Origin of the sequence: Geodermatophilus sp. CPCC 205761, assembly GCF_051383655.1 — a bacterium.
Lineage (GTDB): Bacteria > Actinomycetota > Actinomycetes > Mycobacteriales > Geodermatophilaceae > Geodermatophilus.
Window position 1 is genome coordinate 1 of record NZ_JALPKQ010000012.1, and the last position, 56275, is coordinate 56275.

Annotated in this window: 56 protein-coding genes (1 of these 56 cut by a window edge); 19 read left to right on the plus strand and 37 right to left on the minus strand. The window is 74.5% G+C overall.

Annotation, left to right across the window (positions count from 1 at the left end):
- Window positions 1–58 precede the first annotated feature (58 nt).
- The 3 genes from MY526_RS09315 to MY526_RS09325 all read right to left on the minus strand — a co-directional run bounded on the left by MY526_RS09315 (window position 59) and on the right by MY526_RS09325 (window position 4128).
- Window positions 59–2206, minus strand: a complete 2148-nt coding sequence (locus tag MY526_RS09315) for a carbon starvation CstA family protein (protein WP_436703764.1) — start codon at window positions 2204–2206, stop codon at window positions 59–61.
- Between the two features lie 205 nt (window positions 2207–2411).
- A complete protein-coding gene (locus MY526_RS09320) occupies window positions 2412–3542 on the minus strand; it encodes a 5-methyltetrahydropteroyltriglutamate--homocysteine S-methyltransferase (RefSeq protein ID WP_436690370.1) in 1131 nt (376 codons plus the stop codon).
- A 46-nt stretch (window positions 3543–3588) separates the two neighbouring features.
- Window positions 3589–4128: a DUF1353 domain-containing protein gene (locus MY526_RS09325; RefSeq protein ID WP_436690372.1), complete on the minus strand. Its 540-nt coding sequence runs from the start codon at window positions 4126–4128 to the stop codon at window positions 3589–3591.
- Window positions 4129–4507: 379 nt separating this feature from the next.
- On the opposite strand from MY526_RS09325, the gene MY526_RS09330 reads away from it, so the two are divergent.
- The 4 genes from MY526_RS09330 (at window position 4508) to MY526_RS09345 (ending at window position 8191) form a co-directional block, all read left to right on the plus strand.
- Entirely contained in the window at window positions 4508–5299 is a 792-nt protein-coding gene (locus tag MY526_RS09330) for a transporter substrate-binding domain-containing protein (protein WP_436690374.1), read from the plus strand.
- Window positions 5300–5342: 43 nt separating this feature from the next.
- On the plus strand, window positions 5343–6095 hold the full coding sequence (locus MY526_RS09335; protein ID WP_436690376.1) for an SDR family NAD(P)-dependent oxidoreductase: 753 nt from the start codon (window positions 5343–5345) through the stop codon (window positions 6093–6095).
- Window positions 6092–6787, plus strand: coding sequence for an NAD(P)H-binding protein (locus MY526_RS09340; RefSeq protein WP_436690378.1), 696 nt, complete (start codon window positions 6092–6094; stop codon window positions 6785–6787). Before MY526_RS09335 ends, MY526_RS09340 begins: the two co-directional genes overlap by 4 nt.
- Window positions 6788–6934: 147 nt before the next feature.
- Window positions 6935–8191 (plus strand): PucR family transcriptional regulator, encoded by a 1257-nt coding sequence (locus MY526_RS09345; RefSeq protein ID WP_436690380.1) that lies wholly within the window; start codon window positions 6935–6937, stop codon window positions 8189–8191.
- A 33-nt stretch (window positions 8192–8224) separates the two neighbouring features.
- Here the strand turns inward: MY526_RS09345 and MY526_RS09350 are convergent, their stop codons facing one another.
- The 3 genes from MY526_RS09350 to MY526_RS09360 are packed head-to-tail and all read right to left on the minus strand — an operon-like array spanning window position 8225 to window position 12016.
- On the minus strand, window positions 8225–10258 hold the full coding sequence (locus tag MY526_RS09350) for an FAD-dependent oxidoreductase (RefSeq protein WP_436690382.1): 2034 nt from the start codon (window positions 10256–10258) through the stop codon (window positions 8225–8227).
- A 58-nt stretch (window positions 10259–10316) separates the two neighbouring features.
- Window positions 10317–11129 (minus strand): amino acid ABC transporter ATP-binding protein, encoded by an 813-nt coding sequence (locus MY526_RS09355; protein ID WP_436690384.1) that lies wholly within the window; start codon window positions 11127–11129, stop codon window positions 10317–10319.
- Window positions 11126–12016, minus strand: a complete 891-nt coding sequence (locus tag MY526_RS09360) for an amino acid ABC transporter permease (RefSeq protein ID WP_436690386.1) — start codon at window positions 12014–12016, stop codon at window positions 11126–11128. The genes MY526_RS09355 and MY526_RS09360 overlap by 4 nt, the downstream gene beginning before the upstream one ends.
- Before the next feature lie 406 nt (window positions 12017–12422).
- Between MY526_RS09360 and MY526_RS09365 the strand changes: the two genes are divergently transcribed.
- On the plus strand, window positions 12423–12818 hold the full coding sequence (locus MY526_RS09365; protein ID WP_436703765.1) for a Rid family hydrolase: 396 nt from the start codon (window positions 12423–12425) through the stop codon (window positions 12816–12818).
- Window positions 12819–12852: 34 nt separating this feature from the next.
- On the opposite strand, the gene pucD is transcribed toward MY526_RS09365, so the two are convergent.
- The 5 genes from pucD to MY526_RS09390 are packed head-to-tail and all read right to left on the minus strand — an operon-like array spanning window position 12853 to window position 17799.
- Window positions 12853–15150 (minus strand): xanthine dehydrogenase subunit D, encoded by a 2298-nt coding sequence (gene pucD / locus MY526_RS09370; protein WP_436690390.1) that lies wholly within the window; start codon window positions 15148–15150, stop codon window positions 12853–12855.
- 29 nt (window positions 15151–15179) lie between these two features.
- On the minus strand, window positions 15180–15644 hold the full coding sequence (locus tag MY526_RS09375; RefSeq protein WP_436703766.1) for a (2Fe-2S)-binding protein: 465 nt from the start codon (window positions 15642–15644) through the stop codon (window positions 15180–15182).
- Entirely contained in the window at window positions 15644–16504 is an 861-nt protein-coding gene (locus tag MY526_RS09380; RefSeq protein WP_436690394.1) for an FAD binding domain-containing protein, read from the minus strand. The genes MY526_RS09375 and MY526_RS09380 overlap by 1 nt, the downstream gene beginning before the upstream one ends.
- 49 nt (window positions 16505–16553) lie before the next feature.
- A complete protein-coding gene (locus MY526_RS09385; protein ID WP_436690396.1) occupies window positions 16554–16901 on the minus strand; it encodes a cupin domain-containing protein in 348 nt (115 codons plus the stop codon).
- A gap of 52 nt (window positions 16902–16953) precedes the next feature.
- Window positions 16954–17799 carry an SDR family oxidoreductase gene (locus MY526_RS09390; protein ID WP_436690398.1) on the minus strand — a complete coding sequence of 282 codons (846 nt, stop codon included), beginning with the start codon at window positions 17797–17799 and terminating at the stop codon, window positions 16954–16956.
- 74 nt (window positions 17800–17873) lie between these two features.
- Between MY526_RS09390 and MY526_RS09395 the strand changes: the two genes are divergently transcribed.
- Both MY526_RS09395 and MY526_RS09400 read left to right on the plus strand, forming a co-directional pair.
- Window positions 17874–18884, plus strand: coding sequence for an iron-containing redox enzyme family protein (locus MY526_RS09395; RefSeq protein ID WP_436703767.1), 1011 nt, complete (start codon window positions 17874–17876; stop codon window positions 18882–18884).
- 97 nt (window positions 18885–18981) lie between these two features.
- Entirely contained in the window at window positions 18982–20532 is a 1551-nt protein-coding gene (locus tag MY526_RS09400; protein ID WP_436703768.1) for a methyl-accepting chemotaxis protein, read from the plus strand.
- A gap of 52 nt (window positions 20533–20584) precedes the next feature.
- Here the strand turns inward: MY526_RS09400 and MY526_RS09405 are convergent, their stop codons facing one another.
- The 10 genes from MY526_RS09405 to MY526_RS09450 form a co-directional block, all read right to left on the minus strand.
- A complete protein-coding gene (locus MY526_RS09405) occupies window positions 20585–20902 on the minus strand; it encodes a CDGSH iron-sulfur domain-containing protein (protein ID WP_436690404.1) in 318 nt (105 codons plus the stop codon).
- 56 nt (window positions 20903–20958) lie between these two features.
- Window positions 20959–21765 carry an aquaporin gene (locus MY526_RS09410; protein WP_436703769.1) on the minus strand — a complete coding sequence of 269 codons (807 nt, stop codon included), beginning with the start codon at window positions 21763–21765 and terminating at the stop codon, window positions 20959–20961.
- Window positions 21766–21879: 114 nt separating this feature from the next.
- Window positions 21880–24987 carry a bifunctional [glutamine synthetase] adenylyltransferase/[glutamine synthetase]-adenylyl-L-tyrosine phosphorylase gene (locus MY526_RS09415; protein ID WP_436703770.1) on the minus strand — a complete coding sequence of 1036 codons (3108 nt, stop codon included), beginning with the start codon at window positions 24985–24987 and terminating at the stop codon, window positions 21880–21882.
- 5 nt (window positions 24988–24992) lie between these two features.
- A complete protein-coding gene (locus tag MY526_RS09420) occupies window positions 24993–25724 on the minus strand; it encodes a type 1 glutamine amidotransferase (RefSeq protein WP_436690410.1) in 732 nt (243 codons plus the stop codon).
- A 113-nt stretch (window positions 25725–25837) separates the two neighbouring features.
- Window positions 25838–27178, minus strand: coding sequence for a type I glutamate--ammonia ligase (glnA, locus tag MY526_RS09425; protein WP_436690412.1), 1341 nt, complete (start codon window positions 27176–27178; stop codon window positions 25838–25840).
- A 110-nt stretch (window positions 27179–27288) separates the two neighbouring features.
- The gene (locus tag MY526_RS09430) at window positions 27289–28527 is read right to left on the minus strand and encodes an NAD(P)/FAD-dependent oxidoreductase (protein WP_436690414.1); all 1239 of its coding nucleotides are present in this window, start codon (window positions 28525–28527) and stop codon (window positions 27289–27291) included.
- 18 nt (window positions 28528–28545) lie between these two features.
- Window positions 28546–29169, minus strand: a complete 624-nt coding sequence (gene folE / locus MY526_RS09435; RefSeq protein ID WP_436703771.1) for a GTP cyclohydrolase I FolE — start codon at window positions 29167–29169, stop codon at window positions 28546–28548.
- Entirely contained in the window at window positions 29166–29594 is a 429-nt protein-coding gene (locus MY526_RS09440; RefSeq protein ID WP_436690418.1) for a hypothetical protein, read from the minus strand. The genes folE and MY526_RS09440 overlap by 4 nt, the downstream gene beginning before the upstream one ends.
- 58 nt (window positions 29595–29652) lie before the next feature.
- The gene (locus MY526_RS09445; protein WP_436690420.1) at window positions 29653–30360 is read right to left on the minus strand and encodes a helix-turn-helix transcriptional regulator; all 708 of its coding nucleotides are present in this window, start codon (window positions 30358–30360) and stop codon (window positions 29653–29655) included.
- Between the two features lie 49 nt (window positions 30361–30409).
- Window positions 30410–33136: an ATP-binding protein gene (locus MY526_RS09450; protein ID WP_436703772.1), complete on the minus strand. Its 2727-nt coding sequence runs from the start codon at window positions 33134–33136 to the stop codon at window positions 30410–30412.
- A gap of 234 nt (window positions 33137–33370) precedes the next feature.
- Here MY526_RS09450 and MY526_RS09455 point away from each other — a divergent pair, with 234 nt between their 5' ends.
- From MY526_RS09455 to MY526_RS09490, 8 genes are all read left to right on the plus strand, one after another.
- On the plus strand, window positions 33371–33901 hold the full coding sequence (locus MY526_RS09455; RefSeq protein ID WP_436690424.1) for a DinB family protein: 531 nt from the start codon (window positions 33371–33373) through the stop codon (window positions 33899–33901).
- A complete protein-coding gene (locus tag MY526_RS09460) occupies window positions 33898–34677 on the plus strand; it encodes an SDR family oxidoreductase (protein ID WP_436690426.1) in 780 nt (259 codons plus the stop codon). Before MY526_RS09455 ends, MY526_RS09460 begins: the two co-directional genes overlap by 4 nt.
- A 130-nt stretch (window positions 34678–34807) precedes the next feature.
- Entirely contained in the window at window positions 34808–35041 is a 234-nt protein-coding gene (locus MY526_RS09465) for a heavy-metal-associated domain-containing protein (protein ID WP_436690428.1), read from the plus strand.
- A gap of 29 nt (window positions 35042–35070) precedes the next feature.
- Window positions 35071–35505 (plus strand): hypothetical protein, encoded by a 435-nt coding sequence (locus tag MY526_RS09470; RefSeq protein ID WP_436690430.1) that lies wholly within the window; start codon window positions 35071–35073, stop codon window positions 35503–35505.
- A 108-nt stretch (window positions 35506–35613) separates the two neighbouring features.
- Window positions 35614–36468, plus strand: a complete 855-nt coding sequence (locus MY526_RS09475) for a slipin family protein (protein WP_436690432.1) — start codon at window positions 35614–35616, stop codon at window positions 36466–36468.
- Window positions 36469–36516: 48 nt separating this feature from the next.
- Entirely contained in the window at window positions 36517–38352 is a 1836-nt protein-coding gene (locus MY526_RS09480; protein WP_436690434.1) for an NAD+ synthase, read from the plus strand.
- Window positions 38349–39179 carry a 3-methyl-2-oxobutanoate hydroxymethyltransferase gene (gene panB, locus MY526_RS09485; RefSeq protein WP_436690436.1) on the plus strand — a complete coding sequence of 277 codons (831 nt, stop codon included), beginning with the start codon at window positions 38349–38351 and terminating at the stop codon, window positions 39177–39179. Before MY526_RS09480 ends, panB begins: the two co-directional genes overlap by 4 nt.
- 152 nt (window positions 39180–39331) lie before the next feature.
- Window positions 39332–40441 (plus strand): nucleotide disphospho-sugar-binding domain-containing protein, encoded by a 1110-nt coding sequence (locus MY526_RS09490; protein WP_436690438.1) that lies wholly within the window; start codon window positions 39332–39334, stop codon window positions 40439–40441.
- Between the two features lie 9 nt (window positions 40442–40450).
- Here MY526_RS09490 and npdG read toward each other — a convergent pair whose 3' ends face one another.
- Together npdG and MY526_RS09500 are read right to left on the minus strand one after the other, a co-directional pair.
- Window positions 40451–41146 carry an NADPH-dependent F420 reductase gene (gene npdG, locus MY526_RS09495; protein ID WP_436703773.1) on the minus strand — a complete coding sequence of 232 codons (696 nt, stop codon included), beginning with the start codon at window positions 41144–41146 and terminating at the stop codon, window positions 40451–40453.
- A gap of 111 nt (window positions 41147–41257) precedes the next feature.
- Window positions 41258–41440: a hypothetical protein gene (locus MY526_RS09500; protein WP_436690442.1), complete on the minus strand. Its 183-nt coding sequence runs from the start codon at window positions 41438–41440 to the stop codon at window positions 41258–41260.
- Window positions 41441–41812: 372 nt separating this feature from the next.
- Between MY526_RS09500 and MY526_RS09505 the strand changes: the two genes are divergently transcribed.
- A complete protein-coding gene (locus MY526_RS09505; protein ID WP_436690444.1) occupies window positions 41813–42958 on the plus strand; it encodes a diguanylate cyclase in 1146 nt (381 codons plus the stop codon).
- 84 nt (window positions 42959–43042) lie between these two features.
- On the plus strand, window positions 43043–44353 hold the full coding sequence (locus MY526_RS09510) for a M24 family metallopeptidase (protein ID WP_436690446.1): 1311 nt from the start codon (window positions 43043–43045) through the stop codon (window positions 44351–44353).
- Between the two features lie 13 nt (window positions 44354–44366).
- On the opposite strand, the gene MY526_RS09515 is transcribed toward MY526_RS09510, so the two are convergent.
- From MY526_RS09515 to MY526_RS09535, 5 genes are all read right to left on the minus strand, one after another.
- Window positions 44367–44807 (minus strand): ChaB family protein, encoded by a 441-nt coding sequence (locus tag MY526_RS09515; RefSeq protein WP_436690448.1) that lies wholly within the window; start codon window positions 44805–44807, stop codon window positions 44367–44369.
- Between the two features lie 138 nt (window positions 44808–44945).
- Window positions 44946–45335, minus strand: a complete 390-nt coding sequence (locus tag MY526_RS09520; protein ID WP_436690622.1) for an acyl-CoA thioesterase — start codon at window positions 45333–45335, stop codon at window positions 44946–44948.
- On the minus strand, window positions 45332–45562 hold the full coding sequence (locus MY526_RS09525; protein WP_436690450.1) for a hypothetical protein: 231 nt from the start codon (window positions 45560–45562) through the stop codon (window positions 45332–45334). Before MY526_RS09525 ends, MY526_RS09520 begins: the two co-directional genes overlap by 4 nt.
- Window positions 45562–45819: a DUF2795 domain-containing protein gene (locus MY526_RS09530; protein WP_436690452.1), complete on the minus strand. Its 258-nt coding sequence runs from the start codon at window positions 45817–45819 to the stop codon at window positions 45562–45564. The genes MY526_RS09525 and MY526_RS09530 overlap by 1 nt, the downstream gene beginning before the upstream one ends.
- A 25-nt stretch (window positions 45820–45844) precedes the next feature.
- The gene (locus MY526_RS09535) at window positions 45845–46975 is read right to left on the minus strand and encodes a Vms1/Ankzf1 family peptidyl-tRNA hydrolase (RefSeq protein WP_436690454.1); all 1131 of its coding nucleotides are present in this window, start codon (window positions 46973–46975) and stop codon (window positions 45845–45847) included.
- Window positions 46976–47113: 138 nt separating this feature from the next.
- On the opposite strand from MY526_RS09535, the gene MY526_RS09540 reads away from it, so the two are divergent.
- On the plus strand, window positions 47114–47458 hold the full coding sequence (locus MY526_RS09540) for a hypothetical protein (protein ID WP_436690456.1): 345 nt from the start codon (window positions 47114–47116) through the stop codon (window positions 47456–47458).
- A gap of 120 nt (window positions 47459–47578) precedes the next feature.
- Here MY526_RS09540 and MY526_RS09545 read toward each other — a convergent pair whose 3' ends face one another.
- The 9 genes from MY526_RS09545 to MY526_RS09585 all read right to left on the minus strand — a co-directional run bounded on the left by MY526_RS09545 (window position 47579) and on the right by MY526_RS09585 (window position 55384).
- Window positions 47579–48460: a type II secretion system F family protein gene (locus MY526_RS09545; protein WP_436690458.1), complete on the minus strand. Its 882-nt coding sequence runs from the start codon at window positions 48458–48460 to the stop codon at window positions 47579–47581.
- A complete protein-coding gene (locus tag MY526_RS09550; protein ID WP_436703774.1) occupies window positions 48460–49401 on the minus strand; it encodes a type II secretion system F family protein in 942 nt (313 codons plus the stop codon). Before MY526_RS09550 ends, MY526_RS09545 begins: the two co-directional genes overlap by 1 nt.
- Window positions 49401–50831 carry a CpaF family protein gene (locus MY526_RS09555; protein WP_436690462.1) on the minus strand — a complete coding sequence of 477 codons (1431 nt, stop codon included), beginning with the start codon at window positions 50829–50831 and terminating at the stop codon, window positions 49401–49403. Before MY526_RS09555 ends, MY526_RS09550 begins: the two co-directional genes overlap by 1 nt.
- Window positions 50828–52018 carry an AAA family ATPase gene (locus MY526_RS09560; protein ID WP_436690464.1) on the minus strand — a complete coding sequence of 397 codons (1191 nt, stop codon included), beginning with the start codon at window positions 52016–52018 and terminating at the stop codon, window positions 50828–50830. The genes MY526_RS09555 and MY526_RS09560 overlap by 4 nt, the downstream gene beginning before the upstream one ends.
- A complete protein-coding gene (gene cpaB, locus MY526_RS09565; RefSeq protein WP_436690466.1) occupies window positions 52015–52800 on the minus strand; it encodes a Flp pilus assembly protein CpaB in 786 nt (261 codons plus the stop codon). Before cpaB ends, MY526_RS09560 begins: the two co-directional genes overlap by 4 nt.
- A gap of 10 nt (window positions 52801–52810) precedes the next feature.
- A complete protein-coding gene (locus MY526_RS09570; protein WP_436703775.1) occupies window positions 52811–53803 on the minus strand; it encodes a pilus assembly protein TadG-related protein in 993 nt (330 codons plus the stop codon).
- A complete protein-coding gene (locus MY526_RS09575; RefSeq protein ID WP_436703776.1) occupies window positions 53791–54186 on the minus strand; it encodes a TadE/TadG family type IV pilus assembly protein in 396 nt (131 codons plus the stop codon). The genes MY526_RS09570 and MY526_RS09575 overlap by 13 nt, the downstream gene beginning before the upstream one ends.
- Window positions 54187–54292: 106 nt before the next feature.
- Entirely contained in the window at window positions 54293–54502 is a 210-nt protein-coding gene (locus MY526_RS09580) for a Flp family type IVb pilin (protein WP_436690471.1), read from the minus strand.
- A gap of 201 nt (window positions 54503–54703) precedes the next feature.
- Window positions 54704–55384 (minus strand): prepilin peptidase, encoded by a 681-nt coding sequence (locus MY526_RS09585; RefSeq protein ID WP_436690473.1) that lies wholly within the window; start codon window positions 55382–55384, stop codon window positions 54704–54706.
- Between the two features lie 382 nt (window positions 55385–55766).
- Between MY526_RS09585 and MY526_RS09590 the strand changes: the two genes are divergently transcribed.
- Window positions 55767–56275: the start of a sigma-70 family RNA polymerase sigma factor gene (locus MY526_RS09590; protein ID WP_436703777.1), read on the plus strand. It continues 565 nt past the right edge of the window; only the first 509 of its 1074 coding nucleotides appear in the window; the start codon lies at window positions 55767–55769; the stop codon falls past the right edge of the window.

A 56275-nucleotide genomic window follows, 5' to 3' on the forward strand; every position in this document is an offset into this window, starting at 1 on the left:
CCGCGGGGCGCTCCGCTCCTCGCTCGTTCCTCGCTGCGATGCTCACGCCCCTGTCCGCTCACGTCGCGCTCCCGGCGGACGGCCGCCCCGCACCGACCAGCCGCTCGTGCTCGGCGATGGCCCGCTTCTCCTCCGCGGTCGGGAACAGCCCCGCCGGCTCGACGATCTCCGACGGCACGGCCGGCTCCTCGGTGGTCGGCACCGGCCCGCCCGCCCCGATCGCCCGCGCGATGACGACGGCCGCGTTGATGACGACGACGAGGACGAGGACGGCGAACACCGCCTGCAACACGCCGTTGAGCGTGGAGTTGAAGATGATCTGGTCCATCTGCCCGGGCTCCTGCGCGGGGGCCAGCAGCTCCCCCGCCGCCTGCGCGTCGGCGTACCGCTGCCGCTGGGCGAAGTAGCCGACGGCCGGGTCGGAGGAGAACACCTTCTGGTAGCTCGCCGTCATCGTGACCACGAGGTCCCAGACCAGCGGGATGCCGGACACCCAGGCGTACTTCAGCTTGCCGTGCTTGATCAGCAGCACCGTGACCAGCGTCAGGGCGATGGCCGCCAGCAGCTGGTTGGCGATGCCGAACAGCGGGAACAGCTGGTTCACGCCGCCGAGGGGGTCGGTCACGCCCACGTACAGGATGTAGCCCCACAGGCTCACGGTGACCGCGCTGGCGATGATGTTGCCGGGCCGCCAGGACAGGTCACCGAACTTCTTCCAGACGTTGCCGATCGTGTCCTGCAGCATGAACCGGCCCACCCGGGTGCCGGCGTCGACGGCGGTCAGGATGAACAGCGCCTCGAACATGATCGCGAAGTGGTACCAGAACGCGGCCATCCCGGCGCCGAAGGCGTCCGAGAGGATGTTCGCGATGCCGACGGCCAGCGTGGGCGCGCCGCCGGTTCGGGAGACCAGGCTCGGCTCCTGCACCGCCGCCGACGCCGCAGCGAGGTCCTGCGCCGTCGTGTCGAAGCCCAGCCCGTTGACGTAGGCCGCGGCCGTTTCCGCCGTCCCGCCGGTGGCCCCGGCCGGGCTGTTCATCGCGAAGTACAGCCCCTGGTCGATGACACAGGCCGCGATCAGCGCGCTGATCGCGACGAAGGACTCCATGAGCATGCCGCCGTAGCCGATGAGGCGGACCTGGCTCTCCTTGGCCACCATCTTCGGCGTCGTCCCGGACGAGATCAGGGCGTGGAAGCCCGAGAGCGCGCCGCAGGCGATCGTGATGAACACGAACGGGAACAGCGACCCGGCGAAGACGGGGCCGGTGCCCTCGCGGGCGAAGTCCGTCACCGCGTCGGCCTGCAGGACCGGGCGGGCCAGCAGCAGCCCGAAGGCGAGGAGGACGATCACGCCGACCTTCATGAACGTCGACAGGTAGTCGCGCGGGGTGAGCAGCAGCCACACCGGCAGCACCGAGGCGACGAACCCGTAGATCACCAGCGCGAGGACCAGCCACTCCTTGGAGAGGGTCAGCGCCTCGCCCAGGCCGGTGTCGTCGACCCAGCCGCCGCCGACGACGGCCAGCAGCAGCAGGACGACGCCGATCGCGGTGGCCTCGAGCACGCGGCCGGGCCGGAGGGTGCGCAGGTACACGCCCATGAACAGTGCGATCGGGATGGTCAGCGCGATGGAGAAGACACCCCACGGCGACTCGGCCAGCGCGTTGACCACGATGAGCGCCAGCACCGCCAGGATGATGATCATGATGGCGAAGACCGCGATGAGCGCGGCGATGCCACCGACGATCCCGATCTCCTCGCGGACCATCTGCCCCAGGCTCTTGCCGTTGCGGCGCATCGAGAAGAACAGGACGGTCATGTCCTGCACCGCGCCGGCGAAGATGACGCCGACGATGATCCAGATGGTCCCGGGCAGGTAGCCCATCTGGGCGGCGAGCACGGGGCCGACCAGGGGGCCGGCGCCGGCGATCGCGGCGAAGTGGTGCCCGAACAGCACCCGCCGGTCGGTGACGTCGAAGTCGATGCCGTTGTGCAGGCGCTCGGCCGGTGTGGCCCGGCGGTCGTCGACCTGCAGCACCCGCCGCGCGATGAACCGCGCGTAGAAGCGGTAGCCGATGGCGTAGGAGGCGAGCGCCACGAAGAGGATCCACAGCGCCGAGACCGTCTCCCCGCGGGCGATGGCCAGCACGGTCCACGCGACGGCGCCGACCACCGCCACCGCGCCCCAGATCAGCACACTGCGCACGGACGGACGGCGGGCACCCCCGCCGGGGGGCTGCCCGCCGCTGGTGGCGTCCGTCCTGACGGTCGTGGACATGAGCGCCCTCCCTGCAGGTCAGGGCAGCGCCCGGCCGACGCCGCCCGCGTCAGGGACGAGCATGCAAGCAGCCGGCCTGGCACACCAGTGGAGCGAGGCCGGACCGTTACCCGTCAGGTCTCCGGAGCCGTCCTCACGCGTAGCCCCAGACCTCCTGGGCCACCTCGACCACCAGCCGCAGCTTGGCGATCTGGTCATCCCGGGTGAGCGCGTTGCCCTCGACCGTCGAGGAGAACCCGCACTGCGGGGAGATCGCCAGCTGGTCGAGCGGAACGAACTCCGCCGCCTGGTCGATCCGCCGCTTGAGCTGGTCCTTGTCCTCGAGCTCGGGCCGCTTGCTGGTGACCAGGCCCAGGACCACCCGCTTGCCGGGCGGGACGAAGCGCAGCGGCTCGAACCCGCCGGAGCGGGCGTCGTCGTACTCGAGGAAGAAGCCGTCGACCTCGAGGCCCCCGAACAGCGCCTCGGCGACGAAGTCGTAGCCCCCCTCGGCCACCCACGAGGAGCGGAAGTTGCCGCGGCACATGTGGGTGGTGACCGTCAGCCCCTCGGGGCGGCCGGTCAGCGCCGCGTTGATCTGGCGGATGTAGCGCTCGTGCTGGTGCTCGGCGTCCCGGCCCTGCTCGGCCAGCTCGGCGCGCTGCGCCGGGTCGTTGAGGTAGGCGAGGCTGGTGTCGTCGAGCTGCAGGTAGGTGCAGCCCTGCGCGGCGATGCCCTGCACCTGCTGGCGGTAGGCCGCCGACAGTGCGTCCCAGAAGGCGTCCTCGTCCGCGTACACCGACGGGTCGATCGCCGCCGCGCCGCCGCGGTAGTGGACCATCGACGGCGAGGGGATGGTCAGCTTCGGCGTCTGCCCCTCGGTCACCTGGCTCTGCAGGTAGCCGAAGTCCTTGCCGAAGATCGGCTCGTCGATCGACAGCGGGCCGTCGACGTGCAGGCCCGCCGGCACCCAGTCGAGGTCCCCGTTCGCGTTGTGGAAGTGGACGGGCCGGCCCTCGCCCTCCACCTTGGTGATCCCGGTGATCGAGTAGATGAAGTCCATGTGCCAGGTGGCGCGGCGGAACTCGCCGTCGGTGGCGGTGCGCAGTCCGACGTCCCGCTGGAGCCGGACGGCGTCGGCGACGGCCTCGTCCTCCACGGCCCGCAGCTCAGCGGCGTCGATCTCGCCGGCGGCGAAGCGGGACCGGGCCTCGAGCAGGACCGGCGGGCGGAGGAGGCTGCCGACGTGGTCGGCGCGGAACGGCGGGCCGGAGGTATCGGTCATGGCCGCAAGCTTGGTGGACTCCGCCCGTGGGCGCAGCACCCTCCGGTCAGGGGATGTGGATCAGGAACTCCTGCGGCCGGGTGGGGACGAACCGGCCGACCAGCCACTCGGCGGCGGCGTAGACGGCCAGCCCGGGCGCGATGACCACCGCCGGGGGGACGACGAGCGGCGCGGCCAGCACCGTGATCGCGAGGACGCCGGGCGCGCTGACCAGCCACCCCTCGCGGCGCCGCGGGACGGTCAGCGCACCCCACCGCACCCCGGCCCACATGAGCCACCGCCGGAGGACCGGCACCCCGCTCTCCCGCATCACCCGCCGGAAGATGCCGTCGGCCTGGCGGGCGGTCACCACACCGGACTCGACGCCCTCGTCGACCAGCCAGTCGTGCAGGACCACCGCCAGCGTGTAGGTGCCGTAGCGCGGGATCAGCCAGGCGACCAGGCGGGGCACCGAGGCGAAGTCGGTGCGGAACCCGGCCGGGACGACGAACCGGTCGCGGTTCCCCCGGTAGACCAGCGCGTCGACGATCGCCCACGTCGTCGCATCGATCCGGCGGACGGTGAGATCGGTCGACTCGAACGGCATCCCCGGATGCTGTCACCAGCCGGTGACCGTCGTCGGCTCGGCGGCGACCGGGGGCTCCGCGCTTTGATCAGCAGTCGCGTCGAGCCCGTCGACCTTTGGACATCTGGCGATGGTGCAGCGGACACGGACGCCGCAAGACTCGTCCACGTACGACGCGGCCACCGAACGAGCCGCACGCTCTCGTGCGTCCCGAAGGGATCCCATCACCATGTCGAAGGTTCGCACCACGGCAGCGCGCCGGCGGAACGGTCGAGGCCTCGGTCTCCCGCTCGCGGCAGCGTCCACCGCCCTGCTGACCGTCTTGACGGCCTGCGGAGGAGACGCGTCGTCCGACTCCGACGGCGAGGCCGGCAGCGGCGGCGGCGGCGGTCAGACCTCCGTGACGGAGAACGAGGACATCGCCGCGCTGGTCCCCGAGGAGGTCGCCGGCACCGGCACGCTCCGTGTCGCCTCCGAGGTCTACCCGCCCGCCGTCATCGTCCCGCCCAGCGGCGGGGACCCGACCGGCTGGGAGATCGCGATCGCCAAGGACGTCGCGACCCTCATGGGTCTCGAGGCGGAGATCACCATCGTCCCCTTCGACGGGCTCATCCCCAGCCTGCAGGCCAACCGCTTCGACGTCGCCATGGGTGAGATCGCCGTCCTCCCCGAGCGGACCGCGGTGCTCACCTTCGTGTCCGACCACGAGTCGGGCGACTCCTTCCTGGTGAACGCGGACAGCGACATCGAGGAGATCGCCGCACCGGAGGACCTCTGCGGTCACTCGGCCGCCGCGCTGCTCGGTTCCGTGGAACTGACGCGGATGCAGGAGTACGCCGCGAACTGCGCTGCCAACGGGCTGCCGGAGCTCTCCGTCGACTCGTACAAGGACCAGGCCGCCGTCAACCTCGCGCTCCAGGGCCAGAAGGTGGACATGAGCATCGGCTCCACGAGCCAGCTGGCCTACGTCGACCAGCAGGCGTCGGGCCAGTTCCGCCTGATCGACGCGCCGTTCATCGAGACCATCCCCACGGGCATCCCGATCGCCGACACCCCCTACGAGGCCGAGATGGCCGAGGCGGTGCGGGCAGCCGTCCAGGAGCTCATCGACTCCGGGCGCATGCAGGAGATCCTCGACGAGTTCAACGCCGGCAAGGGCAACGTGGAGACGGCCGAGGTCGTCACCTCGTGACGGCGGGACGCAGGGCGACCCGCGCGCCGGGGACCGGCGTCCGATGACCGTCCTCGACCGGTTCAGCCTGGTCGGCAAGGTCGCCCTGGTGACGGGGGGCAACCGCGGGCTGGGCCTGGCCATCGCTCGTGCCCTGGGCGAGGCCGGCGCATCCGTCGCCGTGGCCGCCCGGGACCCGGATGCGGCGGCGGAGGCCACCGCGAAGCTCACCGCCGAGGGGATCTCCGCGCTGGCCGTGCGGCTGGACGTGACCCGCCCCGAGGAGATCTCGGTCGCCGTCGACCGGGTCGGTGACGAGCTCGGTCCGATCGACGTCCTCGTGAACAACGCTGGGGTCGGCACCATCCGGCCGTCGCTGGACAGCTCGGACGACGACCTCTGGGAGCGGACCTTCGCCACCAACGTGGACGGCGTCTGGCACACCTCGCGGATCGTGGCGAGCCGGATGCTCGAGCGTCGCACCGGGTCGATCGTCAACGTCGGCTCGGTCGGGGCGACCATGGTCCTGCGCCGGCCGCAGGCCGCCTACATGAGCTCGAAGGCGGCCGTGCACCAGCTGACGCGGGCCCTGGCCGTCGAGTGGGCCGAGCACGGCATCCGGGTGAACGCGGTGGCGCCCGGCCCCTTCTCGACCGACATGACCGAGCCGAACCAGCCGGAGTACCTCAACCAGCTCCCGCTGGGTCGGTACGGGTCCCCCGACGAGCTCGGGCCCGCCGTGGTGTTCCTCGCCAGCGAGGCCTCCAGCTACGTCACCGGCGTGGTCCTGACCGTCGACGGCGGCGTGGGCCTGTGACACCCGCCTCCCCGCGGGTGGTCGTCGTCGGCGGTCGCGGACGCGTCGGTCAGCGCATCGGCCGGCTGCTCCTGCAGGGGGGCCACCGGCCGCTGGGTGTCGTGCGGTCCGAGGCCGGCGTGCAGGAGCTGGCCCGGAGCGGCATCCCCGGCCACCTGCTCGACCTGGAGACCGCCGCCGTCGAGGAGGTCGTCTCGCTGCTCCGCGGCGCCGACGCCGTCGTCTTCTCCGCGGGGGCGGGCGACCCGGCGGACGTGGCCCGGACCGAGCGGGTCGACGGCGTGGGTGCCGCGATGTGCGCCGAGGCGGCCGAGCGGGCGGGCGTCCGCCGGTTCGTCATGGTGTCCGGCCAGGGGGTCGAGCTGCCCCGGCACGAGCGGCAGTCGTCGGCATCCCTGGCCCCGATCTCCGGCTACCTCGAGGTCAAGAGGGCCGCGGAGCTCGACCTGTGTCGCCGGGACCTCGACTGGACCGTGCTGCGGCCGGGCTGGCTGACCGACACCGACGGTGAGGGACGGGTGCGGCTGGCACGCTCGCTGCCCTTCGGGGAGGTCAGCCGCGACGACGTCGCCGCGGTCGTCGTCGCGCTGCTCGGGCTCCCGGCCTCGGCGGGCCGGGTCATCGAGATGGTGAGGGGCGACGACACCGTCGAGGACGCGCTGGGCGCGCTCCTCGCCGCCCCCTCGGGGTGACCGACCCGGGTCCCGTCGTTGACGGGGCCCGGGTCGGTTCCTTGCCTGGCTCCCGTGCCCTGGCTAGATTGGGGAGCTTCCAGTCAGCGAACGGTCGCTCGTCATCGGGTCGCCGGCACAACGAGTTGGACCTCCGAGACGGCGCGGATGACCCTTCAGGACAAGTTGGACGACCTCGCCGCTGAGGTGCGCCTGCCGATCCAGCTCACCGATCACCAGATGCGGTCGCTGGGCTTCACCCCGCACGGGGACCTCATCGACTCGATCCGCCAGCAGACGCTGCTGTCCAAGGTGACCCCGCCCGAGATCCGGAAGTACTTCGAGGGTCGCGGTGTCCTGCGGACCAAGGAACCCCTGTGGCTCCCCCCGGACCCGTCCAAGGGCGTGCTCGGCCGCACCGTCGTCCCCGTCCTGGTCGACAAGGTCCACTACGGCCTGCTCTGGATCCTCGACGACGAGCACCAGGTGCAGGGAGCGCTGCTCGACCGGGTGCGGGAGGTCGCCAAGGTCATCGGCGAGCAGGTCCGTGACCAGGAGACCGCCGAGAACGACCGCTTCGCCCTGACCCGCCAGCTCCTCCAGGGCAACGCCGAGCGCCGGAACATCGCCTGGACGGAGCTGGTGCGGGCCCGAGCGGTCGACAGCGACGACACGCTCACCGCCGTCGTGATCCGGGTGCGCTCAGCGGGCGGGGGCACCGACCGGGTGCCCCGGCACGTCCTGTCCTACACGCACGGATCCGGCCTCCCCCACTACGTCCTCCGCGCGGTGGAGGGGTCGGCGGCCGCGCTGCTCGTACCGGGTTCCCGGGGGGACCAGGCCCTCGACCGGATCGCGGAGCTGGGTCGCTCGATCGTCCAGGACGCGGTCGATCCGGACGCCACCGTGTACGTGGGGATCGGCGGCCAGGGCCACGCCGGCCCGTCGGCCTGGCTGTCGGCCTCCCAGGCGGCCCGCGCGGCCGACGCCGCCGAGCGGTTCCCCGAGCTGGAGCGGGTGGCGGCGTGGGACCGGCTGGGCAGCCTCCGGCTCCTGGTCTCCATCTCCGAGCCGGACCTGCGGGTGCTCATCGACCCCCGGATCATCACCCTGCACTGCGACCACCGCGAGCTCCTCGCGACCGTCGAGACGTACCTCGACACCGGCGGCGACATCACCTCCACCTGCAAGGCGCTGAACGTCCACCGTGGGACCGTGTACTACCGGCTGCGCCGGGTCGAGGAGCTCACCGGGCTGTCGATCCGGAGCGGAGCCGACCGCCTCACCATCCACACCGGCGCCAAGGCGGTGCGGCTGCTGGGCGAGGACCCCCTGGACGGTGGCCGGACGGGAGCCACCTCCCAGGGGCCGACGACGTCCCCCTCGGCCGACGAACCGCACCCTCCGTCCCCGCTCTGGTACTGACACCAGCCGCCCGCCGGGCGGCGGGCGGCCCGGTCAGAGGTCCTTGCAGAGCCGGCGAGCGTCGTAGACGGCACCCTGGATGCCCCGGTGCGCCACGGCGTCGCCGATGCGGAACAGCGCGAACGAGCCACCGAGGGCGTCCAGGGCCGGCTGGCGCTCGCCCTTGGCGAAGGCCCGCAGGTCCGTCTGGCCGCTGTTGGTCGACTTCAGCCGCAGGTCGTCGTAGACCTCGGTGACGGGCAGCGTCCCGTGCTCCACGACGAGGCGCTCGACGGTCCGCTCCTGGATCGCGCCGGTGAAGACGTTGCGCAGCTCGACCCGCAGGCTCGTCCCCTCCTTGCGCGCCGTGGACAGCTCGTGGTCCACGGTCAGGACGACGCCCTTGCCGTAGAGCGCCCGGAGGTAGTCGGGGGTGAGCAGGGGCACGACGTCCTGCAGAGGGGTCCGGTCCGGGGTCACGAGCTCGACGCGGGCGCCGAGCCCGGCGAGGTGCTCGGCGGCCAGGGCGGCCTGCTCGGTCCCGTGGTCGTCGTACACGAGCACCGACCCGTTCGTGGCCCGGCTGCTCCCCACGGCGTCCCAGGTCGACTCGGCGTACTCGTTGCCCTCGCTCAGCACGTCGGTGTTGGGCATGCCACCGGTGGCCACGATGACCACGGACGGGTCGAACTGCAGCACGTCGGCGGCGTCGGCGTAGGTGTTGAGGCGGACGGTCGCACCGGCGGCCCTCACCTGGGCGGCGAGCCAGTGGATGATCGCCGCCTTCTCCGAGTGCCGCGGGCTCCGGGACGCGAGCAACAGCTGCCCGCCGAGGACGTCCGCCGCCTCGAGCAGGGTGACCTCGTGCCCCCGCTCGGCGCAGACGCGGGCCGCCTCCAGGCCCGCCGGACCCCCGCCGACCACGACGACCCGCTCGACGCGCCCGCTGGTCCGCTGGATCAGCTGCGGGATGTACTGCTCCCGGCCCGTGGCCGGGTTGTGGACGCAGAAGGTGCCGTGCGGGGACAGACAGCTCAGCGCCCCGACACAGGGACGGATGTCGTCCTCCTTGCCGGCGAGCAGCTTGGTGACGATGTGGGGGTCGGCGATGTGGGCCCGGGTCATCCCGACCGCGTCGACGAACCCCTCGCGCAGCGCATGCCGCGCCGTCGCCAGGTCGGCGATCCGCCCGGCGTGGAAGACCGGCACGTCGACGACGGCGCGGATGGCGCCGGCCATCTCGAGGTGCCGGCCCTGCGCCCGCCCGAAGCCCGGGATGAGGTCGGCGAGCTCGTCCTCGCTGAAGCCGCTGCCGTAGAGGACGTCGATGAAGTCGACCAGCCCCGATTCCGACAGCGTCCGGGCGACCTCGATCGACCCGGCGAGCTGGACACCGCCGGTGACGCCCTCGTCCCCGGCGATCCGGATCCCCACGATGAAGTCGTCGCCGACCCGCCGTCGCACCTCACGCAGGACCTCGAAGGCGAACGTCAGCTTCCCGGAGGCGAGGGAGTACTCGTCGTCCCGGGTGTTGGTCCGCTCCGTCCAGAACTGGTCGATCAGGTGGCCGGCGGCGGCCATCACCTCGATCCCGTCCAGGCCGCCCTCCTGCGCCATGACCGCGGCGTCGCCGTACGCCCGGACCAGCCGCTCGAAGTCGAAGTCCTCCATCTCCTTCGGGAAGCTGCGGTGGGCACGCTCCCGGATGGGGGACGGCGACACGGTGGGCAGCCAGTCACCACGGACGTCCATCGACCGGCGCCCCAGGTGCGTGATCTGGACCATGATCGCGGCGCCGTGGCTGTGCACCCGCCGGGACACGTCCCGGTAGAAGTCGACGACCCGGGGGTCGAAGGCGTCGAAGTTGTCGAAGACGTTGGCCGAGTCGGGGGCGACGTTGCTCGAGCCGCCGATGATGGTGAGCCCGATCCCGCCCTTCGCCTTCTCCTCCTGGTACATCGCATAACGCTCGCCGGGCACGCCGTTCCCCTCGAGGTACCCGGAGGGGGCGTGGCCGGTGCTGAGGATCCGGTTCCGCAGCGTCAGGTGCTTGATCCGCAACGGCTCCAGGAGCGCGTCGTTCGACATGGATTCCATTCCCATCACAGGTGAGTAGATCGCGCCGGCGGTGCGTCCGGACGAGACGTCAGTGGATGCTCTTCAGGAAGGCGCGGGTGCGCGGGTGCTGGGGGTTGTCGATGACGTCCTCCGGGCGGCCCTGCTCCACGATGAGCCCGTCGGCCATGAAGACCACGGTGTCGGCGACGTTGCGGGCGAACCCGACCTCGTGGGTGACGACGACCATCGTCATGCCCTCGTTGGCCAGCGTCCGCATGCTCTCGAGGACCTCGCCGACGAGTTCGGGGTCGAGCGCGGAGGTCGGCTCGTCGAAGAGCATCACCGACGGGGACATCGCGAGGGCGCGGGCGATGGCCACCCGCTGCTTCTGCCCGCCGGACAGGTGCGCCGGGTAGGCGCTCTCCTTGTCCTCCAGCCCGACCGCGCCGAGGACCCGGCGGGCCGTCTCGAGGACCTCTCTCCGGTTGCGCCGCTGGACCCGGACGGGCGCCTCGCAGACGTTCTCGAGCACCGTCATGTGCGGGAACAGCCGGAAGTCCTGGAACACCATCCCGACCTGCGCCCGCTGGCGGGCCACCTCGCGGGGCCGGAGCTCGTGCAGCTTGTCCCCCCGCCGCCGGTAGCCCATCGGCTCCTCGTGCACGAGTACCGCTCCGCGGCTCGGGACCTCCAGGTGGTTGACGCACCGCAGGAGGGTGCTCTTCCCGGATCCGGACGGCCCGAGGATGCACATCACCTCGCCCTGGGTGACCTGCAGGTCGACGCCCTTGAGCACCTCGAGGGAGCCGAACCGCTTGTGCAGGTCGATGATCCGCACGACGACGTTCTGGGCGTCCTGGCCGACCACCGGCGCGCGCTTCTCGTTCGGTGCCAGGGTCATCGCTGAGCCTCCGCTGCTGGTAGAGCCGCCACCTGCTCGTCCGGCAGAGGGGGCGGTGCCTGCCGGGTGCGCCGCGGACGCGACGGCCGTCCTCCGCCCGCGCGGCGCCGGGCGTCGCCCCGCCCGTAGCGCTTCTCCAGCAGGTACTGGAAGAAGGTGAGGATGGTGGTGACGATCAGGTACCAGAGCGCCACCACGGTGAGCAGGGGGATCGTCTGGAAGTTCTGCGAGTAGATGAGCTGGGCCGAGTAGAGCAGTTCCGGTAGGGCCAGGACGCTGACCAGCGACGTGTACTTCAGCATGCCGATCGTCTGGTTGGCGGTGGGCGGGAGGAGGATCTTCACCGCCTGCGGGAAGACGATGCGACGGAAGGTCATCGACCCGGTCATGCCGAGGGCGTGGGCGGCCTCGGTCTGGCTGAAGTCCACCGCGAGGAGGGCACCGCGGATGATCTCGGCCATGTACGCGGCCTCGTTCAGACCCAGGCCGAGCACCGCCGCGACGTAGACGGAGACGAGGGCGTTGGTCTCACCGCTGACGAACTCGGGGCCGAACGGGATGCCCAGGCTCAGCTCCGGGTACAGCGCCGAGAGGTTGTACCAGAAGATCAGCTGGATCAGCAGCGGCGTCCCGCGGAAGAACCAGATGTAGGCGTTCGCCGTCTGGGACAGCACCTTGTTCGACGACATCCGGGCCACGGCCAGCGCGGTGCCGAGACCGACGCCGATGATCATGGCGAGCGCGGTCAGCCACAGGGTCCGCTGCAGACCCAGCAGGATCTGCTCGCTGAAGAAGAACTCGCCGACCACAGACCAGCCGAACCGTCGGTTGACGACGAGGGTGTGGACGAGCATCGCGAGGAGCACGGCCAGCACGGCGAGGGCCACCCACTGCAGGTACGGCCTGCGTCTGACGATCGCGGTGGGGTACGACCCTCGCGAGGGAGTGTCCGGACTGTCCATGGGAACCGCCTCTCGAGTGGAAGAGCCGACCGCGTCACCGTGTTCGGCCGGTCACGACCGGCCCCGCACCCTGCGTCCGCCCGCCGCCGAGCAGGGAGCCGGCTGCCGGCCCCGGTGATCAGGACTGCGGGCGACGCTGCCGCTCGGCGACCGGCACCTTCATCTGGACGCCGACGCTAGACGGCGCTCTCCTCGGCTTCCAATGTCCGGCTGTCGAAGCGTGGCGGGACTTTCCTGGGCACGTGTACATGGTTCGCCGGGACGGCGCGGCCCTAGCTTCGGGCCGGTGAGACGAGTGGAGAGCGCACCGGGCAACCAGGGAGTGGGAGCGATGACGCTGAACATCACCCTGCAGAGCGAGGGCCTCGCGGGACGGTTCGAGGAGGTGGCCGGGCACTCCCGACTGCGCCGGGTCGGCAACCAGGTCGTCATCGGCGGGACGGCGGCCCTCCAGCCGGACGGGACCCTCTACTGCCCGCACGACGGCTACGAGCAGACGCTCTTCATCCTGAACAGGTTCGACCGGCTCCTGAAGGAGGCCGGCGCCTGCCTCGAGGACACCGTCCGCATCCGGGCGTTCTTCGCCGGCCCGGAGGTCGTCACGGAGTTCGGGCGGGCCCACAAGCAGGTCTTCGACGACATCCGCCCGTGCGTCACCGGCGTCATGGTGGGCCTCTGGGAGCCCGGCATGATGCTCGAGCTGGAGCTCGACGCCATCGTCGCGTGACCCGGCCGGCGCGTCGCGGCCCGGCGCGGAGTGCTCAGACGCCGGTGATGTGCTCGGGGCGGATCGGCACCCGCCGCAGCGGCTTCCCGCAGGCGTCGCGCACCGCGGCGGCCACCGCCGGCCCGGAGGAGATCGTCGGCGGCTCCCCCACCCCCCGGACGCCGTAGGGCGCGTGCGGGTCGGCGTACTCGAGCACCTCCACCCGCATCGGCGGCATGTCGAGGATCGTCGGCAGCAGGTAGTCGGTGAACGACGGGTTCCGCACGTGGCCGTCGGTCACCACGATCTCCTCCATCAGCGCCAGCCCCATGCCCTGCGCCGACCCGCCGTGGATCTGGCCGACGACGGCGTCGGGGTTGATCGCCTTCCCGACGTCCTGCGCGGTGTCGAGGGCGACCACCTTCACCAGCCCCAGCTCGACGTCGACGTCCACCACGGCGCGGTGGGCGGAGAAGGCGAACTGCACGTGCGCGTCGCCCTGGCCGGTCTCCGGGTCGACGGCGTGGGTCGGCCGGTGCCGCCACTCGACGGTCTCCTCCACCGCGTCGTCCCCGAGCACGTCGACGAGGCCGGCGAGCACCTCGCCGGAGGGCCCGACGACCTTCTCGCCGTCCAGCCGGAGCCCGGCGAGTGGCCGGTCCAGCGCGACCGCGGCGCGCTGAAGCACCGCCGTCCGCACCGCCTCGCAGGCGGCCTTGACCGCGCCGCCGGTCACGTAGGTCTGCCGGGACGCCGACGTGGAGCCGGCGGAGCCGACCGCGGTGTCGGCCGGCACGACGACCACCTGCTCCACGCCGAGCTCCGTCCGGCAGATCTGCTGCTGGACGGTGACCAGCCCCTGGCCCACCTCGGCGGCCGCGGTGTGCACGGTGGCCACCGCCTCCCCGCCGCTCACCTGCAGCCGCACCCGGGCGGTGGAGTAGTCGTCGAACCCCTCGGAGAAGCCGACGTTCTTGTAGGTGACGGCGTAGCCGATCCCACGCCGGACGCCCTCGCCGTGCGTGGTGTTGCCGACCGCCCCGGGCAGCGCGCGCAGGTCGGAGGTGTCCGCCGGCGGCGGCAGCGGCATGTCGGCCACCCGCTGGACCAGCTCGGCGACGGGCGCCGCGGAGTCGACGACCTGGCCGGTGATGGTCCGGTCGCCCTCCCGCATGCCGTTGAGCTGCCGGATCGCGACCCGGTCCAGCCCGACGGCGTCGGCGAGGGCGTCCATGAGCGCCTCGTGCGCGAAGGCCGCCTGCACGCAGCCGAACCCGCGCATCGCCCCGCACGGCGGGTTGTGGGTGAACACCCCGTAGGCGTCGACGGCCACCGACGGGAGGCGGTACGGCCCCAGCCCGAGCAGGCCGGCGTTGCCGACGACCGCCGCGGTCGAGGAGGCGTAGGCGCCGCCGTCGAGCAGCACGCGGGCCTTCGCGTAGACCAGGGTGCCGTCGCGCTCGGCGCCGAACTCGTAGGTCATCGTCGCCGGGTGCCGGTGCACGTGCCCGAAGAAGGACTCCTCGCGGCCGTAGCTCATCTTGACCGGGCGGCCGGTGCGCAGCGCCAGCAGGCAGGCGTGCACGTGCACCGAGAGGTCCTCCCGCCCGCCGAAGGCACCGCCGACCCCGGCGAGGGTGATCCGCACCTTCTCCGGCGGCAGTCCCAGCGCCAGGCACACCTGCCGCTGGTCCACGTGCAGCCACTGGGTGGCGACGAACAGGTCCACGCCGCCGTCCTCGGCCGGCACGGCCAGGCCGGACTCGGGGCCGAGGAACGCCTGGTCCTGCATGCCGACCTCGAAGTCGAGGGACACCACCACCGGCGCGGTCGGGTGCTGCTCACCCCGCCGCAGCCGCAGGTGCCGCACCAGGTTGCCGGTCGGGTGCACCTGCGGGGCGTCGTCGTCCAGGGCCCGGGCGGCGTCGGTGACGGCGGGCAGCACCTCGTAGTCGACGCGGATCCGCCGGGCCGCGCGGCGGGCGGTCTCGGGGTGGTCGGCGGCGACGAGCGCGACCGGTTCCCCCTCGTAGCGGACGACGTCGGCGGCGAGCACCGGCTGGTCGGCGTGCTCGAGGCCGAAGGCGTTCTCCCCGGGCACGTCGTCGGCGGTGAGGACGGCGGTCACCCCGGCGACGGCCAGCGCCTCGGAGACGTCGATCCGCCGGATGCGCGCGTGCGGGTGCGGGCTGCGCAGGGTGACGCCCCAGACCATGTCGTCGTGCCACAGGTCGCTGGCGTAGGCGAACTCGCCGGTGACCTTCAGCGTCCCGTCCGGGCGGAGCGGGCTGTCGCCGATCCGCCCGGCCGGCGGTGCCGTCGTCGTGGCGCGGGTGCCGGCCTCCGTGCTCACCGACGGGCCGGCGTGGCCACTCCGGCCCCTCACGGCAGCCTCGAGGCGGCGAGCCGGACGGCGTCGAGGATCTTCTCGTAGCCGGTGCAGCGGCACAGGTTGCCGGCCAGCGCCTCGCGGATCTCCGGGTCCGACGGCTGCGGCACCCGCGCCAGCAGGTCGTGCGCGGCCACCACCAGCCCCGGGGTGCAGAAGCCGCACTGCACCGCGCCGGTCTCGACGAAGGCCTCCTGCACCGGGTGCAACGCGCCGCCCTCGGCCAGGCCCTCGACGGTGGTCACCTCCCGGTCGATCGCCTGCCCGGCGGCGACCAGGCAGGCGCACACCGGCTCGCCGTCGAGGTAGACCGTGCACGACCCGCACTCGCCCTGCTCGCAGGCGTTCTTCGCGCCGGGCAGACCGAGCCGCTCGCGCAGGACGTAGAGCAGGCTCTCCCCCGGCCAGACGTCGTCGACCTCGTGCCGGGTGCCGTTGACCGTGGTGGTGACGCGCATCAGGCCGCCTCTCTCAACTCGTCCCAGGCCCAGCCGGCGGCGCGCTGGGCCATGACCGCCAGGGAGTGCCGACGGTAGGCCGCGGTCCCCCGGACGTCGTCGATCGGCGACGCCGCCGCGGCGACCCGCCGCCCGAACTCCGCGGCCAGCCCGTCGGCCAACGGGCGACGCGACTCCCAGTCCAGCTCACCGGCGAGGAAGTCCTCGGCGTCGGGCGCCCGCCGAGGGGTGGGCGCGGCCGAGCCGATGCCGGTGCCCACGGCCCGCCGGTCCGGGTGCAGCGCGAGGGCGAACGCCGACACCGCGATGACCATGGCGTTGCGGGTGCCCACCTTGCAGAACTGCTGCGGCCCCGCCGCCGACGGCACCCGGACCGCGGCGATCAGCTCGTCGGGCTCGAGGGCGTTGCGCTTGACGCCGGTGAAGAACTCGGCGACCGGGATCCGCCGCACCCCGCGGGCCGCCGAGGCCACCTCGACCTCCGCGCCGGCGGCCAGCAGCGGGGGGTGCGCGTCGCCGGCCGGGGACGCCGACCCGAGGTTGCCCCCGACGGTGCCGCGCACCCGGATCTGCGGCGAGCCCACGGTGCGGGCGGCCATCGCCAGGCCGGGCAGCCGCGGCGCGAGCTCGTCGATCACCCGCGCGTACGGGACGCCGGCACCGAGGCGGACGACGTCGCCGTCCGTCGTCCACTCCCGCAGCTCGGGCACGCGGGTGAGGTCGAGCAGCGCGGCCGGACGGCGCCGGTCGAAGTTGAGGTCGACCATGACGTCGGTGCCGCCGGCGAGGGGCAGCGCGTCGGGACGCGCGGCCCGCGCCGCCAGGGCGTCCGCCCACGTCGTCGGCTGCAGGAAGTCCATGGCGGGACGATGCCAGCCCCGGCCCTCGCGCAGAAGGTGGACGCGCCCGTCAGGAGTCGCTCGGCCCCATGGACGCCGACACCTCGCGCGGGGTGTCCCGCGGCTCCTTGAGCTCGACGAAGAACGAGTGGGACGGCGTGCTGCCGATGTTCTCCCCGGCGTGCTCCTGGGCGCCGACCCAGCGGGCGGTGCCGGCGGTGAGCTGGACGTCCACCTCCCGCCCGCCGCCGTACAGCCGCCGGGAGAACGAGCTCACCGTGATCATGACGCTGTCGGGGTGCCGGTGCGGCTTGGTCCGGTACCCCGGCTCGTCGGTGTACTCGAGCACCCGGACGCGCTCGTTCTCGAAGACGACCCGGTACGCACCCGGGTCGGTGACGGTCGGGTCGTCGTCCATGGCCGCAACGTAGCCCCGCCGGGGGTGTCCCGACAGGGCAGGCGGGGGTTGCTCAGCGGGTGCGCTCGGCCACCAGCCGGGCGGTGACCGCGCGGATGCGGTCCACCCGGCGGGAGAGCACCCGGTCGAGCACCCGGTCCACGGGCGGCACCTCTCCGAGCCGGGCCAGGCCCATCCACCGGGGGACGGCGACCGTCCGGGACCACGGCGAGGTCAGGCAGCGGGCCACCTGCGCGGCGACCCGGTCGGCGTCGATCCCCGGGGAGAGCCGGCCGGGCGCCTCGGCGTCCGAGGCCGGCGGGGCGCCGTGCCCGCGGGCGAGCCACTCGGTCGACACCGGGCCGGGGTTGACCGTGTGCACCCGCACGCCGCGGGCGGTGACCTCCCGCCGCAGGCCCTTGACGAAGCCGTGCACCCCCGCCTTCGTCGCCGAGTACACCGTCAGCGGCGGCACCTGCGACCAGGCGGCGGCCGAGGCGATCGTGACGACGTCGGCCCGCCCGCGGTCGCGGGCCGCCGACAGCAGGTGCGGCAGCGCGAGCCGGGTCAGCTCGACCACCCCGGTCAGGTTGGCCGCCACCAGCCCCTCGACGACCTCGCCGGGCATGTCCTCCACCAGCCCGGCCCAGCCCAGCCCGGCGTTGAGGACGATGCCGTCGATCCGGCCGTGCGTGTCGAGGACCCCGTCGACCAGTCGCGCCCGGTCCGCGGCGTCGGCGACGTCGGCCACCACCCCGGTGACGCCGGGCAGCCCGGACAGCGCCTCGGCCAGCCGGTCGCTCCCCCGCGCGCAGGTGACCACCCGCGCCCCGGCGCGGGCCAGCCGGCCCACCGTGCTGCGGCCGATGCCGGCGCTGCCGCCGGTGACGAGGACGACGCGGTCGTGGACGGGAGCCATGGCATCCGTCCTACCCGCGGGTGACCTCGATCGCCCGCGCGCATGGAACAGCAGGTGGTGGGCATGGCCTCCTCATGCAGTTGCCCGAGCCCCGGGGGCCCCTCACCCACGCCCTCTGCGCCGACCTCGCCCGCGGCGCGCTGTCCGACGGCACGGTGGCCCTCGCCTCCCGGACGGTGGATGCCTCGCCCGACCCCCTCGCCGACGAGGACGTCCAGCTGGCGCTGGCGATCTGCTACGAGCTGCACTACCGCGGGTTCGACGGCGTCGACGACGCCTGGGAGTGGGACCCGGCGCTGCTGGCGCTGCGGGCGGCGCTGGAGCGCCGGCACACCGCGGCGCTGCGGGCACTGGTCGGCGGCCTCGAGGTCACCGACGAGCCGGTGGACCGGCAGCTGGGCGCGCTGATCGACGCCGACGACGGCCCGTCGCTGTCGTCCTACCTGTCGCGGTCGGGCACCCTGCAGCAGTGGCGGGAGTACCTGGCCCTGCGCTCGGTCTACCACCTCAAGGAAGGAGACCCGCACACCTTCGCCATCCCGCGGCTGTCCGGCCGGGCCAAGGCGGCCATGGTCGAGATCCAGGCCGACGAGTACGGCGGCGGAACCCCGGAGCGGATGCACAGCGAGCTGTTCGCGGGTCTGATGCGCGACCTCGGCCTGGACGCCACCTACGGCGCGCTCTGGGACGACGCGCCGGCCTGCGCGTTCGCGTCGGTCAACACCATGTCCCTGTTCGGGTTGCACCGGCGCTGGCGGGCCGCGGCGCTGGGGCACCTCACCGCCGTGGAGATGACCTCCTCCGAGCCCTCCCGCCGCTACTCGGCGGGACTGCGCCGGCTGGGCTTCGACGGGACGACCCGCGTCTTCTACGACGAGCACGTGGAGGCCGACGCCGTCCACGAGCAGATCGCGTCGGTCGACATGTGCGGCTCGCTGGTCGCCGAGGAGCCGGAGCTGACCGGCGACGTCCTGTTCGGCGCGGCCTGCTCCCTCGCCCTGGACGGGCTGACCGCCCGGCACCTGCTCGGCGCCTGGGAGGTCGGCCGCTCCGGCCTGCGCGGGGAGCGCCGGCCGGCCGCCTGACCCGGCGCTCGGCAGCGGCTCGGCTGCACATCGGTTGTGCGCTGCCGATGGTGTCCGGGACAGCTGTCTCGTCCCGGCCCCTCGGAGGACCCAGCCCATGTGGCGGCGCACCGACTCCCCTGACCCCACCTCCGCGCCGGCCCTCGCCGACATGCCTCGGGACGTCGAGGCCCTCGAGCGGGTGCTCGCGGTCCTCGACCAGGGCGTCACCAGCGAGCAGGACGCCCACGTCAAGGTGCTGACCGCGCTCGTCGAGGCGCTCGACATGACCTACGGCGCGGTCTGGCTGCCCACCGGCGACGGCGGCTTCCGGCTGCAGGCGCAGATGGGCGACCTGTCGCGGGCGATGTCGGCGCGCTGGCCGGCGGACGGCATGATGACCGACGGCTTCGGCGGGCAGGCGCTGCGGGAGAAGCGCGCGGTGCTCTGCGACAGCGCGAGCGACGCCGGCCGGTGCCTGCGCTGGGCCACCGCCGCCGCGGCCGGCGCGCAACAGGGCTGCTTCCTCCCCGTCGTCGAGGACGGCCGGGTGGTCGCCGTCCAGGAGTACTACACGCGCGGCAGCCTGCCGTTCTTCGGCGGGCGGGCGGAGAAGTGGAAGGCCATCTCCCGCGTGGCCGCGCACGCCCGCCGGCAGGCGCTGTCGGCCGCGCTGCTCAAGGAGACCCTCGACGACCGCGAGGCGGTGACCGTCGTCGTCAGCAAGGTCGGCGAGGCGCGCGACGAGGCCTCGGCGCTGCGGACGGCGCTGGAGACGGTGCGGACCGCCTTCGGGTGGGCGTACGGCTCGTTCTGGGCCCTGGACGACGACGCCCAGGTGCTGCGGTTCGCCGTCGAGTCCGGCTCGGCCGGCGAGGAGTTCCGCAAGGTCACCCTGAGCGCCAGCTTCGCCGAGGGCGTCGGCCTGTCGGGCCGGGCCTGGCGGGCCCGCGACCTGGTCTTCGTCCGGGACCTCGCCGAGGTCACCGACTGCGTCCGCGCCCCCGCCGCGCAGCGCGCCGGCGTCCGCTCGGGTGTCTGCTTCCCGGTCACGGCGGAGGGCCGCGTCATCGGGACGATGGACTTCTTCACGACCGAGACGATCGAACTGTCGGAGTCCCGCGCCTCGGCGCTGCGGAACGTGCAGCAGCTGCTCTCCCAGCGCCTGGACATCCTGCGCCGCGCCGAGGCCGACGCGGCCAACTCCCGGGCGCTGCTGGAGACCGTCGCCCGGCTGCGCGACGCCGCCGCGGACGCCGGCCGGGTGGCCGAGAGCGCCGTCGGCAAGGCCTCGTCGATGACCGCGGAGGTGGAGGCCCTGGGCCGCGCCTCGGCGTCGGTCAGCGACGTCATCCGGATCATCTCCTCGATCGCCGACCAGACCAACCTGCTGGCCCTGAACGCGACCATCGAGGCCGCCCGCGCCGGGGAGCTCGGCCGCGGGTTCGCGGTCGTCGCCGGGGAGGTGAAGGACCTCGCCCGGGAGACCGCGTCGGCCACCCAGCGGGTCGCCACCCAGATCACCGGCATCCAGTCCAGCACCAGCTCGGTGTCGGCCGGGATCCACGCGACCAGCGAGGTGATCGGTCAGCTCGACGCCGTCCAGACGCGGATCGGCGAGGTGCTGGAGGAGCAGGAGCGGATGGCGAAGGCCTTCGAGGGCCGCTAGACCCCTGCAGGGTCCCGCGCGGGCCTGAGAGCGGTGAGGGCAGGAGGTCCTCCTACTGCCCCGGCCGGCCGTCGCGCACGATGCGGGCGGCCGGCCGGGGACGGCTCGGCGCGCTCGGCGCCGAGAACCCGGCCCGCTTGTGCGTGCCGTCGCAGAACGGCTTGATCCCCGACCGCCCGCACCGGCACAGCGCCACGGTGTCCCGGCCGGGGTCGATCTCCGCGCCGTCCTGGTCGAGCAGCCGGAAGTCGCCGCGGACGATCAGCGGACCGTCGCGGTACGGGGTGATCGTCGCGCCGCCGTCCCCGCTGGGGGCCGCCGCCGCGTCGTCGTCGTGCGGCTCGGTCCGAGGGGACAGGTGTCGCGTCACGCTCCTCCCCTGCCCCGGCCGGCCGCCGGGCACACGCGGCGGCCCCGAACGGGTGGTCAGCGCCGCGGCTCGCGCGCGGTCACCTCGCGGCCGGCGGGCTCGCGCGGCGTGGGGGTGTCGGCGGGCAGCTCCGCGCCCGTCCGGTCGACCGGCGCCGCTCCGGTGGTCAGGGCCTCCTCCGGCACGAGCGGCACGGTGAGGGCCCGGGCGACGAGCACCGCCACGGCGGCGCCGACCAGAGGGGCGACGAGGAACAGCCACACGTGGGCCAGCGGCTCGCCTCCCGCGAACAGCGCCGGTCCGAGCGAGCGCGCCGGGTTCACCGACGTGCCGGTGAGCGGGATGCCGAACAGGTGGACGGCGGCCAGCGTCAGCCCGATGGCCAGACCGGCGAACCCCGGTGCGGCCGCCTTCGCGGTGACCAGCAGGATCACGAACACCAGCACCAGGGTCAGCAGCGCCTCGAGCAGGAACGCCCCGCCCATGCTGATCGCCGAGCCCCAGTCGTTGCTGCCCAGCGTGCCGGTCTGGTCGGTGACTCCCCCGAAGGAGCTGACCATGAGCTGCAGCAGCGCCGCGCCGGCGATGCCTCCGGCGAACTGCGCGACCCAGTAGCCGACCGCCTCCGGCAGCGTCATCCCGCGGGAGAGCAGGACGCCCAGGGTGACCGCCGGGTTGATGTGGCAGCCGGAGACCGGGCCGATCGCGTAGGCGAGCGCGAGCAGCACCAGGCCGAAGGCCAGCGCGACACCCAGCGGCCCGAGCCGGTCGATGCCCGCGACGGCGGAGCCGACCGCCAGGAAGACCAGCAGCGCGGTGCCGAGGAACTCCGCGACCAGGGAGCGGGACAGGGTGGCGGACACGGGCACTCCTCCGCACGGCCGCAACCGCTCCCCGAGCCGCTGTCCACGGCTGCGGTACGGACGGCGCCGAGGCTGCTCCGGGGGCGGCGCGACACGCCAGGGACCTTCGTCCGCTCAGCCGCCGCCCGGCTGCCCGTAGAAGACCTGCTCGACGACCCACCGGGCCTGCCGGGTGGTCCGGCCGTACTCGTCGAGGAACCGGCCGGGGTCGGTGTCGGGCCCGTAGCCGCTCGCACGGGCCACGCCGGCCAGCTCGGTCCCCGGCCGGGGCAGCTGGTCGCTGGGGCGGCCGCGGACGAGGAAGACGGCGTTGCGCGCGCGGGTGGCCAGCTGCCATGCCGTCCGCAGGGCGTCGGCCTGCTCGGCGTCGAGCAGCCCGGCCTCGTGCAGGGCGTCGAGGCCGGCTCCCGTCGAGGTCACCCGCAGCGCCGGCACCGCGGCGGCGTGCTGCAGCTGCAGCAGCTGGACGGTCCACTCGACATCGGCCAGCCCGCCGCGGCCGAGCTTGGTGTGAGTGGTCGGGTCGGCGCCGCGGGGCAGTCGCTCCCGCTCCACCCGGGCCTTGATCCGGCGGATCTCGGCGACCTGCTCGGCGCTGAGCCCCTCGTCCGGGTACCGGATGGGGTCGACCAGCTCGATGAACGCCCGTCCGAGGGCCTCGTCCCCGGCGACCGGGACCGCCCGCAGCAGCGCCTGCACCTCCCACACCGACATCCAGCGCTCGTAGTACTCGCGGTAGGAGTCCAGGCTGCGCACCAGCGCGCCCTGCCGGCCCTCGGGCCGCAGGTCGGCGTCCACCTCGAACGCCGGGTCGGGGGCCGGCTCGCCGAGCAGCCGGCGCAGCGTGTGCGCGATCGCGTTCGCCGCCGCGGTCGCCTTCCCCTCCTCGGCCCCCGCCCGCGGCCGGTGCACGAACAGCACGTCGGCGTCCGAGCCGTAGCCCATCTCGCCGCCGCCGAGCCGCCCCATGCCGATGACGGTGACGTCGGTGGGGAGCGCGGCCGGCTCGATCCCCGCCTCCGCGGCGTGCGCCCGGACGGCGGCGTCCAGCCCCACCTGCAGGGTGGCGACGGCGATGTCGGTGAGCGCCCGCCCGACCTGGTCGACGTCGAGCAGGCCGAGCAGGTCGGCCGCGGCGACGCGCAGCAGCTCGTGCCGGCGCAGGCCGCGCAGCACCCGGACGCCGTCCTGCGGGTCGGCGGCCCGCGCCGAGGCCTGCCGCCAGGCACCGGCCAGCGCGGCCGCGCTGCGCGGCTCCAGCTCGGCGTCGTCGGCGAGGATGCGCAGCGCCTCGGGCGTGCGGGTGAGCAGCGCGGCGATGTACTGGCTGGACCCGAGCAGCTGGGCCAGCCGCTCGGCGACCTGCCCCTCGTCGCGGAGCAGTCGCAGGTACCACTGGTTGCCGCCGAGCGCCTCGCTGACCGTGCGGTAGGCCAGCAGCCCGGCGTCGGGGTCGGCGCAGTCGGCGAGGGTCTGCAGCACCACCGGCAGGAGGTACTTCTGCATCGACGCCGAGCGGGAGACGCCGCCGGTGAGCGCACCCATGTGCCGCAGCGCGCCGTCGGGGTCGGCGAAGCCCAGGGCGCGCAGCCAGTCGCCGGCCGCCTTCGAGCCCAGCTGCGCGGCCTCCCCGGGCACCCGGGCCACCGCCGACAGCAGCGGCCGGTAGAAGAGCTTCTCGTGCAGCCGGCGCACCTCGCGGGTGTGCAGGTTCAGCTCGGCGTCCAGGACATCGACGGCCTCGCCCCGGTGGTCGGGCTTGTAGCCCAGCGAGCGGGCCAGCCAGCGCAGCTGCTGCTCGTCGGTGGGCAGCAGGTGGGTGCGCCGCAGCCGCAGCAGCTGCAGCCGGTGCTCCACGGTGCGCAGGAACCGGTAGGAGGCGATGAGCGTGGCGGCGTCGTCCCGGCCGATGTAGCCGCCGGCCGACAGCGCCATGAGGGCCGGCACGGTGCCCCCCACCCGCAGCGAGTGGTCCACCCGGCCGTGCACGAGCTGCAGCAGCTGGACGGCGAACTCGACGTCGCGCAGGCCGCCGCGGCCGAGCTTGAGCTCCCGCTCGGCCTGGGCGGGCGGGATGTTGTCCAGCACCCGGCGGCGCATCGCCTGCACCTCGGCGACGAACCCCGGGCGGTCGCCGGCCTTCCAGACCAGCGGCCAGAGCTCCTCGACGTACGCGCGCCCCAGGTCGGGGTCCCCGGCGACCGGGCGCATCTTCAGCAGCGCCTGGAACTCCCAGGTGCTCGCCCACTGCCGGTAGTAGGCGGCGTGCCCGGCCACGGTGCGCACCAGCGCGCCGGCCTTGCCCTCGGGTCGCAGCGCGGCGTCGACCTCCCAGGCCGCCTCCCGGCAGATCCGCATGAGCGCGGCGGCGACCCGGGTGGCGCTCTTGACCGCGGGCGCCTCCGCCTCGGTCGGGTCCACCGGCTCGGCCACGAAGACGACGTCGACGTCGCTGACGTAGTTGAGCTCGCGGCCGCCGGTCTTGCCCAGCGCGATGACCGCCAGCCGGCAGGCCGCGGCGTCGGCCGGCTGCTCGGCGACGGCCAGCGCCAGCCCGGCGGTGAGGACGGCGGCGGCGACGTCGGCCAGCTCGGCGGCGACGTCGTCGGCGGGCCGGCTCTCGCCCAGGTCGCGGCCGGCGAGGGAGAGGATCGCCCGGCGGTAGGCCAGCCGCAGGGCGCCCACCCGCTGCGGGCTCGCGTCGGGAGCGGCCTTGCCCAGGCGCACGCCCCACGGCGGGTCGTCGGGATCGGCGCCGACGGCGATGAGCATCTGCCGCTCCAGCGACTGCGCGGTGGGCCGCGTGGGCCCGCGGGTGTCGCCCTCGCCGTCCAGGACGGTCCAGTCACCGGGGTGGGCGGCGAGGTGGTCGGCCAGGCCCGAGCTGGCGCCGAGGACGGCGAGCAGCCGGGCCCGTAGCAGCGCCGATCCGCGCAGCCGGGCCAGCAGCGTGGCGGCCGACCCGCCGGTCGGGTCGTCGCGGTCGAGGGACTCGACCAGCCGGCGCAGCGAGCGCACCGCCAGGTCGGGGTCGCCGGTGCGGGCCAGCGCGGAGACGACCGGCCCCGCCTCGGGGTCGGCCGGCTCGTTGCGGTCGAGGTCCCACAGCCCCATCTGCGGCTCGGACAGCAGCTGGGCGGCTCGCTCGCCGTCGTGGAAGCCGAACCGCACCAGCCGGACCACCGCCCGGCGGGGGATCTCCGTCGCGTCGCTCGTCGTCACGCCGGTCAGGCCGCCGCTCGGGCGCGGCTGCGCACCAGGTCGGCGAAGCGGGCGGCGAACGGCGCCCACACCTCCTCGAGGTCCGGGTGGACCGCGGCCGCGCGGGCGCAGATCGTCTCCCGGTCGAACGGGCTGGCGGCCACACCCACGGTGTCCCGCTCGGCCCACTCCTCGACGATCTCCGGCGTCGTCTCGATGTGGAACTGCAGGCCGTAGACGTGCTGACCCACCCTGAAGGCCTGGTGCGCGTACATCGGGCTGCTCGCCAGCAGGGTGGCGCCGGTCGGCAGCTCGGCGATCTCGTCGTGGTGGAACTGGATCACGTCGGGGCTCAGCGGCAGCGGGCGGAACAGCGGGTCACGGTCCGCGGCGTCGCGCTTGGCGACCAGCAGTGCGCCGACCTCCGGGCCGTCGATCCCCTTCCGCACCCGGCCGCCGCCGACCTCGGCGAGCAGCTGGGCGCCGAGGCAGACCGCCAGGGTGGGGACGTCGTCGCGCAGCGCATCGGCGAGCAGCCGGCGCACCCCGGCCAGCTCCGGGCTGGTCTGCTCGTCGTCCATCGCCGACTGCGGGCCGCCGAGGACGAGCACCCCGTCGAACCCGTCGAGCGTCGCCGGGAGGTCGTCGCCGTCGCCGAGGTGCCGCTCGTCGAGGTCCAGCCCGGCCTGGGCCAGCCACTCCCCGAGGCGGGCCGGCGGATCGGTCTCGTGGGGGACGACGACGAGCAGGCGGGCCACCCGACGAGCGTAGTTGTCGCCGTCCTGCGGCCCCTCCTCCTCCCGTCGGTTTCCGCGGAAACCGACGGGACGAGCGCCGACGATTTCCCCGGAGACCGACGGGGCGCCGGGCGCTACAGGCCGGGGAGGTAGCGGGTCAGCTCCCACGGGGTGACGTTCTGCCGGTAGGCGTTGAACTCCGCCCACTTGTTCCGCAGGAAGAACTGGAACACGTGCTCGCCGAGCGTCTCGGCGACCAGCTCGCTGCTCTGCATCGCGGTGAGCGCCTCGCCGAGGGAGACCGGGAGGTCCTCGTAGCCGGCGGCCCGCCGCTCGGTGTCGGTCAGCGACCAGACGTCGTCCTCCGCCTCCGGCGGCAGCTCGTAGCCCTTCTCGATGCCGCGCAGTCCGGCGGAGAGCAGGACGGCGAAGGTCAGGTACGGGTTGCACGCGGAGTCCGGCGAGCGCACCTCGACCCGCGCGGACTGCGCCTTGCTCGGCTTGTACGAGGGCAGCCGCACGAGCGCCGAGCGGTTGGCCCGGCCCCAGGTGGCCGCCGTCGGGGCCTCGGTGCCGGCCAGCAGCCGCCGGTAGGAGTTCACCGTCTGGTTGGTGACGGCGGTGAACTCCTTGGCGTGGACGAGGAGGCCCGCGATGAACTGCCGGGCGGTCGCCGACAGCTTCATCGGGTCGGCCGGGTCGTGGAAGGCGTTGCGGTCGCCCTCGAACAGCGACAGGTGCGTGTGCATCGCCGAGCCGGCCAGGTCGGTGAACGGCTTGGGCATGAAGGTGGCGTGCACGCCCTGGGCCAGCGCGACCTCACGGACGATGTGCCGCAGCGTCATGATGTTGTCGGCCATCGACAGCGCGTCGGCGTAGCGCAGGTCGATCTCCTGCTGGCCGGGGGCCACCTCGTGGTGGCTGAACTCCACCGAGATGCCCATGGCCTCCAGCGCGAAGACCGCCTCGCGCCGGAAGTCGTGCGCGACGTCGTGCGTGGACAGGTCGAAGTAGCCGCCGGTGTCGGCCGGCTCGGGGACGCTGCCGTCGGTCGGCAGGTTCTTCAGCAGGAAGAACTCGACCTCGGGGTGGGTGTAGAAGGTGAAGCCCATGTCGGCGGCCCTCGACAGCGTCCGGCGCAGCACGTGCCGGGGGTCGGCCCACGACGGCGACCCGTCGGGCAGCGTGAGGTCGCAGAACATCCGCGCGGTGTCGCTGGACCGCCCCTCAGCGGCGGGCATCACCTGGAAGGTGGCGGGGTCCGGCTTGGCCAGCATGTCCGACTCGTACACGCGGGCGAAGCCCTCGATCGCCGACCCGTCGAAGCCGATGCCCTCGGCGAAGGCGGCCTCGATCTCGGCCGGCGCGACGGCCACCGCCTTCAGGTAGCCGGAGACGTCGGTGAACCACAGCCGCACGAAGCGGATGTCGCGCTCTTCGAGGGTGCGCAGGACGAACTCCTGCTGTCGGTCCATGCTCGGCATGATCGCGTCCAGTCGTTTCCGGGGTGTGACGTCGTCCCCAGCCTGCCCGCTCGGGACGACCGGCACACGGGGGGCCTGCCCGGATTCGTTCCGTGTCGCGGTCAGCCGGTCGCCGCGGCCACCTGGTCCAGCGGCACGTCGAGGTCGGCCAGCCGCGCCGGGTCCACGGGCCGGCCGGACCGGATGAGCTCCTGGATCGGCTCGGTGACGTCCCAGACGTTGACGTTCATGCCCGCCGTCACCCGCCCCTCGGCCAGCCAGAACGCCACGAAGGCGCCGCTGTCGGCGTCGCCCCGGCAGACCACGGTGTCCTCGGGGGAGGCGAGGCCGGAGTACTCCATGCCCCAGTCGTACTGGTCGGTGAAGAAGTACGGCACCCGCTCGTAGACGACGTCCCGGCCGAGCATCGACCGCGCGGCCGCCGGCCCGCCGTTCAGGGCGTTGGCCCAGTGCTCGACCCGCACGTGGCGGTCGTACAGCGGGTGGAACGACGCCGCCACGTCGCCCGCGGCGAACACGTCGGGTGCCGCCGTCGCCAGGGCCGAGTCGGTGACGACGCCGTTGTCGGTCGCGAGCCCGGCCGCCGCGGCGAGGTCGGTGTTCGGCGCCGCCCCCACACCGACGACGACGAGGTCGGCGGGCAGTCCGGCGTGCCCGTCGGTGACGACCGAGACCGTCCCGTCCCCGGCCGGCCGGATCTCGCGCACCGTCGTGGTGGTGAACAGGTCGACGCCGTGCTCCCGGTGCAGTCCCGCGAAGACGGCGCCCAGCTCCCGGCCCAGCACTCCGAACAGCGGGGCCGGCTGCGGCTCCAGGACGGTCACCTCGTTGCCGTAGGTGCTGGCGGCCGCGGCCACCTCCATGCCGATCCAGCCGGCGCCGACCACCACGACCCGGCGCCCGCCCTCGGCGAGATCGCTCCGCAGCCGGTCGGCGTCGGGGAGGGTGCGCAGGTACCGGATGGTGTCGAGGTCGGCGCCGGGGACCGGCAGCCGGCGCGGCGAGGACCCGGTGGCCAGCAGGAGCTTGCCGTAGGTCAGCGCTTCCCCCGTGTCGAGCTCCAGCCGGTGCCCGGCCGGGTCGAGCCGGGTGGCCCGGACGCCGGTGCGCAGCTCGACGTCGTGCTCGGCATACCACCCCTCGTCGTGGACGTAGGCCTTCTCCCGGGCCGCCGCACCCAGCAGGTACTGCTTGGACAGCGGCGGTCGCTCGTAGGGGCGCTCGCTCTCGGCGCCGACCAGCACGACCGGCCCGTCGAAGCCCTCCTCGCGCAGGGTCTCGGCGGCCTTGGCGCCGGCCAGCCCGGCGCCGACGATCACGAACGGGTTCGAGGCGGGCATGGTGACCTCCGGATCGGATCAGGCGGTGGTTCCGGTCAGGGCGAAGAACTCGGCGCGGGAGCGGGCGTCGTGCCGGAGGACGCCGTGCAGCGCGGAGGTGACGGTGCGGGCGCCGGGCGCGCGGACGCCGCGCAGCGACATGCACAGGTGCTCGGCCTCGACCACCACCCCGACCCCGCGCGGGGCGAGGTGCTCCTGCAGCCAGTCGGCGACCTGCTGGGTGAGCCGCTCCTGGACCTGCAGGTCGCGCGCGAAGAGCTCGAGGACCCGCGCCAGCTTGGACAGCCCGAGGATCCGGCCGGCCGGCAGGTAGCCGATGTGGGCCACCCCGGAGAACGGCAGCAGGTGGTGCTCGCACAGGGAGCGGACCGGGATGTCCTTGGCGATGACCAGCTCGTCGTAGCCCTCGTTGGCGAAGGTGGTCAGGTCGAGCGGCGGGCAGGTGAGCAGCTCGGCGAAGGACTCCGCCACCCGCCGCGGGGTCTCGGCCAGGTGCGGGGTGTCCGGGTCCCGCCCCAGGGCCCGCAGCAGCGCCGTCACGGCCTGTTGCGCCGCGGGGAGGTCGACGGCCTCGCGGGGCCGGACCACGTGCAGGTGGGTGGGCCGCTCCGCCGGGACGGCGGTCATGCCGGGGACGCTCATGCGCCGGCGTCCGCGTGGCGGGCGGGGGCGTAGCGGACCGCCAGCCGGGCCAGGGCCACGGCGCCGACGAGCAGGCCGAAGTCGCGGAGGGCGACGTCGTAGAACCCGGGGAAGGTCAGCAGGTTCACGATGATCCCGGCGAGCCAGGCCGCCACCAGCCAGCCGCCGAACCGCGGCGCCACCGCGACCACGACGCCGGCGAGCACCTCCACCACGCCGACGGCGTACATGGCCTGCTGGGCGGTGCCCGGCACGAGGTCGTCCACCCACGGGGCCAGGTAGGCCGGCCAGTCGGTGAGCAGGTTCGCGAACTTGTCCAGCCCGAAGGCGATCGGCGCCACGGTGAAGCCCGTGCGGAGCAGGAGGAACGCCTGCCGGGCAGGGTCGGCCGTGGTGGCCGGGGACCGGGTCACGTGGATCGTCATGGGGTTCTCCTTCTAAAACCAACACTGGTTAGAAGTAGAGACCTGGGTCACAGTCCTGTCAACCCCGGGCCGCGGCGTCCGCCCCGGGTTCGAGACGGACACAGCACCGGTCCGGCGCCGGGGCCAGGCGGGCCGCCCACCCCGTCCCCGGGACCGCCTCCAGCAGGCCCGCGAGCACCTGCAGGTTCATCCCGCACACCAGCTCGGTGTGCTCCCGCGCCAGCGCGTGGAACGGGCAGTTGGCGAGGGCGGTCGTGCCGTCCTCGGTGCGCGGCTCGAAGCCGGCGTCCTCCAGGACGCCGACCACGACCTCCCGGGCGGCCGCGCCGTCCTCGCCGGCGCGTGCGGCCGCGCCGAGCTCCCGGCCGCGGGCGCGGGCCCGCCGGCCGAGGACCACCCGCGGCGGCTCACCCGAGGCGTCGGCCTCCTCGAGCGCGCCGGCCAGGAGCTCGCCGGCGAGGTCGTACCGGCGCTCGGGCAGCGACACCGCGACCGAGCACTCCGCCCGCCGGTACAGCTTGGCCGGGCGGCCCGCCCCCGGCCCGGTGCGCCCCGACCGGCGCTCGAAGTGCGCCTCGAGCAGGCCGTCGGTGACGAGCTTGTCGAGGTGGAACGCCGTGGTGGCCCGGGGCAGCCCGAGCGCGCCGGCGGCCTCGTCGCGGCTCACCGGTGCCGGCTGGCGGACGACGTGGTCGTACAGCCGTCGCCGCGTCGGCTCGGCCAGCGTGGCGACCGCGGCCACCTGTGCGCTGCGGTCGGCGTCCATGCCGGCATTCTACGACTGACTCTCGTTGACGAAAGAGTGTCGGGCCTGCTCAGTCGAGCGCCAGGGCGGCCATCTCGGTGCGGCTGGCCACGCCCACCTTGGCGAAGACGTTGCGCAGGTGGAAGTCGATGGTGCGGGGGCTGAGGAACAGCTGGGCGGCGACGTCCCGGTTCGACAGGCCCTGGCGCACCAGTCGGACCACCTGCTGTTCCTGGGGGGTGAGCTCTGGCGCGGCCACGGCATCCCGGCGGCGGGCCGTCTCCCCCGAGGCGCGCAGCTCCTGCCGTGCCAGCTCCGCCCACGGCGCGGCGCCGAGGTCCTCGAACGCGGCGAGGGCCGCGCGCAGGTGCGGCCGGGCGTCCACCCGCCGCCGGGCCCGGCGCAGCGCGCGACCGTAGGCGAGCTGGGTGCGGGCCCGCGACGGCAGCCGCGGCGACTCCTCGTGCGCGGCCAGCGCCGCGCGGAAGTGTCCCTCGGCCTCCTCGCCCTCGGCGAGCACCGCCCGCCCGTGCGCGGCCACGGCCGCCGCCCAGGCCGCGCCGGTGCCCTCGGCGAAGGCGGTGAGGTCGGCGACCCGCTGCCGCGCGAGGTCGTCCCTGCCGGCCCGGACGGCCGCCTCCACCCGGTCCACCGCGGCCAGGTGCGCGACCGGCAGGGAGCCCAGCCGCTCCAGCGGTCGCAGTGCGGCGGCCGGGTCGGCGGCGTCGAGCAGCCCGCGGGCCCAGCGGGCCAGGTCGGTGACCAGCTCGGTGACGATGCCCAGGGCGGAGCTCGCCACGATGGCCTCGACCGCCGCCAGGTGCCGGGTCGCCCGGGCGGTCTCGCCGCGCAGCGCCGCGAGGACGGCGAGCACGGCGGTGGGCCAGGCGGCGAGCACCGGCTGCCCGGAGTTCTCGGCGAGGGTCAGCGCCTCGCCGGCCCCTGCGGCGGCCGCACTCCACCGCCCGGTGGCCAGCTCGGGGATGTTCCGGCGGGTCAGCGCGTGCACCGTCGTGACCAGGCCGCCGGTGTCGCGCGCGTGGTGCAGCAGCCGGTCCTGGAGCCGCAGCGCCACGTCGTCGTCACCGAGGAAGTAGGCCGCCACGCCGAGGTTGATCAGCACGTCCTCGTCGCGGACGCCGTCGATCCGGTCGGCAAGGTCCACGGCCGCCCGCAGGGACGCCGTCGAGCGCCGCCAGTCCCGGCGCGGCACCGCGGACAGGCCGTGGACCAGCGCGACCAGGCAGCGGTCGCGGTCGGGTGCGTCGGGTCCGGCGGGGGGCAGCAGCGCCGTGGGGTCGATCGGGCTGCCCGACCGGGCGCCGGACGCGGCCAGCGCGGCGCCGAGCAGCGCCAGGTCGCCGGCCTGCCGCCGGTCGTGCGGAGCGACCTCGGCGGCGGCCTCCAGCACCATCCGGTGCGCCTCGTCCTGGGAGGCGCCGTGGAACTCGAGGTGGGCCCGCAGCCGGCGCAGCTCGGCCCGCAGCCCCGGGTCGGCGGTGAGGGCCAGGCCCGCTTCGGCCAGCGCGCGTCCCCGCACCTGCTGGGCGGTCAGCCAGGCCGAGTGCGCGGCGCGGCACAGCCGCCGCGCCCGCTGCTCACCGGCAGGCGTCAGCTCCGCGGCGCGCTCCCACGCGGCGGACGCGGCCTCGTGCCCGCCCCGGGCCACGGCCCGCTCGGCGGCGGCGTCCAGCGCCGCGACCACGTCCTCGTCGGGCTCCTCCACCGACGCGGCCAGGTGCCAGGCCCGGCGGTCGGCGTCGTCGGGACCGGTCAGCGCCGCGGCCAGCGCGCGGTGCACCCGCCGCCGTCCGGAGCTGGTGGCCGCGCCGTAGACCGCGGACCGGACCAGCGGGTGGCGCAGCTCGACGGCCGCGCCCTCGACCCGCAGCAGCCCCGACCGCTCGGCCGCCTCCAGCCCGTCGTCGCCCACGCCCAGCCCCTGCGCCGCCTGCCGGACCACGGCCGCGCGGCCGGAGTCGTCTGCGGCCGCCACCAGCAGCAGCTGCTGCGCCTCGGCCGGCAGCCGGCGGCAGCGGTCGAGGAACGCCCGCTCCACACCGCCGGTGAGCGGCAGCCGCTCGGGCAGCGGTGCGGCGCCGGAGAGCTGCTCGGCGGTGAGTGCCTCGGCCAGTTCGACCAGTGCCAGGGGGTTGGCGCCGGTGCCGGCCAGCAGTGCGTCGCGGACCTCGGCCGGCACCGGCACCCCGGCGCGCTCGCTGAGCAGCGCGCCGGCCGCCTCGCGGTCGATGCCGCCCAGCTCGAGTGCCGGCAGGTCGCCGCTGTCGAAGCCCCGGACGTCACCGGTGCGGGCGGCGAAGAGCAGCGCGACCCGCTCGTTCTGCAGCCGCCGTGCGACGAACAGCAGGGCGGCCGCCGACGCGTCGTCCAGCCAGTGGGCGTCGTCGACCACGGCCAGCACCGGCGTCTGCTCGGCCGCCTCGGCCAGCACGCTCAGCGCGGCGAGGAAGACGAGGAACCGGTCGGCCTCGCCACCGGCCTGCTCGCCGAACGCGGTGCGCAGGGCATGGGCTTGCGGCGGGGGCAGCCGGTCGGCACAGGCCATGACCGGGCGCAGCAGCCGGTGCAGGGCGGCGAAGGCCAGCGGCGACTCCGACTCGATCCCCTGCGTGCGCAGCACCGTGTCGGCGGTCGCGCGGGCGACGGTGTCGGCCAGCAGCGCGGACTTGCCCACCCCGGGCTGGCCGCGCAGCACCAGGGCTCCGCCCCGGCCGGCGGCGGCGTCCTCGAGCAGCGCGGCGACGGCGGCCCGCTCCCGCTCCCGGCCCTGCAGCACGCGGACGAGCCTAGATCGCCCCTCCCGCGATGATCATGGGGTTGTCGCCGTCGGACACGCGGTGGTGGGGCGCGTCGTCGAGCAACAGTCCCATGATCATCGCGGCAGGGGGCGGTGCAGGGCGGTGCGGGCGCTGGAGGGCACGATCCTGCGCGGGGAGTGAGCGATCCCACACTTCCGCCCGGGGACAACGGCCCTGGCCCTCGCGACCGCGGTCGGCCAGGCTGCCGCGCCATGACAGCCGTACGTGACCTGGTGGGCGAGACCGCGGACACCCTGGCGCGCCAGCAGGCGCGCGTCGACCTCCTGGTGGCCCGCGCGTCCGCCACGGACCGGTGGGACGCGCGCCTGTCCGCCGCGGACCGCGCCCGCCTGGTCCGGATGGGCCACTTCCCGGAGTACGCCGCGGAACTGGACTGGACGCCGCGCGAGGTCGCCGGCCACCTGCGCGACAGCGCGCTGGTGTTCACCGAGCGCATCTACCGGCTGCGCACGGAGTCCGAGCCGCTGCTGGCCGACTTCGTCCCGCACGAGCCGGCCCGGGTCGCCGGCTACCGCGCCGTTCCGCCGGTACAGCTGGCCGAGCAGCTGCGGACGGCGCAGGCGGCGCTGTTCGGCAGCGTGGCGGACCTGGCGCCCGCCGACCTCGACAGCGCCGGGGTGCACGCCGTGGACGGCCCGGTCACGATCGCCGGCCTGCTGGCGTTCCTGCCCGGCCACCAGCGCGACCACGCCGACCAGCTGGCCGCCCTGCTGGGGAGGTGACCCGCCCGCTCGACGGTCGGGTCGCCCTCGTCACCGGCGCCAGCCGGCGCATCGCCATCGGCGCGGCGGTCGCCCGGCGCCTGGTCGCCGACGGAGCCGCGGTGCTCGTCCACTCGTGGTCCCCGCACGACGCCGAGCAGCCCTGGGGCGCGGACCCGGGCGGCGCGGAGGCCCTGGTCGCCGAGATGCGGGCGGCCGGCGGCCGGGTGGCGCACGTCGCCGCCGACCTGGCCGACGCCGCGGCACCGGCCCGGCTGGTCGACGCCGCCTGCCAGGAGTTCGGCCGGCTCGACGTCCTCGTCGCCAACCACGCGCGCAGCAGCGCCCAGTCCCTCGAGCAGGTGACCGCCGAGGAGCTCGACCTCACCTACGCGGTGAACACCCGGGCCACGCTGCTGCTGGTGCAGGCCCTCGCCGCCCGCCACGACGGCCGGCCCGGCGGGCGGGTCCTGACCTTCACCTCGGGGCAGTACGCCGGCGCGATGCCGGCGGAGCTGCCCTACATCGCCGCCAAGGCCGCCCTGCACCAGCTCACCCGGAGCCTCGCGGTGCACCTGATGCCCCGCGGGATCACCGTGAACTGCGTCGACCCCGGACCCAACGACACCGGCTACGCCGACGCGGACCTGCGCGCGCGGGTCGCCGGGGCCAACCCCGGGGGCCGGTGGAGCACCCCGGACGACACCGCCCGCCTCGTCGCCTGGCTGGTCGGTGACGAGGCCGCGTGGGTCACCGGGCAGGTCATCGCCTCGGACGGCGGCTGGTCGGCACGCTGACCGCGGGGGCAGAAGTGGCCACTTCGGCCCCTCCCCGGTGATCGACCTGGCGGTTTCCCCGGCGCGACAACCGGTGCCCTGACCGGAGTCTCGGATCGTCCGATCCACCCGACTCCCCCAGGAGCCCGCCGTGTTGACCAGCACCCCCCGCACGTTCATCGGGACGACGTCCTTCCAGGTCACCGGGATGACCTGCGCCCACTGCGAGCGTGCCGTCACCGAGGAGATCAGCCGCGTCGACGGCGTCCGCAGCGTCGCCGTCGACCTCGCCCGCGGCACCGTCACCGTCGCGGTCGACGCAGCCGTCGACCGCGCGGACATCGCCGCCGCCGTCGACGAGGCCGGCTACGCCCTCGTCCCCTGACCCGCCCCCTGCCCGGAGAGGAGCCACCCGTGTCCCCCCTGCACACCCCCGTCCACCCGTCCGACGCGCCGCACCGCTCGCGGCGCACCCGCAGGCTCGTCCTGCACTACCTGGAGATGGTCGTCGCGATGGCCGTCGGGATGGTCGCCCTGCACCCGGTGTGGCAGTTCGTCCTCGACGCCTTCGGCGCCGGCGCCGTCCTCGACCGCCCGGAGCCGATGGCCCTGGTGATGGCGACCAACATGACGATCGGGATGACCGCGGTCATGCGGTGGCGGCGGCACAGCTGGCGGGCGTGCGCCGAGATGGGCGCGGCGATGTACCTGCCGTTCGTCGTCCTCTTCGTCCCGATGTGGGCCGGCGTGCTGTCCACCGGCGGCCTGATGCTCTGGGGGCACGCGCTGATGCTGGTCGCGATGGCCGGCGTGATGGCGCTGCGCCCGTCCGAGTACGCGCACTGCTGACGGTCCGCGGGCGCCGTCCGGATCTAGCATGGAAACGCCGTCACGAGGGCGCCGCGGCCACGGGCGCGACCTGCGCGTCCGGCCGCGGGGCCGCCGGCGGAGGGCGAGATGGACGCCGTTCTGGCAGTGCTCGCGGTGGTGGTCATCGGCCTGCTCGTGCTGGTGGGCGCCAGCATCCGGGTGGTGAAGCAGTACGAGCGGGGAGTGGTGCTCCGCCTCGGCCGGCTGCGCGGCGACGCCCGCTCCCCCGGCCTCACCGTCATCGCCCCGGCCATCGACCGCATGCACAAGGTCAACATGCAGATCGTCACGATGCCGGTCCCGGCGCAGGAGGGCATCACCCGCGACAACGTCACCGTCAAGGTGGACGCCGTCGTCTACTTCCGCGTCTTCGACCCGGTCCGGGTGGTCGTCGACGTGCAGAACTACGAGGCCGCGATCGGCCAGGTGGCGCAGGCGTCGCTGCGCTCGATCATCGGCAAGAGCGACCTCGACGACCTGCTGTCCAACCGGGAGCGGCTCAACCAGGGCCTGGAGCTGATGATGGACAGCCCCGCCGTCGACTGGGGCGTGCACATCGACCGGGTCGACATCAAGGACGTCGCGCTGCCGGAGTCGATGAAGCGCTCGATGTCCCGGCAGGCCGAGGCCGAGCGGGAGCGCCGGTCCCGGGTGATCACCGCCGAGGGCGAGCTGCAGGCGTCGCAGAAGCTGGCGCAGGCGGCCCAGGTGATGCACACCCAGCCGGCCGCGCTGCAGCTGCGCCTGCTGCAGACCGTGGTCGAGGTGGCCGCGGAGAAGAACTCCACGCTCGTCCTGCCCTTCCCCGTCGAGCTGCTGCGGTTCCTCGAACGGTCCACCCCGGCGGCACCCGAGGCCGACGCCCCGCCGGCCCCCGAGGCCGTCGCCCCGCCGGCCGTGGACGGCGTGCCGGCGCCGCGGGCGACCGCCCAGGCCGGCTGACCTGCCCCGCCTGGCCGGGCACCCCGGGCGGCGGCCAGGATGGGCGGCGTGACCGAATCCCCGCCGGTTCAACTCCGGGTGGCCCTGGCCCAGGTCGACACCCGCGTCGGCGACCTCCCCGGCAACGCCGAGCTGGTGACCCGCTGGACGGCGAAGGCCGCCGAGGCCTCCGCCCACCTCGTCGTCTTCCCCGAGATGACGCTGACCGGGTACCCGCCCGAGGACCTCGTGCTGCGCGAGTCCTTCGCCGCCGCCAGCGAGTCCGCCGTCGTCGACCTCGCCGCCTCCCTCGCCGACCAGGGCCTGGGCGGCATCGCCGTCGTCGTCGGCTACCTCGCGCACACCCAGGGGGCCGGCCCGGCGCCGGTCGAGTCGATGCCCGAGGACGACCGCCCGGCCGACGCCAACCCCCGGCGCGGCGCGCCGCGGAACGCCGCCGCGCTGCTGTTCGGCGGCGAGGTCGTCGTCCGCTACTACAAGCGGCACCTGCCCAACTACGGCGTCTTCGACGAGGCGCGCTACTTCGTGCCCGGCACCGAGCTGCCGGTCGTCCGGCTGCACGGGATCGACGTGGCACTGACCGTCTGCGAGGACCTGTGGGTCGAGGGCGGCCCGTGCGGGGTGGCCGGGCAGGCCGGCGTCGACCTCGTCGTCTCCCCCAACGCCTCCCCCTACGAGCGGGCCAAGGACGACCTGCGGCTGCCGCTGGTCCGCCGCCGCGCCGCCGAGGCGCGGGCCACCGTCGTCTACTGCAACCAGGTCGGCGGGCAGGACGAGCTCGTCTTCGACGGCGACTCGATGGCCGTCGCGCCGGACGGCGAGCTGCTGGGCCGGGCGCCGCAGTTCGTCGAGCACCTGCTCACCGTCGACCTCACCATCGACCCGTCGGCGGTGCCCGAGCGCCGGGAGGGCCGGATCGGGCCGATGACGGTGACCCGGCACGTGGTGTCCGAGGAGCCGGTGGCGGCGTTCGAGACCCGGCCGCCGTCGATCGTCGAGGCCCTGGAGGACTGCGAGGAGGTCTGGCGGGCGCTGGTCCTCGGCCTCCGGGACTTCATCGACAAGAACGGCCTGCCCTCGGTGGTGCTCGGCCTCTCCGGCGGCATCGACTCCGCGGTCGTCGCGGCGCTGGCGGTCGACGCACTGGGCGCCGACCGGGTGTACGGCGTCGGGCTGCCCTCGAAGTACTCCAGCGAGCACTCGCTGGCCGACGCCGAGGACCTCGCGAAGCGGACCGGGCTGCACTACTCCGTCGTGCCGATCGCGCCGATGGTCGACGCGTACCACGGCTCGGTGGACCTCCACGGGGTCGCGGCGGAGAACCTGCAGGCGCGGGTGCGCGGCACGCTGCTGATGGGCCTGTCCAACCAGCACGGCCACCTCCTGCTGACCACCGGCAACAAGAGCGAGATCGCCGTCGGGTACTCCACCCTCTACGGCGACTCGGCCGGCGGGTTCGGGCCGATCAAGGACGTCCCCAAGACCCTCGTCTGGGAGCTGGCCCGCTGGCGCAACGCGTACGCCCTCGACCGCGGCGAGACCGAGCCGATCCCGCGGAACTCCATCGAGAAGCCACCGTCGGCCGAGCTGGCGCCCGGGCAGGTGGACACCGACTCGCTCCCCTCGTACGAGGAGCTGGACGCCGTCGTCGCCGACTACGTCGACCGCGACCTCGGGATGGCCGAGCTGCTCGAGCGCGGCCACGACCCCGAGGTGGTGGCCCGCGTGCTCCGTCTGGTCGACGCCGCCGAGTTCAAGCGCCGGCAGTCGGCACCGGGAACGAAGATCAGCCTGAAGGCGTTCGGACGTGATCGGCGGCTGCCCATCTCCAACCGCTGGCGGGAGAGCCTTCCGAGCGTCCGCGAAGGAGCGGCCCAGTCATGACGGAGTCGGTGCTGTACGGCGGGACCTCCTCGGCCCGGGTGCGGGTGCACCACCTGCAGCAGGCCAAGGAGCGCGGCGAGAAGTGGGCGATGCTCACCGCCTACGACACGGTGAGCGCGTCGGTGTTCGAGGAGGCCGGCATCCCGGTGCTCCTGGTGGGCGACTCCGCCGGCAACGTCGTCCTCGGGCACACCTCCACGGTCCCGGTGACCGTCGAGGACATCCTGCTGATGACCAAGGCGGTCACCCGCTCGACCACGCGGCCGCTGATCGTGGCCGACCTGCCGTTCGGCAGCTACGAGGCCGGCCCGCAGCAGGCGCTGGCGACGTCGGTCCGGCTGATGAAGGAGGGCGGCGCGCAGGCGGTCAAGCTCGAGGGCGGGGTGCGGGTGGCCCCGCAGATCCGGCTGCTGACCGAGAACGGCATCCCCGTGATGGCGCACGTGGGGTTCACGCCGCAGAGCGAGCACGCCCTCGGCGGCTTCCGGGTGCAGGGCCGCGGCGCGGGCGCCGACCAGCTGCTGGCCGACGCGCACGCCGTCCAGGAGGCCGGCGCGTTCGCCGTCGTCCTCGAGATGGTGCCGGCCGAGATCGCCGGGCAGGTCACCAAGGAGCTGACCATCCCGACCATCGGCATCGGGGCCGGCGTCGACTGCGACGCCCAGGTGCTGGTCTGGCCGGACATGGCCGGGCTGACCGGCGGCCGGGTCCCCCGGTTCGTGAAGAAGTACGCCGACCTGCGCGCCGAGTTGCTGCGCGCGGCCCGGGAGTACGCCGACGAGGTGCACGCGGGCACGTTCCCGGGACCCGAGCACTCCTTCGAGTAGCCCCTCCCGGTTGCCCCGGCCGCCCGACCGGGACGCACTGCCGGCGTTCCTCGTCCGTTGCGGGTCCTGCAGGACGGGCAGTGCGCGGAGAACGCCGGCAACGGCGCGGTGGAGGCTTGCCCCGGCCCGGCGCCCGCAGACACCCTGGCGGCATGCGGGTGCTCCTGGTCGCCGCACCGCTGACCGGGCACGTGCTGCCGCTGGTGCCGCCGGCTCGGGCGCTGCGCGACGCCGGGCACGACGTCCTGTTCGCCACCGCCGCCGAGGGCGTCGACGTGGTGCGCCGGGCCGGCCTGCCCGCGCACGACGTCGCGCCCGGGCTCAGCATGCGCAGGGCCTTCGTCGCGCCGCTGCTCCGCCATCCGGTCCGCATCGGCCGCATGGTCGCCGGCGACGAGGGCACCGACGGCGTCGGCCTGCTGTTCGCGTCCGTCAGCGGCCGGATGGCGGCCGGGACGGTCGCACTGGCCCGGGACTGGCGGCCGGACCTGGTGCTGCACGAGGGGCTGGCCGCCGCCGGCGCGCTGGCCGCGGCACGGTGCGGCGTCCCCTCGGTCCTCGTCGACGCCCTGGTGTTCGACGGGTGGGCACTGTTCCGCGCCGTCGCCGGGAACCTTGTCCGGCCCGGCGCCGGCGTGCTGCCGGAGCCGGTCGACGCCGTCGTCGCGATCCCGCCCAGCCTGGCCGGCGAGCGCCGCGGCCGCCCGATGCGCTACGTGCCCGCGTCGGGCACCGGCGGGCTGCCCGCCGACCTCCGCCTGCCCCGCGACCGGCCGACCCTGCTGGTCAGCCGGTCCACCGTGGACGACCCCCGGCCGGACCGGCTGATGAGCCGCGTGGTCGAGGCCGCCGCGGGCGCCGACGTCGACGTCGTCCTCGTCCGGCCCGACCGGCGCGCGACGCGGAAGCCGTTGCCGGCCAACGTCACGACGACGGACTGGCTGCCGTTCGGCGATGCGTTCCCGCTGGTCGCCGGCGTCGTCCACCACGGGGGCGCGGGGACGTTGATGACCGCGCTCGTCGCCGGGGTACCCCAGATCGTGGTGCCGGGCGCGGGCGACCGGACCGCCCACGCCCGCCTGCTGGCCCGGCGGGGCGCCGGCCTGGCCGTGCCGCTCGCTGAGCTGGATGCCGCGACGCTCGAGCGGCTGGTCGGCGACGCGTCACTGACCGCGAACGCCCGCGAGGTGGCCGCCGAGATCGCCGCGATGCCGCACCCGGCCGAGGTGGTGCCCCACCTGGAGGCGCTCGCCGCCCGGTGAGCCGCGGCGTCAGACGTCGGTGATGCGGACCCCGGCGTGCGCCTTGTACCGGCGGTTGACCGAGACCAGGTTGATCGTCAGCGCCTCGACCTGGCGGGCGTTGCGCAGCCGCCCCGCGTAGACACCGCGCATGCCGGGCAGCCGGCCGGCCAGCGCCTGCACCGTGTCGGTCGCCTCGCGCACGTCGCCGACCACCATGACGTCGCCGTCGAGGGTGGGCTTCGAGAGGTCCTCGAGCAGGACGGCCGACAGGTGGTGGAAGGCGCCGACCACGTCCGAGTCGGGCAGCATCGCGGCCGCCTGCTGCGCCACCGACCCCTCGGGGACGTCGAGCACGTAGGCGCCGAGCTCGTCGAAGGCCATGGGGACGACGCAGTCGACGACGACCTTCCCGGCCAGCGGGGTGGCCAGCTCGGCGATCGTGTCGGCGTGCCCGGCGAAGGGGACGGCGATGATCACCAGGTCCGCGGCGCCGGCCACGTCGAGGTTCGACCCGCCCTGCACCGAGACCTCCTCGCCGCCCGCGGCCGCCGTGGCCCGGGTGGCGACGTCCGCGGCGACGGACGCACACCGCTCGGCGTCGCGTGACCCCAGCAGCACGCGCTGCCCCGCCGCGGCGAGCCGGACGGCGAGTCCGCGGCCCTGCGGACCGGTCCCGCCGAGCACACCGACGACCAGGTCCTCCACCGAACGCCCGTCAGTCACGTCGCCACCTCTCGCGCGCCGGACCGCCCGGCGCTCCGGTCCCGATCATGCCTTGGTGGCGGACCGGCACGGCCACCCTCCGGGGGCCCGCGCCGGGCGGGGGGTCCCTCGTCAGTCGCCCTCCCAGTCCCGGTCCTCGGAGGTGAGCCGCTCCTCCCGCTCGGCCACCGACTGCAGCGCGTGCTCGGCCTCCTCGCGGGTGGCGTACGGACCGAGCCGGTGCCGCTCCGCGCAGCCGTCCCGGTCCTCGACGGTGTGGTGCTTGAGGCAGTAGAACCACGGGCCCTGCGCCATGTGCGCCCTCCTCCGCGTCGGGTCTGTGCGGCCCACCCTGCCACCGCCGGGCCGCGCCGGTCAGAAGGACTCCGGGGAGGCCTGGTGGTGGTGCGGCGCGGCGCCGGGGCTGTGCGGGTCGAGCCGGTACTCCACCAGGCCGAACCGGCCGGCGGTGGCCGCGCCGGGCGCCACCATCCGCAGCGCGGCGGGGCCGGACGCCGTGAGCGGGGTGGTCGGCCAGCATGCGGACGTCGACCAGACCCGGCTACGGGTGGGACATGGCCGCCACCCTGGCCTCGCGGGATGCGCACGTCCATCGCGAGACCAACGCGTTTCGCCGGAGTGTGCGAAGTCACACTACCGATGCCGCCAGTGGTGCATGCTTGTTCTGTGACCGGGGGGCGACGCAAGGGCACCGACACACTGACGCGGCGGCACGACGCGTCCGTCGGCCGAGGACCGGAGCACCGTATCGCGGCGCTGACCCTCGCCGCGCTGACGGCTGTCGCCGGCCTGATCGGCACGGCGAACCTGTTCATCGACGGGACCCTGCACCACGGCGCCACCCGGATCAGCTACACCGCCGCGATGGGCGCCTGCCTGGTGGCCGCGGTGGCGCTGGCCGTGCGGCAGCGGGCGGGCCGGGCGCAGACGTTCGGGCTGGTGCTGCTCTGCCAGGTCGTCTACGTGATCGTCGTCCTCAGCGTCGCCGAACCGGCGCAGGCGACGCCGCTCATGCTGCTCTTCCCGTCATTCGTCGCCGCCTGGTTCCTCGGCCCCTGGATGTTCGGCGCCACCATGCTGGCGACGGTCGTGGCCTGCTCGATCGCGTTGCAGCACTCCTACGACGGCCCCCTGCTGATCACCTTCCAGGTCGTGATCAGTGCCGGCGTCCTGAACCTGGCGTCGTTCGGCGTCTTCGTGCTCCGCCGCAGGGTGCAGCGGCTGCTGGCCGCCACCCAGGCGCTGTCCCACCAGGACCCGCTCACCGGGCTGTCCAACCGGCGCTACCTGGTCGAGCAGGCGCCGCGGGTGTGGCGCCAGGCCCGCCGCGACGGGTCCCGGGTGGCCGCGATGGTGCTCGACCTCGACCACTTCAAGCAGCTCAACGACGCCCACGGGCACGCGGCGGGCGACGCCGTGCTGCGCGCGGTGGCGACGTCGCTGGCGGCGACGGTGCGACCCACCGACGTGCTGGCCCGCGTCGGCGGCGAGGAGCTCATCGTGCTCGGGCTGGTCAGCGACTCCTCCGAGGCCGGCCGGCTGGCCGAGCGGCTGCGCTCGGCGGTCTCCGGCAGCCGCACCGCCGACGGCCACTCGGTGACCGCGTCCATCGGCATGTCGCTGGTCCGGCCGGTCGACGGGGAGGACGCCGCCGCGGCGATGTGGCGGCTGGTCGACGAGGCCGACGGGGCGATGTACGAGGCCAAGCAGGCCGGCCGGAACCGCGTCGCCGCCGTCCTCCCCCGCCAGCGCACCGTGCGCCTGCAGGACAACCGCCCGCACGAGGACGCGTCCGCCGCCGGCCCGGCCTGACGACGGACCCAGGGCTCCCGCGGCGGGGCCGTGCAGGGGGCCGCTCGACCGGTGGGGACGCCGGTTCTCTGCTTCCCTGTCCTCATGACGCTCGTCGCGCCGGACCCGACCCGCACGGTGCCGCTGCCGCTGCGCGAGCAGGCCGACGTCCGCGACCGGTGGCTCACCGAGCGGCTGCTCGACCTGCTGCCGGGGCTCATGGACCGCGCCGGCATCGACCTGTGGGTGGTCGTCGGCCGCGAGTACAACGAGGACCCGGTGCTGGCCACCCTGCTGCCGGCGACCTGGCTGTCGGCCCGGCGGCGGACGATCCTGGTGCTGCACCGCAGCGACGACGGCGTCACCGCGGCCGCGGTCTCCCGGTACCCGGTGGGCCAGTTCCTGCCGGCCTGGGCGCCGGAGGACGCCCGCGACCTGCCGTCGGCGGAATCGCAGTGGGCCGAGGTGCGGCGGATCGTCGAGCAGGCCGGCCCCCGGCGCATCGGCGTCGACGTGTCGGCCGACTTCGCCCTCGCCGACGGGCTGTCGCACACCGAGCACCGGCTGCTCACCGACGCGCTCGGACCGTGGGCCGAGCGGCTGGTGCCCGCCGAGGAGCTCGCCGTCGGCTGGCTGGAGACCCGACTGCCGGAGGAGATCGCCGCGCTGCACGTGCTCAACCTGCTGGTGCGCGAGGTGATCGAGGAGGCGTTCTCCCCCGCCGTCCTGGTCGTCGGCGAGACGACGGCCACCGACCTCGCGTGGTGGATCCGGCAGCGCTTCACCGACCTGGGAGTGGAGCCGTGGTTCCACCCGGTCGTGGACCTGCAGCGGGCCGGTGTGGCGCCGGTCCTGGAGCGCGGCGCGCTGCTGCCCGCCGTCCCGTACGACTCCCCCGTCGCCCCCGGTGATCTGGTGCACTGCGACGTCGGGACGTCCAGCCTGGGGCTGAAGACCGACAGCCAGCGCAACGGCTACGTGCTCCGCGCCGGGGAGAGCACCGCCCCGGCCGGGCTGCGCCGGGCGATGGCCGTCGGCAACCGGATGCAGGACCTCACGACGGCGGCCCTGCGGGTCGGGCGCACCGGCAACGAGGTGCTCGCGGCCGCGCGGTCCGCCGCGGCCGCCGAGGGGATCGACGGGGACGTCTACTCGCACCCGGTCGGCTTCCACGGCCACGGCGCCGGTCCGGCGATCGGCCTGTGGGACGACCAGGGCGGGGTGCCCGGGGCCGGTGAGCGGGTGCTGCGCCCGGACACCGTCTACGCCCTGGAGCTGTGCGTGCGCGTGCCGGTGCCCGAGTGGGGTGGCCAGCCGGTGCGGATGGCGCTCGAGGAGGGCATCGCGCTCACCGGCGAGGGCGTCACCTACCTCGGCGACCGGCAGACCGACCTGGTGCTCATCGCCGGCGCCTGACCGGGCATCGGGGTCACGTCTTCTTCGACGTCTTCCGGGCCGCGGCGGTCTTCCTGCCGTTGGCCTTCTGGATGGCGTCGACGAGCTGCTTCTTCTTCATCGACGACCGGCCCGGGATGCCGAGCTTCTTGGCCACCTGGAGCAGGTGCCCCTTGGTGGCGTTGGCGTCCACGCCGCCCTTGGTCTCGCGGTTCGTGTCGCGTCCGCCGGCGGCCCGCGCGTCGGAGGGCCCCTTCTTGCCGCCCTCCTTCTGCGCCCAGCGGTCGCCCACCTTCTCGAAGCTGTGCTTGACCGCGGCCCAGGCCGTCTGGTTGGCCCGCTGCTCATCGTCGTAGGACTGCATGGCCGAGTCGTAGGCCTTGGCGAAGGTCCGCTGCGCCTTCTTCGGTGAGCGGCGGAGGGTGCTGGGCAGCTCGTCCTGCTTGGCGGTGCCCGTCTTCGTCGTCTTCGGCATGGCGCCCCCTTACCCGGGATCACCTGCGCAAGAACGGGACCAGGTCCGCCACCACCTGGTCGGTTGAGGTCGTCGCGCGCCGACCAGCCGACGGGGCGGACGGCGTCCGGTTCCGGGTCCGCACCGGACGACACGGGCTCAGGCGGCGGCGAACCGCGACCAGTGCCCGCGCTCGCCGTCGGTCATCGCGCGGCTGGTGTCGGTGGCGAAGTCGAACAGCACCATGACGACGTCGGCGCGGATCGCGACCTCGCCGTCCTGCACCAGCTCCTGGCGCACGGTCAGCGACTTCGTGCCCAGGCGGGTGACCCAGCTGCGCACGCAGACCCGCTCGCCGGTCCGGTAGTAGAGCTGGCGCAGGTAGTCGACCTCGAGCCGGGCGAGGATGACCCCGCCGTCGCCCGGCGCCCCCTCGGCCATCGCCAGCCGGGCGTCCTCGACGAGGCTCAGCGCCCGGGCGTGGTTGACGTGGCCGAGGGAGTCCGGGTCCGACCAGCGCAGCTGGACCCAGTGCTCGTGGGTGCTCAGGGCAGGTCCGCGGTGTCCTCGGAGCGCCGGTGGCCGCCCTGGGCGTCGTCGGGGTCGGCGTGGACCGTCCGCTCCTCCGACTCGGCGAGGATCACCTCGGCGGCCACCTCCTCCATGCCGCTGCCCTCGACCTCCCTCTCCTCGGGCAGCAGTTGCGACCGGGTCCGGACGTTGTCCTCGGTGACGTTGTCCAGTGCCTCCGGGCTCGGCTCCTTCTGCGTGGTCATCAGAAACGCTCCTGTTCCGTGCCGACGCCCAGGGCGCGGGCGACGTCCTGCACGTTGGCGAACTCCTGGCCGGCCGGAAGCCGGCGCAGGTCGGCGAGCACCCGGTCGGGGGCGTTGCCCTCCTCCGCCTTCGCCAGCAGGGTGTCCCGGTCGGCCGGCCACACCTCCTTGCCGAGGGCCTCGGCGATCGCCGCGCGGCGTTCGATGTCGGCCTCGGAGGTGCCGGACGGGGTGGCGGGTGCGTGCGGGTCGGTCACGGGGGCTCCCTGGTCGCTCGGGTGGTCACTGGGCCGACGGCGTCGACGCGTCGGTGTAGCGGAGGACGGCGGCCACCGGGACGTCGTCCGGCATCGCCGCCCGCGGCACCACGACGACACCGGCGCTCCCGGCGACGGCCGCGGCGAGCAGCGCACGGTCCGCCGGGACGACGGTGCCGTGGGTGCCCAGGGCGTCCATGTCGTGCTGGTCGACGCCGAGGTCCAGCGGCGAGGTGCCGACCAGCAGCGTGGCCTCGCCGGGCTGGTCGGCCAGCACCAGCGTCTCGACCTGCCCCTTGCGCAGCGCCTCGACGACCGCCGGGGTGCCCGTCACGGCCAGGCCGTGGGCGCCGGCGGCCTGGATCTGCTCGACGGCCTGCGCCTCCTCGTGGCCCTCGTGCTCGGCGACCAGTTCGGCCGCCCGCCGGTCGACCGGCTCGCGGTCGGCACCGGCGGCGCGGCCGCCCTCGTCCATCGACACGACCAGGTCCGACCACGAGTCGGCGGCGCGGTCGGTGAGGATCTGCCGGGCCCGGACGTCACCGGCGACCAGCACGAACCTCGGCTGGACCCGGCGCACCAGCGAGGTGATCCGCTGCGCGACGTTGTCCGCGTTGTGGACCCACTTGTTCTCGGCGTTGTGCTGGTAACGGTGGTGCGCCCAGCCGCCGCCCGGGAACTTCCGGATCTGGAAGCTGTCGCCCTCCACCTCGTCCTCGATCTCCGGGCGGCCGGCGAGGGTGGCGACGGAGATGTCGGCCCCGACCCGGTCGGCGACGACGACGATGTGCGGCACCCGGCCGGGCAGCTGACGCAGCACCGGCAGCAGGTCGGGCTGGGGCGACCACGCGGCCACCTCCTGCCGCGGCACGTCGACCAGCGGCTGGTCGAGGACGACGGTGCCGTCGGCCGCGACGACGAGGGCCCGGCCCCGCAGCGGAGCGACGTCACCGCCGTCGTTCGCCTCGAGCAGCCGGCTGCGGGCCGCCTCCACGACCGCCTCCGGCGCGCCCTGCTCGGCCAGCTTCCCGGTGATGGCGCGGACCCGCAGCTCCAGCTCCGTGGCGGCGTTCTCGGTGGTGTGCGTGACGTCGGCGCAGACCGTGGCGTAGGGGCCGGCGGCACTGAAGACCGGCTCCAGGAAGGACACGTCCATGGGGTGCGAACCACTCCTCATCGGCTGGTGGGGACCGACAGCGAGGCCCTGCCCGGGCGCTCCCGCTCCAGCCGCCTACCCACCGGCAGTGGCCTCACACCCGGTGTCGGACGGGCGGGGCAGGGGTAGGCGCGCTGCATGACCGAGCGCGACCAACTCCCGCTGCCCGACTACGACCACCTGCCGGTCGACGGCCTCACCTCGCGGATCCGCTCCCTGGACGCCGCGGGGCTGGAGACGCTGCTCGCGTACGAGCGGGCGCACGCCAACCGCCTGCAGGTGGTGACGATCATGCAGAACCGGCTCACCTCGCTGCGCGCTGGCGCGAAACCCTCGGGCGGGGATCCGACCGCGCCGGCCGCCGACGACCCGGTGCCCGCCGCGGCCGGCTCGAAGGTCTCCGAGGCGACGTCCGGCCCGCCGGTCAACCCGCCGTCCCAGGGGGTCCCCACCAACCCGGCCCAGCCCCGCTCCACCGGCTGACCCGCACCGCGCCCGGCTGACCCGCGCCGCGCCCCCAGCGCGAGACCTGCGAACTCGTGGCCATCGGCCGCCGATCGCCACGAGTTCGCAGGTCTCGGCGGGCGGCCGATGCGCCCCCGCTCACCCGCTGAAGGCGTCGACGATGTCCATGGCCGCGGGGCCGAGCAGCACGATGAACAGCGTCGGCAGGATGCACAGGATCAGCGGGAAGATCACCTTGACCGGGATCTGCATCGCCTTCTCCTCGGCCCGCTGCCGCCGCTTGAGCCGCATCTCCTGGGCCTGGGTGCGCAGCACGTCGGCGATCGAGACCCCGTAGACGTCGGCCTGGACGACGGCGCGGATGAAGCGCCGCAGGTCCGGAACCGCGGCCCGCTCGGCCAGCGCGACGTAGGCCTCCCGGCGCGGCTGGCCGACGGCGATGTCCTGCAGCGTCCGCACCAGCTCCTCGGCCAGCGGTCCCCGGCCGTTGCGGCCGGCCCGGGCCATCGCCGCCTCGAAGCCCAGCCCGGCCTCGACGGCGATCGTCATCTGGTCGAGGGTGTCGGCCAGCTCGAGGGCGATCGCCTTCTGCCGCTCCTGGCCCCGGCTGTAGAGCAGCAGCTCGGGGACGACGTAGGCGACGCCGGTGACCACGACGGCCATGAGCACGGTCAGCGCGCCGGGACGGGACACGACGACCAGCAGCCCCAGCCCGCCCGCGGCCGCGGCCAGCACCAGCTTGGCCGCGACCAGCCGCGGCACCGGCCAGTCGGCGGGGCGGCCCGCGCCGCCGGCCAGCCGGTTGAGCCGGGCCACCGTCCCGGCCGGCGTGAGCGAGCGGGTGAGCCGGGGCAGCAGCCCGGATCGCGGCCGCGCGGCCGCGCCGGGCAGCTCCAAACCCCGGACCAGGTTGGCCCGGGCCTGGACGACGACGTCCTGCGGGCGGGCGAACAGCGCCCAGCCGAGCAGCGGCAGGGCGAGCGCGACGGCCGCGGCGGCGAGCACGGCGGTCGGCGCCATCAGAACGTGATCCTGACGGTCTTCTTGAGCCAGAGGGCACCGACCACCAGGAGCACCGCGGCGATCCCGATCATCGCGTACCCGGCCAGGCTCTCCGTGAAGGCCGACAGGTACTCGGGGTTGGCCACCGACAGGAACGCGATGACGCCGAACGGCAGGGCCATCAGGACGACGGCCGAGAGCTTCCCCTCCGCCGACAGGGCCTTGACCTGACGGCGGATGGCGTTGCGCTCGCGGATGGTGTGCCCGACGGTGTCGAGCACCTCCGCCAGGTTGCCCCCGACCTCGCGGTGGATGGCGATGGCCTGGGCGATCCAGCGGAAGTCGTCGCTGTCCATCCGCTCGGCCACCTCGTCGAGCGCGTCGCCCAGGTCCCGACCGACGCGGGTCTCGTTGACGATGCGCGCGAACTCCTCCGACATGGGCGCGGCGGCCTCGGCGGACACCGAGTCGACCGCGCGCAGCAGGCTGTGCCCGGCGCGCAGGCTGCTGGCCATCAGTTGCAGCGAGTCGTCCAGCTGGTCGGCGAAGGCCGCCTGCCGACGGCCCGTGCGGATCCGCACCAGCAGCCGGGCGGCCAGCGGCGTGGCGACCGTGGCCAGGACGGCGGGGATCGGCCCACCGAGCAGCAGTGCGAGCGCGCCCAGCACCAGCGTGGCCGACCCGACGAGCAGCACCAGGTCGGGCAGGGCCATCGTCATCCCCGCCCGCTCCAGCGCAGCGGCGCCGGCGGCGATGCGCCCCCGCTTGACCAGCACGCGCTCGACGGCGGCGCCGGCGGCGGCCGAGGCACCGGCGAGCGCCGAGGCCTGCGGTGCGACCGAGGGGTCCAGCCGGGACAGCGGCACCCGGCGCGGACCGGCCGGGAGCACGACCAGCGCGACGAGCAGCAGGGCACCGGCGAGCGCGACCAGGCCGGCGAGCAGCACGGCCGGGGACATCAGCCCCACCCCCGCCGGGGCTCGACGGCCCCGAACACCCGCGGCGACAGGGTGATGCCGAGGTCGTCGAAGCGGTCGGTGAACCGCGGCCGGACGCCGGTCGGCGCCGGCTTGCCGAGGAACCGGCCGGCCGCGTCGACGCCGGCGGCGTAGTCGAAGAGGAAGGCGTCCTGGAGGGTGACGGTCTCGCCCTCCATGCCCTGCACCTCGGTCACGTGGGTGACCCGGCGGGTGCCGTCGCGCAACCGGGTGAGCTGCACGACGACGTCCACCGCCGAGGCGATCTGCTCGCGGATGGCCCGCAGTGGCAGGTCCATGCCGGCCATGAGCACCAGCGTCTCCAGCCGGGCGATCGCGTCGCGCGGGGAGTTGGCGTGCACCGTGGACAGCGACCCGTCGTGGCCGGTGTTCATCGCCTGGAGCATGTCCAGCGACTCCCCGCCGCGGCACTCCCCGACGACGATCCGGTCGGGGCGCATCCGGAGGGAGTTGCGGACGAGGTCGCGGATGGTGATCGCGCCCCGGCCCTCGATGTTGGGCGGCCGTGACTCGAGCCGGACGACGTGCTCCTGCTGCAGCTGCAGCTCGACGGCGTCCTCGATGGTGACGATCCGCTCGTCCTCGGGGATGAACGAGGAGAGCACGTTCAGCAGGGTCGTCTTCCCGGTGCCGGTGCCGCCGGACACGATGATGTTCAGCCGGGCCTCGACGCAGGCGCTCAGCAGCTCGGCCATCTCGGGGCTCAGCGTGCCGAAGCCGATGAGGTCGTCGACGCCGAAGGGGTCCTTGGCGAACTTCCGGATGGTCAGGGTCGACCCGCTGAAGGCCAGCGGCGGGATGATCGCGTTGACCCGGGAGCCGTCGGCGAGGCGCGCGTCGACCAGCGGCGAGGACTCGTCGATCCGCCGTCCCACGCGGGAGACGATCCGGTCGATCACCCGCCGCAGGTGCTCCTCGGAGGTGAACCGGGAGCCGGTGCGGACCAGCTTGCCGTTCTGCTCGACGTAGACGTTCTCCGGCCCGTTGCACATGATCTCGGAGACCGTCGGGTCGTCGAGCAGCCGCTGCAGCGGCCCGAAGCCGAGGACGTCGTCGGCCAGCTCGGCGGTCAGCCGCTGCCGCTCCTCGGTGCTGAGCGGGACCCGCTCCTCCTCGACGACCTCGTCGAGCTCGCCGAGGACCAGGGTGCGCAGCGCCTCCTCCGACAGGGTCGGGTCGTTCATCCGGTTGCCCATGCGCTCGAACAGCGCCTTCGCCACCCGGTCCTTGAGCCTGGTGAGCGCGTCGGTGGGGGGCGGGGTCGCCGGGGACACCGGCCGGGGCACGGGGGCCGCGGTCGTGGTGGCCGCATCCGGAGCGACGGACAGGACGGGGGCGTCGGGCGCCGCGTGCCGGCCCTGCGCGGCGGCGAGACGAGACGCGAGGTTCACGACGCCGCCCGGTGCTTGGCCCGGTACCGGCTGGGCTTCATCAGCGGGGTCGCGGCGAAGCGGGCCACGAGACGGCGCAGCTCCTTGACGGCGGGGTCCTTGCGGCCACTGGCGAGGATCGGCACGCCCTGGTTGGTCGACGCCGGCACCGCGGCCGACCGGGGCACGACGACGTCCACCCCGGTGCCGATGGCCGTCTCGACGTCGCGCACCGACAGCCCGCCCTTGGGATCGGCGAGGTTCATGACCACGTGCCGGCCGGCGGGGATCATGCACAGCTCCCGGAGCACGTCGAGCTCCTTGCGCAGTCCGCGGACGCCGGGGACGTCCATGCTGCTCAGCATCACGACGTCGGTCGCGCGGTCGAGCGCGGCGAGGGTCTGCTCCGACAGGCCCGGCGCGGTGTCGACCACGACGTAGCGGAACTCCCGGGCCAGTGAGGTGAGCAGGCGGGTGACGTCGGCGCCCGTGACGCCGTCGCCGGCGGCCGGCGACTCGGCCCCGCAGACGGCGTAGAGCCCGCTCGGGTGCTGGGTGAGGAAGGTCTTGAGGACCATCGTGTCCTCGCTGGCCGGACCGTGGACGGCGTCGGGCAGCGTGTACTCGGGGGTGAGGCCGAGCGCGGAGGCGACGTCGCCGAACTGCACGTCGAGGTCGACCAGCACGGTCGACTGCGGCGCCGCCGCGGTGAGTCCGAGCGCGAGGTTGGACGCGATCGTGGTCTTGCCGACCCCGCCCTTGGGCGAGGCGATGGTGATGACCCGCCCGGTGTACCGGGCGGTCTCCTCCACCGGGCGCAGCACCCGCCGCCGGCCGGCCGCGGCCGAGCCGGCCCGCTCCACGGCGGCGCGGATCGCCGCGGGCTCCGCGCCGGGGGCGAGCAGGTCGCGGATCCCGGCGCGCATGGCGGCCTGCAGCATCTCCGGCGAGGGCTCGGCCAGCAGCACCACGCTGATGCCGGGGCACTGGACGTCGAGCCGCTGGGCCAGCGTCAGCACCTCCTGCGGCGGTGCCAGGTGGCCGATGAGCAGGACGTCGGGCAGCTCGCCGTCCCGCAGCTGCTCGAACAGCCGGGCCGGGTCGCCGGGCAGGCGACCGGGCGGCAGCACCTGGACGTCGCCGTCGACCGCGGCGTGCACCCGCTGGGCGAGCTCGTCGTCGGCCGCGGCCAACACCACGCGACTCACTTGGTTCCTCCGTAGACGGTGCCGAGGCCGGCGAGCTGGTCGCCGTACACGTTTCCCTGGTTGACGATCGTGGTGCCGGAGGAGTCCGCACCCTCGGGCTCGAGGGACAGCCACACCGTGCCGTGCTCCATGCCGAAGACGACGAGCTCGGCGTCCCTGGCCGGCACCGCGAGCGTGACCATGAGGCTGCCCTCGGGCGCGCTGCCCGAGGAGACGGTCTCGGTCTCCGACCCGGTCGGCTGTACCGGGGCGCCCTGGACCTGGGTCACCAGCACGCCGTGCAGGGTGGCGTGCGTGACGCCGATCTTCTTGCCGGCCTCGTTCTCGAGGTCCATGGAGACGTAGACGCCGATCTCGTCCCCGGCGGCGAGCCGGCCGCCGACGGCCCGCTGCGGCTCGAGCAGGACGCTGACCTCCGAGGCGCCCGGGGGCGGGGCCACCGTTCCGGGCACGGCGAGGGCGTCCGGAGCGGCGAAGCGGCTGGCGAGCACCTGCTCCCCCGGCTGGAGGGCCACCGTGGCGACCTGCCCCGCGAGGGCGGCCAGGTCGGTGACCGCGTCGTCGACGACGGCCTTGGCCGGCAGCTGTTCGACCCGGACGTACTCGCCGAGCGTGTCGGCCGGCGTGCCCTCGGGGACCGGCTGGTCCACCACGAGCACCTCGGCGGTGCGCACGCCGGCCAGGGCGCGCGCGTCGGCGCCGCGCACGTAGGCGAGCAGCACCACGGTGCCCACCACGGCGAGGAGGAGCGCCGCGGTGGCGGCGAGGAGTCGGCGTCTCAAGGCGGGGCCCCTATCGGATCAGTCGGAGGACCCAGGCGCCGAGTGAGGGCGCGCCGGGGCCGTAGGAGAAGGCATCGGAGGTGTCGACGAAGCGGGTGAAGAAGCCGCGGATGCACCGCTCCTCGCCCTTGCAGGGCGTGCCGGAGTCGTACTGACCGCCGAAGTGGTAGCTGGTGATCGTGAAGGCGGCATAGCCGTAGACGTGGTACCAGGCGTGGCTGCCGGTGCCGCCGTAGTCGTCGAAGATCGGCAGCAGCACGGTGCGCCCGACGAGGGCGGCGAGGTCCTCGGGGTCGCAGCCCTGCGAGGGGTTGTTGCCGGTCTCCGAGGTGAACCGGCCGCCCACCGAGCTGGTGGCCCGGCACGTGGTCCCGTTGCCGTTGGTGACCAGCCAGCCGAAGCCCCCGGGGACGAACATGTGGGAGGGCCCGGTGCAGCCGGTGTCGCTCTTCTTGGGCAGCACGATGGTGCGCTCGGTGGTCGTGGACGGGATGCCGCCGCCGGTCTGCACGGCGAACTCGCACCACGAGAAGATCAGCGGGAGGGCCGCCGTCCCCGCGCTCGGCGCGCCCCAGGCCACGGTGGCGGTCGCCTGGACCTGCGTCGCCTCGTGGCCGAGGACCGGCGCGAACCAGTGCTCGGTCGGCGTGCTGCCGGTGACGGTGACGCTGGTCGGGTCGCTGCCGAGCACCGGCGGGGCCGCGGTGGCGTCCCCGAGGTTGGCGTCGACGAGGGCCTGGGCGGTCGCCTGCATGTTCCCGCAGGCGCCCCGGGCGCAGTCGCGGGCGACGGCGAGCGCGGCGGCGTCGGCGGCGGTCTGCAGCCGCGCCTTCTCGGCGTAGAGGGCGCCGACGTCGACGGCGATCGCGGTGAAGCCGAGGACGGGGACCAGCAGCAGCGCGATGAGCACCGCCGAGGCTCCGTGCTCGCCGGCCAGCCGGCGGCGGAGGGCCGTGCGGCCGCCGTGGCGGGGGGCAGGGGGGGCCTTTCTCAGCCGCTGCACCGCATGACCCCCGTCCCGGACAGCTCGATGCTCACGCCGAAGAAGTCGGTGAGGAACGGCATCGGGTACTCGATGGTCACGCGCACGTTGGTGGTGCCGGTGCTCGTCATCGGGCACGCGGCCGGTGTGACGGCGATCTGCGCGTTGGTGATCGCGGGGTCGAGCGTGGGCGCGGCGTTGCGGACGGCGGTGCGCGCCGCGGCGGGGTCGTTCTGCAGCGCCATCACCCGGGCCCCCTCGCGAGCGGCGGCCGACAGCGTGCCCTGCACCTGGAAGGCGTGACCGAACTCGGCGATGCCGAGCACGAGGATCAGCAGCAGGGGGATGATCATGGCGAACTCCACCGCCGCGGCCCCGCGTTGCTCCTGCAGCCGGTTGCGCATCGATCCCCGCCTCCTCTCCGTGGTCGTGGCCCGCTCGTCCGTGTGCGACGGCGCAGCGGCTCCCGGGGGAGGAGCCGCTGCGCCGCGGTGCTGGGTGGGGCCGGGCTCAGTCGCCGGCGGTGGACAGCTCGTTGCCGATCTGGTCGAAGAGGCCGGACAGCTCGTCGCTGAGGAACATGACCGCGCCGATGATCGCGATGGCGATCAGGCCCACCATGAGGCCGTACTCGACGGCGGTGGCGCCCTTCTCCTCGCGCTGGACGCGGTCCTTGGCGAGGGCGACGAGGGTGACGAGAGTGGCGAGCGGGTTGATCACGGGGGTTCTCCTGGGGGGACGGGCCGTCCGGTCCGGATCGGTCGACCCGGCCTTGCGGCAGTGAGAACCCCGTCGGGCATTCCGCTCGGCGACTTGAGGGTCCTTCCCCCCATCGATCGACCCGCGTCACTCCCCCGGGTGTACGGGGCCCGGCATGTCACCCGGAGTGACCGGGATGACCGGGTCGTGCCGGGAGCCGCCTCAGACGGGCAGCGCGGTCCACCAGATGGCGACGGCGGCGCCGGCGAGCATCGCCGGGCCGAACGGGAGCTCGCCGCGCAGCCCGATCCGCCGCGCGGCGAGCAGGCCCAGCGCCACGACGGCCTGGACGACGAAGCCCGCGACCGCCCCGCCGAGGACCGCGCCCCAGCCGAGCCAGCCGAGGTACAGGCCGAGCAGGGCGGCCAGCTTCACGTCGCCCATCCCGAGCGCCCCCGGGGAGAGCAGGGCGAGGACGAGGAAGGCGGCGAACAGCGCCGCGGCTCCGAGGACGGCGCGCAGCAGGGCCGGCCAGGCGCCGTCCAGGGCGGCGGGCAGCACCAGCAGGGCGGCGCCGGCGCCGAGCGCGGGGAGCAGCACCCGGTTCGGCAGCAGCCGGGCCCGCAGGTCGATGACGGCGAGCAGCACCCCCGCGCCGGCCAGGAGGAGGAAGGCGGGCAGCTCCCAGGAGACCCCGAACCGCAGGCCGACGAGGACGAACAGCAGCGCGGTGACGATCTCCAGCACCGGCGGGCGGACGGCGGCGGCTCCGGGGCGGGCCAGGTCACGGACCCGAGCGCTCGGGGGCCACGGGAAGCGCCCGGCGGCGCGGTTGACGACCACGCCGCCGGCCACACCGGCGACGAGTGCGACCAGTGCCGCGAGCGCGACGACGACGGTCACCGGGTCCTCGCGCGCACGACGCAGACGATGACACAACGGAGGCGCGCGACCGCGGAGCGCCACCTCCTCCTGTCGGGTGACTTCCGGGGGCCGGCCGACGGACCGGGGTCACGGGTCCGCCGGCCGGCTCCTCGGGCCCTGCACGGTGGAGACGTCGCACCGGGCGGGGGCTGACGAATCAGGCAGTTCCCCGTCCGGCGGGCCGCGGTCGCATCCGTCCTGCTCGGCGCGGGGGCCCGACCCGCCGTCGCCCCGGATGCCGGGACGACGGCGCGTCATGGATCGCCGGATCCGCGTCCCGCGGTGGACGTGCTGGTCAGGTGCCACCGGCGGCGCCGTTCGGCGCGACCGGCCGGTGCCCCCGGGCGTAGCGTCTCGTCGCATGGAGGCCGTCGACCCGGTGGATGTCGCGGGCATGGAGTCTGCGGACGTCGCAGGCCTCATCCCCCTCGTCCGCCGGATCGTCGCCGCGCGCGTCCCCGACCAGGCCACCGCCGACGACCTGGTGCAGGAGACGCTGGCCCGGGTGCTGGCGGCGGCGGGCCGGGTGGAGCCGGGGATGCTCGAGCCCTACGCGATCGTCACTGCCCGCAACGTCGTCACGTCGATGTGGCGGGACGCGGACCGGCAGCGCCGCCACCTCCACCGGGTCGTCGACCTGCGCCCGTCCGATGCGCCCGACGAGGGCGTGCTCGCCAGCGAGGACCGCGCGGCCGTCGCCGAGGCGCTGACCAGGCTCTCCGACCGGGACCGGGCGACCCTCCTGGCCCACGAGGTCTCCGGCCAGGACACCCGCTCCCTCGCCGCCGAGCTCGGCTCGACCGCCGGTGCCGTGGCCGCCCAGCTCAACCGCACCCGCGCCCGGTTGCGCGTGGAGTACCTCCTGGTCTC

Coding starts and splice junctions, on each gene's coding strand:
- MY526_RS09320 (WP_436690370.1), bottom strand. CDS start 3,542: ATGACCGATACCTCCGGCCCGCCGTTCCGCGCCGACCACGTCGGCAGC.
- MY526_RS09325 (WP_436690372.1), bottom strand. CDS start 4,128: ATGCCGTTCGAGTCGACCGATCTCACCGTCCGCCGGATCGATGCGACG.
- MY526_RS09335 (WP_436690376.1), top strand. CDS start 5,343: ATGACCGTCCTCGACCGGTTCAGCCTGGTCGGCAAGGTCGCCCTGGTG.
- MY526_RS09345 (WP_436690380.1), top strand. CDS start 6,935: ATGACCCTTCAGGACAAGTTGGACGACCTCGCCGCTGAGGTGCGCCTG.
- MY526_RS09350 (WP_436690382.1), bottom strand. CDS start 10,258: ATGTCGAACGACGCGCTCCTGGAGCCGTTGCGGATCAAGCACCTGACG.
- MY526_RS09355 (WP_436690384.1), bottom strand. CDS start 11,129: ATGACCCTGGCACCGAACGAGAAGCGCGCGCCGGTGGTCGGCCAGGAC.
- MY526_RS09365 (WP_436703765.1), top strand. CDS start 12,423: ATGACGCTGAACATCACCCTGCAGAGCGAGGGCCTCGCGGGACGGTTC.
- MY526_RS09375 (WP_436703766.1), bottom strand. CDS start 15,644: ATGCGCGTCACCACCACGGTCAACGGCACCCGGCACGAGGTCGACGAC.
- MY526_RS09380 (WP_436690394.1), bottom strand. CDS start 16,504: ATGGACTTCCTGCAGCCGACGACGTGGGCGGACGCCCTGGCGGCGCGG.
- MY526_RS09385 (WP_436690396.1), bottom strand. CDS start 16,901: ATGGACGACGACCCGACCGTCACCGACCCGGGTGCGTACCGGGTCGTC.
- MY526_RS09390 (WP_436690398.1), bottom strand. CDS start 17,799: ATGGCTCCCGTCCACGACCGCGTCGTCCTCGTCACCGGCGGCAGCGCC.
- MY526_RS09395 (WP_436703767.1), top strand. CDS start 17,874: ATGCAGTTGCCCGAGCCCCGGGGGCCCCTCACCCACGCCCTCTGCGCC.
- MY526_RS09400 (WP_436703768.1), top strand. CDS start 18,982: ATGTGGCGGCGCACCGACTCCCCTGACCCCACCTCCGCGCCGGCCCTC.
- glnA (WP_436690412.1), bottom strand. CDS start 27,178: ATGGACCGACAGCAGGAGTTCGTCCTGCGCACCCTCGAAGAGCGCGAC.
- MY526_RS09430 (WP_436690414.1), bottom strand. CDS start 28,527: ATGCCCGCCTCGAACCCGTTCGTGATCGTCGGCGCCGGGCTGGCCGGC.
- folE (WP_436703771.1), bottom strand. CDS start 29,169: ATGAGCGTCCCCGGCATGACCGCCGTCCCGGCGGAGCGGCCCACCCAC.
- MY526_RS09440 (WP_436690418.1), bottom strand. CDS start 29,594: ATGACGATCCACGTGACCCGGTCCCCGGCCACCACGGCCGACCCTGCC.
- MY526_RS09445 (WP_436690420.1), bottom strand. CDS start 30,360: ATGGACGCCGACCGCAGCGCACAGGTGGCCGCGGTCGCCACGCTGGCC.
- MY526_RS09455 (WP_436690424.1), top strand. CDS start 33,371: ATGACAGCCGTACGTGACCTGGTGGGCGAGACCGCGGACACCCTGGCG.
- MY526_RS09475 (WP_436690432.1), top strand. CDS start 35,614: ATGGACGCCGTTCTGGCAGTGCTCGCGGTGGTGGTCATCGGCCTGCTC.
- panB (WP_436690436.1), top strand. CDS start 38,349: ATGACGGAGTCGGTGCTGTACGGCGGGACCTCCTCGGCCCGGGTGCGG.
- MY526_RS09490 (WP_436690438.1), top strand. CDS start 39,332: ATGCGGGTGCTCCTGGTCGCCGCACCGCTGACCGGGCACGTGCTGCCG.
- MY526_RS09500 (WP_436690442.1), bottom strand. CDS start 41,440: ATGGCGCAGGGCCCGTGGTTCTACTGCCTCAAGCACCACACCGTCGAG.
- MY526_RS09510 (WP_436690446.1), top strand. CDS start 43,043: ATGACGCTCGTCGCGCCGGACCCGACCCGCACGGTGCCGCTGCCGCTG.
- MY526_RS09515 (WP_436690448.1), bottom strand. CDS start 44,807: ATGCCGAAGACGACGAAGACGGGCACCGCCAAGCAGGACGAGCTGCCC.
- MY526_RS09525 (WP_436690450.1), bottom strand. CDS start 45,562: ATGACCACGCAGAAGGAGCCGAGCCCGGAGGCACTGGACAACGTCACC.
- MY526_RS09535 (WP_436690454.1), bottom strand. CDS start 46,975: ATGGACGTGTCCTTCCTGGAGCCGGTCTTCAGTGCCGCCGGCCCCTAC.
- MY526_RS09540 (WP_436690456.1), top strand. CDS start 47,114: ATGACCGAGCGCGACCAACTCCCGCTGCCCGACTACGACCACCTGCCG.
- MY526_RS09545 (WP_436690458.1), bottom strand. CDS start 48,460: ATGGCGCCGACCGCCGTGCTCGCCGCCGCGGCCGTCGCGCTCGCCCTG.
- MY526_RS09550 (WP_436703774.1), bottom strand. CDS start 49,401: ATGTCCCCGGCCGTGCTGCTCGCCGGCCTGGTCGCGCTCGCCGGTGCC.
- MY526_RS09575 (WP_436703776.1), bottom strand. CDS start 54,186: ATGCGCAACCGGCTGCAGGAGCAACGCGGGGCCGCGGCGGTGGAGTTC.